Annotated in this window: 43 protein-coding genes and 1 pseudogene (1 of these 44 cut by a window edge); 25 read left to right on the forward strand and 19 right to left on the reverse strand. The window is 42.9% G+C overall.

Annotation, left to right across the window (positions count from 1 at the left end; genetic code table 11):
• The 11 genes and pseudogenes from GTQ38_RS16955 to GTQ38_RS17005 form a co-directional block, all read left to right on the forward strand.
• Positions 1–198 carry the end of an alpha/beta fold hydrolase gene (locus GTQ38_RS16955; RefSeq protein WP_161436741.1) on the forward strand. The gene continues 603 nt to the left of window position 1, outside the view, so 198 of the gene's 801 nt are visible here — the last part of the coding sequence; its start codon lies beyond the left edge, outside the window; it ends in the stop codon at positions 196–198.
• Between the two features lie 39 nt (positions 199–237).
• A complete protein-coding gene (locus GTQ38_RS16960; protein WP_161436742.1) occupies positions 238–696 on the forward strand; it encodes a hypothetical protein in 459 nt (152 codons plus the stop codon).
• An 11-nt stretch (positions 697–707) separates the two neighbouring features.
• Positions 708–1,001: a DUF3817 domain-containing protein gene (locus GTQ38_RS16965; RefSeq protein ID WP_238857988.1), complete on the forward strand. Its 294-nt coding sequence runs from the start codon at positions 708–710 to the stop codon at positions 999–1,001.
• Positions 1,002–1,243: 242 nt separating this feature from the next.
• On the forward strand, positions 1,244–1,597 hold the full coding sequence (locus GTQ38_RS16970; RefSeq protein ID WP_161436744.1) for a carboxymuconolactone decarboxylase family protein: 354 nt from the start codon (positions 1,244–1,246) through the stop codon (positions 1,595–1,597).
• 202 nt (positions 1,598–1,799) lie between these two features.
• Entirely contained in the window at positions 1,800–2,564 is a 765-nt protein-coding gene (locus tag GTQ38_RS16975; RefSeq protein ID WP_161436745.1) for an exodeoxyribonuclease III, read from the forward strand.
• A 108-nt stretch (positions 2,565–2,672) separates the two neighbouring features.
• The gene (locus GTQ38_RS16980; RefSeq protein ID WP_161436746.1) at positions 2,673–3,344 is read left to right on the forward strand and encodes a BON domain-containing protein; all 672 of its coding nucleotides are present in this window, start codon (positions 2,673–2,675) and stop codon (positions 3,342–3,344) included.
• A 9-nt stretch (positions 3,345–3,353) separates the two neighbouring features.
• Positions 3,354–4,250, forward strand: coding sequence for a non-homologous end-joining DNA ligase (gene ligD, locus GTQ38_RS16985; protein ID WP_238857989.1), 897 nt, complete (start codon positions 3,354–3,356; stop codon positions 4,248–4,250).
• A gap of 89 nt (positions 4,251–4,339) precedes the next feature.
• Positions 4,340–5,273: pseudogene (locus GTQ38_RS16990) on the forward strand (IS1595 family transposase).
• Between the two features lie 65 nt (positions 5,274–5,338).
• Positions 5,339–6,571, forward strand: a complete 1,233-nt coding sequence (locus GTQ38_RS16995) for an ImmA/IrrE family metallo-endopeptidase (RefSeq protein WP_161436747.1) — start codon at positions 5,339–5,341, stop codon at positions 6,569–6,571.
• Positions 6,555–7,109: a hypothetical protein gene (locus GTQ38_RS17000; RefSeq protein ID WP_161436748.1), complete on the forward strand. Its 555-nt coding sequence runs from the start codon at positions 6,555–6,557 to the stop codon at positions 7,107–7,109. Before GTQ38_RS16995 ends, GTQ38_RS17000 begins: the two co-directional genes overlap by 17 nt.
• Positions 7,110–7,112: 3 nt before the next feature.
• The gene (locus GTQ38_RS17005) at positions 7,113–7,394 is read left to right on the forward strand and encodes a hypothetical protein (RefSeq protein WP_161436749.1); all 282 of its coding nucleotides are present in this window, start codon (positions 7,113–7,115) and stop codon (positions 7,392–7,394) included.
• 139 nt (positions 7,395–7,533) lie between these two features.
• On the opposite strand, the gene GTQ38_RS17010 is transcribed toward GTQ38_RS17005, so the two are convergent.
• Both GTQ38_RS17010 and GTQ38_RS17015 read right to left on the reverse strand, forming a co-directional pair.
• Positions 7,534–8,019, reverse strand: a complete 486-nt coding sequence (locus GTQ38_RS17010) for a hypothetical protein (protein WP_161436750.1) — start codon at positions 8,017–8,019, stop codon at positions 7,534–7,536.
• A 435-nt stretch (positions 8,020–8,454) separates the two neighbouring features.
• Entirely contained in the window at positions 8,455–8,964 is a 510-nt protein-coding gene (locus GTQ38_RS17015) for a nicotinate-nucleotide adenylyltransferase (protein WP_161436751.1), read from the reverse strand.
• Between the two features lie 323 nt (positions 8,965–9,287).
• Here GTQ38_RS17015 and GTQ38_RS17020 point away from each other — a divergent pair, with 323 nt between their 5' ends.
• The 4 genes from GTQ38_RS17020 (at position 9,288) to GTQ38_RS17035 (ending at position 15,227) form a co-directional block, all read left to right on the forward strand.
• Positions 9,288–9,749, forward strand: coding sequence for a pyridoxamine 5'-phosphate oxidase family protein (locus GTQ38_RS17020; protein WP_161436752.1), 462 nt, complete (start codon positions 9,288–9,290; stop codon positions 9,747–9,749).
• 116 nt (positions 9,750–9,865) lie between these two features.
• Positions 9,866–12,274 carry a phosphoenolpyruvate synthase gene (ppsA, locus tag GTQ38_RS17025; protein WP_161436753.1) on the forward strand — a complete coding sequence of 803 codons (2,409 nt, stop codon included), beginning with the start codon at positions 9,866–9,868 and terminating at the stop codon, positions 12,272–12,274.
• A gap of 124 nt (positions 12,275–12,398) precedes the next feature.
• On the forward strand, positions 12,399–13,886 hold the full coding sequence (locus GTQ38_RS17030; RefSeq protein ID WP_161436754.1) for a phytoene desaturase family protein: 1,488 nt from the start codon (positions 12,399–12,401) through the stop codon (positions 13,884–13,886).
• Positions 13,887–14,162: 276 nt separating this feature from the next.
• Positions 14,163–15,227 carry a S1C family serine protease gene (locus GTQ38_RS17035; protein ID WP_161436755.1) on the forward strand — a complete coding sequence of 355 codons (1,065 nt, stop codon included), beginning with the start codon at positions 14,163–14,165 and terminating at the stop codon, positions 15,225–15,227.
• An 87-nt stretch (positions 15,228–15,314) separates the two neighbouring features.
• Here GTQ38_RS17035 and GTQ38_RS17040 read toward each other — a convergent pair whose 3' ends face one another.
• Positions 15,315–16,007, reverse strand: coding sequence for a hypothetical protein (locus GTQ38_RS17040; protein WP_161436756.1), 693 nt, complete (start codon positions 16,005–16,007; stop codon positions 15,315–15,317).
• A 319-nt stretch (positions 16,008–16,326) separates the two neighbouring features.
• Here GTQ38_RS17040 and GTQ38_RS17045 point away from each other — a divergent pair, with 319 nt between their 5' ends.
• From GTQ38_RS17045 to GTQ38_RS21035, 4 genes are all read left to right on the forward strand, one after another.
• On the forward strand, positions 16,327–19,131 hold the full coding sequence (locus GTQ38_RS17045; RefSeq protein ID WP_161436757.1) for a PAS domain-containing sensor histidine kinase: 2,805 nt from the start codon (positions 16,327–16,329) through the stop codon (positions 19,129–19,131).
• Positions 19,132–19,440: 309 nt separating this feature from the next.
• Positions 19,441–19,770, forward strand: coding sequence for a YtxH domain-containing protein (locus GTQ38_RS17050; RefSeq protein ID WP_161436758.1), 330 nt, complete (start codon positions 19,441–19,443; stop codon positions 19,768–19,770).
• Between the two features lie 6 nt (positions 19,771–19,776).
• Complete coding sequence (locus GTQ38_RS17055) at positions 19,777–20,121, forward strand: hypothetical protein (protein ID WP_161436759.1); 345 nt, start codon at positions 19,777–19,779, stop codon at positions 20,119–20,121.
• A 2-nt stretch (positions 20,122–20,123) separates the two neighbouring features.
• Positions 20,124–20,366: a DUF6327 family protein gene (locus GTQ38_RS21035; protein WP_238857991.1), complete on the forward strand. Its 243-nt coding sequence runs from the start codon at positions 20,124–20,126 to the stop codon at positions 20,364–20,366.
• A gap of 50 nt (positions 20,367–20,416) precedes the next feature.
• Here the strand turns inward: GTQ38_RS21035 and GTQ38_RS21225 are convergent, their stop codons facing one another.
• The 9 genes from GTQ38_RS21225 to GTQ38_RS17100 all read right to left on the reverse strand — a co-directional run bounded on the left by GTQ38_RS21225 (position 20,417) and on the right by GTQ38_RS17100 (position 27,623).
• Complete coding sequence (locus tag GTQ38_RS21225; protein ID WP_161436804.1) at positions 20,417–20,530, reverse strand: Fe-Mn family superoxide dismutase; 114 nt, start codon at positions 20,528–20,530, stop codon at positions 20,417–20,419.
• A gap of 64 nt (positions 20,531–20,594) precedes the next feature.
• A complete protein-coding gene (locus GTQ38_RS17065) occupies positions 20,595–21,542 on the reverse strand; it encodes a L,D-transpeptidase (RefSeq protein ID WP_161436760.1) in 948 nt (315 codons plus the stop codon).
• Between the two features lie 254 nt (positions 21,543–21,796).
• On the reverse strand, positions 21,797–22,861 hold the full coding sequence (locus GTQ38_RS17070) for an AI-2E family transporter (protein WP_262886143.1): 1,065 nt from the start codon (positions 22,859–22,861) through the stop codon (positions 21,797–21,799).
• Between the two features lie 141 nt (positions 22,862–23,002).
• The gene (locus GTQ38_RS17075; protein ID WP_161436762.1) at positions 23,003–23,392 is read right to left on the reverse strand and encodes a tellurite resistance TerB family protein; all 390 of its coding nucleotides are present in this window, start codon (positions 23,390–23,392) and stop codon (positions 23,003–23,005) included.
• Between the two features lie 179 nt (positions 23,393–23,571).
• Complete coding sequence (locus GTQ38_RS17080) at positions 23,572–24,609, reverse strand: zinc-dependent alcohol dehydrogenase family protein (protein ID WP_238857992.1); 1,038 nt, start codon at positions 24,607–24,609, stop codon at positions 23,572–23,574.
• A 368-nt stretch (positions 24,610–24,977) separates the two neighbouring features.
• Positions 24,978–26,012 (reverse strand): hypothetical protein, encoded by a 1,035-nt coding sequence (locus tag GTQ38_RS17085; RefSeq protein WP_161436764.1) that lies wholly within the window; start codon positions 26,010–26,012, stop codon positions 24,978–24,980.
• A complete protein-coding gene (locus GTQ38_RS17090) occupies positions 25,990–26,490 on the reverse strand; it encodes an AAA family ATPase (RefSeq protein WP_161436765.1) in 501 nt (166 codons plus the stop codon). The genes GTQ38_RS17085 and GTQ38_RS17090 overlap by 23 nt, the downstream gene beginning before the upstream one ends.
• A 2-nt stretch (positions 26,491–26,492) precedes the next feature.
• Positions 26,493–27,101: a CDP-alcohol phosphatidyltransferase family protein gene (locus GTQ38_RS17095; protein ID WP_161436766.1), complete on the reverse strand. Its 609-nt coding sequence runs from the start codon at positions 27,099–27,101 to the stop codon at positions 26,493–26,495.
• 6 nt (positions 27,102–27,107) lie between these two features.
• The gene (locus GTQ38_RS17100) at positions 27,108–27,623 is read right to left on the reverse strand and encodes a hypothetical protein (RefSeq protein WP_161436767.1); all 516 of its coding nucleotides are present in this window, start codon (positions 27,621–27,623) and stop codon (positions 27,108–27,110) included.
• Positions 27,624–28,157: 534 nt separating this feature from the next.
• Between GTQ38_RS17100 and GTQ38_RS17105 the strand changes: the two genes are divergently transcribed.
• The 5 genes from GTQ38_RS17105 (at position 28,158) to GTQ38_RS17125 (ending at position 33,469) form a co-directional block, all read left to right on the forward strand.
• The gene (locus tag GTQ38_RS17105) at positions 28,158–29,060 is read left to right on the forward strand and encodes a helix-turn-helix domain-containing protein (protein WP_161436768.1); all 903 of its coding nucleotides are present in this window, start codon (positions 28,158–28,160) and stop codon (positions 29,058–29,060) included.
• Between the two features lie 222 nt (positions 29,061–29,282).
• Entirely contained in the window at positions 29,283–30,332 is a 1,050-nt protein-coding gene (locus GTQ38_RS17110; protein WP_238857993.1) for an alpha/beta hydrolase, read from the forward strand.
• Between the two features lie 31 nt (positions 30,333–30,363).
• On the forward strand, positions 30,364–31,218 hold the full coding sequence (locus tag GTQ38_RS17115) for an oxidoreductase (RefSeq protein WP_161436769.1): 855 nt from the start codon (positions 30,364–30,366) through the stop codon (positions 31,216–31,218).
• Positions 31,215–31,919 (forward strand): SDR family oxidoreductase, encoded by a 705-nt coding sequence (locus GTQ38_RS17120; protein WP_238857994.1) that lies wholly within the window; start codon positions 31,215–31,217, stop codon positions 31,917–31,919. The genes GTQ38_RS17115 and GTQ38_RS17120 overlap by 4 nt, the downstream gene beginning before the upstream one ends.
• A 185-nt stretch (positions 31,920–32,104) precedes the next feature.
• A complete protein-coding gene (locus GTQ38_RS17125) occupies positions 32,105–33,469 on the forward strand; it encodes an apiosidase-like domain-containing protein (protein WP_161436770.1) in 1,365 nt (454 codons plus the stop codon).
• Positions 33,470–33,505: 36 nt separating this feature from the next.
• Here GTQ38_RS17125 and GTQ38_RS17130 read toward each other — a convergent pair whose 3' ends face one another.
• Entirely contained in the window at positions 33,506–35,872 is a 2,367-nt protein-coding gene (locus tag GTQ38_RS17130) for a TonB-dependent receptor (protein WP_161436771.1), read from the reverse strand.
• An 85-nt stretch (positions 35,873–35,957) separates the two neighbouring features.
• Between GTQ38_RS17130 and GTQ38_RS17135 the strand changes: the two genes are divergently transcribed.
• Entirely contained in the window at positions 35,958–36,572 is a 615-nt protein-coding gene (locus GTQ38_RS17135; protein WP_161436772.1) for a winged helix DNA-binding protein, read from the forward strand.
• 158 nt (positions 36,573–36,730) lie between these two features.
• Here the strand turns inward: GTQ38_RS17135 and GTQ38_RS17140 are convergent, their stop codons facing one another.
• From GTQ38_RS17140 to GTQ38_RS17165, 6 genes are all read right to left on the reverse strand, one after another.
• Positions 36,731–37,090: a hypothetical protein gene (locus GTQ38_RS17140; RefSeq protein ID WP_161436773.1), complete on the reverse strand. Its 360-nt coding sequence runs from the start codon at positions 37,088–37,090 to the stop codon at positions 36,731–36,733.
• Positions 37,091–37,105: 15 nt separating this feature from the next.
• The gene (locus tag GTQ38_RS17145) at positions 37,106–37,471 is read right to left on the reverse strand and encodes a hypothetical protein (RefSeq protein ID WP_161436774.1); all 366 of its coding nucleotides are present in this window, start codon (positions 37,469–37,471) and stop codon (positions 37,106–37,108) included.
• A gap of 233 nt (positions 37,472–37,704) precedes the next feature.
• Entirely contained in the window at positions 37,705–39,576 is a 1,872-nt protein-coding gene (locus tag GTQ38_RS17150) for a tetratricopeptide repeat protein (protein WP_161436775.1), read from the reverse strand.
• A gap of 205 nt (positions 39,577–39,781) precedes the next feature.
• A complete protein-coding gene (locus GTQ38_RS17155; RefSeq protein WP_161436776.1) occupies positions 39,782–41,617 on the reverse strand; it encodes a phytoene desaturase family protein in 1,836 nt (611 codons plus the stop codon).
• A gap of 382 nt (positions 41,618–41,999) precedes the next feature.
• Positions 42,000–42,824, reverse strand: a complete 825-nt coding sequence (locus GTQ38_RS17160; protein ID WP_161436777.1) for a dienelactone hydrolase family protein — start codon at positions 42,822–42,824, stop codon at positions 42,000–42,002.
• 209 nt (positions 42,825–43,033) lie between these two features.
• Positions 43,034–48,078 (reverse strand): BspA family leucine-rich repeat surface protein (locus GTQ38_RS17165; RefSeq protein ID WP_161436778.1); only part of this gene is annotated, 5,045 nt, incomplete at its 5' end.

Genomic DNA, 48,078 nt, shown 5'->3' on the forward strand with positions numbered 1-48,078 from the left:
GGACTTAATTTGAAGTTGCACCTAATCCATGTGGACTATATGCCCACAAGCGAGGAAAATCTAAGGAAATATCTCGCCGGCAACTATCAATTGCATAAAATAAGTGGAAGTTGCCATTATCCGATGCTTGAGAATCCGATCGAATTCAATGTGCTCCTGGAACAAATTCTATCAACCATCGAGGATAAGCAGCGGTAAAATTTGGGTGAATAATGAAATCCTATTAAGGCTAGTACAATGTATCAATCACTCATAATAATCCATTCTGTAACCCGCTGGCTTGTGCTGTTAAGTCTTGTTTACGCAATTTATAGAGCTTATAGAGGATACTTTAAAAATTTGACCTTCTCAAAAGTCGATAACTCCATTCGTCATTGGACGGCTACCTTTGCCCATATACAACTTATGATCGGAATTTTACTTTATACCCAAAGCCCTATAATAAAATACTTTTGGAATAATCTTGATGCTGCAATATCCAGTCTTGACACCACTTTTTTTGGTGTTATACACCTGATCCTCATGCTAACCGCAATTGTTGTATTGACTATCGGTTCTGCTAAGGCAAAAAGAAGATCTATCGACAAGGAAAAATTCAGAATCATGTTGGTATGGTTCTCAATTGCCCTGATCATCATTTTTGTTGCAATTCCCTGGCCATTTTCGCCCATGGCCAATAGACCTTACTTCAGATAATCATGTTAGATATGTTCAAGACAAATGTCGGAAGGCTTCGAATCCTGGGCTTTTTTGAAGGTATTTCTCTTATTATTCTAATATTCGTTGCCACTCCTATGAAATACTGTTTCGCAAATCCAGGTTGGACCAAATTAATTGGACCAGTGCATGGGGCGCTTTTCCTTCTTTATGCGATCAATGCACTTAGCGTTAGCGTTGAGCGTAATTGGAAATTCTGGACAACAACATGGAAAGTTATTATGGCTAGTTTTATCCCATTTGGAACGTTTTACATTGACAAAAAGATATTAAGCAAGCTTTAATTATCAAAAAGGTCCTGGAAGATCTGTTCATCTTATTTACTATACATCTGCATTTTTTTACTGTATTATTTTCTTTGATTTTAGAATCTTGATTACAAGCGCCGGGCCTGTGGACGACTTGATTGGAATGACCTACATCATAGGTTTGCCTTCAGACTTCCTATAGTTTTGAACAGTTTTACATGGTCAGTGAAACTATTTCACAAGAGCAAAAGCATTTTATTTCCTAAAACCCATATATCATGATTAAAGACTATTCAAAACACTATAACGACCTCGCTAAACTTATGGAGGATCTAGGGACCAAAGTCCCTACAACGATGAAGGGGTTTAATGACCTTCATAAATCAGCCATATCGGATGGAGTACTGACTTCCAAGACCAAAGAGCTCATCGCATTGGGTATAGCTATTACGGTACGCTGCGATGGTTGTATCGCCTTTCATGTGCATGACGCCCTGAAATCAGGTGCGAGTTCTGAAGAGATTTTAGAAACTATCGGTGTGGCTATACTCATGGGCGGAGGACCGGCCCTTGTGTACGGATGCGAAGCCCTGGAAGCTCTGAGACAGTTCATGGTTTTAGAGCAACACTAGCTCATAATTACAGGACCTTGTAATTGGAAAGTTCTAAAACATAAAATCGGAAGAGGTGAGAAAACCTACAAATTTCACCTCTGTTGTTTATAGCGTTAAGAACGAGGCTGAAATGGTGTATTAATTGATATTTCATCCAGTGTTATAATGGCCTTAATTCAGTATTTTTGAATTAAGGCTAAATTCATTGACACAGAAAAACATGAAAATCATTTCATGGAACGTAAACGGTATACGGGCCATCGTTAAAAAGGATTTTTACAGATCCATCGAAAAGATAGCTCCTGATATTCTTTGTTTGCAGGAGACCAAGGCTCAGGATGAGGAGGTTATCACGGCATTGTCTCCCCTTAATGGCTATCATAATAATTACAACGCTGCTGATAGAAAGGGGTATTCCGGCACTGCCCTGCTAAGCAAAGAATTACCAGTAAAGGTAACACAAGATATGGGTGTTGCTGAACACGATACCGAAGGCAGGATACAATGTGCTGAATACGAAAGTTTTTATCTGGTTAACGTATATGTGCCCAATTCGGGCCAACAGCTGCTTCGCCTGGACTACCGCAAAACATGGGATGCAGATTTTTTAATGTACCTAAAAGACCTGGAAAAAACGAAGCCCGTAATTGTTTGTGGGGATTTTAATGTGGCGCACAGAGCCATTGACCTAAAGAACGATAAGGCCAACTACAACAAAACAGCCGGATACACCCAAATTGAGATTGATGGTATGGATAATTTTCTATCAGCAGGATTTGTGGATTCATTCCGACATTTTCATCCGGAAAAAGTCGCCTACACCTATTGGAGTTACCGATTTAAAGCACGTGAACGAAATACCGGATGGCGCATCGATTATTTTTTGGTCAGCAATTCTTTGGTTGACAGAATTAGCTCTGTAGAGATATTATCGGAGTATTACGGATCTGACCATTGCCCGATCAGCTTGAACATTGAGCCATAATTGGTTACCCTTAAATTCAAAGTGCCCTGATGCAGATCATTACTGGGCTTCTTCCGTCGTAGTATTTTTGTGTATAACTGGTAAGTACTAAACAAAAAATTAGTTATCATGAAATCAGATGCACAGATCAAACAGGATATTTTGGACGAACTGGTATTTCTACCCGATATCGACGAGACTCAAATCGGTGTTATCGTTGAAGATGGTATAGTAACCCTTACAGGTTTTGTAGATGCCTACCCCAAAAAATTAGCCGCGGAAAAAGCCGTCAAGAGTGTTTCGGGGGTAAAAGCCGTGGCTGAGGACATTGAAGTTAAATATGGCGACGACTATAAGAAAACAGACAAGGAAATTGCAAAGGCCGCGGTAAGCGCCCTGGAATGGAACGCCACGGTACCCAAGGAAAAGATAATGGTAAAGGTAGACAACGGCCATATTTATCTCACCGGAAGCCTCCCCTGGGCCTATCAAAGAAATGCGGCGAAACGGACGGTAGAAAACCTTTTGGGAGTAAAAGGGGTTATCAACAACATTGAGCTTGCCCCAACTATTTTACCCGGTGACATTTCTGAAGATATCAAAAATGCTCTTGAACGATCCGCAGAGCTTGAGGCGAAGGGCATACGCGTACAGGTAGACGGCAGCACGGTACAGTTAAAAGGCAGGGTACATTCGCACCACGAAAAGAAATTGGCCGAAAGAGCTGCATACAAGGCCCCAGGGGTAACCCAGGTACAAAACGATATTGTAGTACAGCTCTACCCTGAGTTTGTCGATTAAGCCCACGGTTTGATATCCTGGGAGAAAATACCGCATAGCGATAAGATACTATTTCCTGAATCTGGAATTACTAAAGGTGAGCTTGCAACCTATTACGACGCTGTGGCAAACAATATGTTGCCCTATCTCAGTGACCGTCCGCTTACATTACACCGATTTCCCAATGGTATCAGCAGGGAAGGATTCTTTCAAAAAAACGCTTCAAAATATTTTCCTGATTGGATAAAGACGGCCAAAATAAGAAAGAAAAATGGTTGGGTGAATCATGTCATTTGCGACCGTAAAGAGACTTTGTTGTATCTGGTGAGCCAAGGCACCATTACCTTCCATATCGCGCTTAGTACGCTTGATAAACTGGACTATCCGGATAAAATGATATTCGACCTTGATCCACCCGAAACTAATTTTGATATGGTCGTGGAAGGGGCCAAAATTGTCCGGAGTTTTCTGGAAAACAAATTGGGCCTAAAAACTTTTGTTATGACCACTGGATCCAGAGGCTTGCATGTTGTCGTGCCCCTGGACAGAACCGAAAATTTTAATGTGATCCATGATCTTGCCAAAGGAATTGCCAAACATCTTGCCAGTGAAAATCCCGAAAAATTGACAACCGCGATTCGAAAAGATCAGCGAAAGGGAAGACTCTTTTTGGACTATCTTAGGAATTCCTACGCCCAGACCAGTGTTTGTCCATTTTCTGTACGGGCAGTGGAAAATGCTCCGGTGGCTACTACCCTACGGTGGGGCGAACTGGAAGATAAGGGCCTAAATGCCCAAACCTATAATATTAGCAATATTTTCGGAAGATTAAGAGAAATGGGGAACCCTTGGGAAGATTTTGAAAAATTTACCGGTTGCATTACCGAACCCCAAAGGATTTTATGGGATCTAGGTCAAAACATATAACGGCAACAGTGCCTTGGAGAAATAAATAAGGTAACTATATACTTGTATAACCCAATTTGATTATATCTGAACTATAAATCATTTTAAAAATGGATAAATCTCAGCAAATAAAGGGTTTCAAAGGCATTTTAGAGTTAATCAAATATTTTGACACAGAAGAAAAGTGCGCGGAATATTTAGCTTTCCAACGATGGGGTGATAACCCAATCTGCCCACATTGCAATCATGACAAAATCTATGAACTTAAAGGTAAGAACAAAAGATTTAAGTGTGCTTCGTGTAGGAAGCAATTGAGCGTTCGAGTAGGAACGATTTTCGAAGACAGTAAAATTAAACTGCAAAAATGGTTTACTGCAATATGGCTAGTCACTTCTCATAAAAGGGCATATCCTCGCTTCAATTGCACAGGGATTTGAATGTAACACAAAAAACCGCGTGGTTTATGCTGCAACGGATCAGATATGCGCTTTCATACGATTTTACAGATTCCTTGGATGGTGAAGTTGAAGTTGACGAAACTTATGTGGGTGGAAAGAATAAGAATCGACACGGCAATAAGAAAATGCCAAACTCGCAAGGACGTAGTGCAATTGACAAAACCCCTGTAGTAGGTATGGTTCAACGTTCCGGCCTTCTAACTGCATCAACCGTGAAGGACGTTAAGGCAGAAACCTTGATCCAAGAGATTATTAAAAAAGTCCGTGAATCCGCCAAAATATATACCGATGAATGGTTGGGCTATAATGGACCGAAAAGAATATATGACCATTCAATTGTCAAACACAATAAAGGGGAGTATGTGAATGGTCGTATTCACACAAATACCATCGAGGGATTTTGGTCATTACTAAAAAGAGGCATATTTGGCATTTATCATTTTGCTTCTAAAAAACACCTGCAAAATATGTTGATGAGTTTGTTTTTAGGTATAACACTAGAGGCATCTCAGAATCATTTAGGTTTGAATTCTACTTGTCTAATTGCGAGAGGAAACTGGATTACAAAACCCTTATTGGAAGGTAAATTTGCCCCAAAGTTGGCATAAAAGCATTTTTTGCTTAATTTTGTAGGGTAAATTTACCCTAAAATTGGAAAAATTAGATATAACCCGCCTTTTAGACAAGTCATTTTCTGAAGATTATGAACCCGTTGATCTTCTTAAACTCTTTGAGAAAAAATCAAAGGAATATGGATTTAGCACAACTCACGCAAGGGAGCTTTTAGGAATAGAGCGTAAATCATTAATGCCTATACTTGAAGGAACCGCTAAACAGCCAAATCTCATAAATGTCCTTAAGATAGCGGATTACCTTGAGATTGACTTCAATGTTATGCTGGCCAGTTTGGTAGCAAAGCAAAGTCCAGAGAATGTGCAAAAGCTTACAGAGGCTCGAAAAGCATCTTTTGTAGCGAAAAACTTTGATGTTGACAGGCTGTATTCAGAGGGATTCTTGACGACAAAAACCGATACTAATACAATCATTGATAGAATATTGACCTTTTTTGGTTTTGAGACATTAGCGGATTATGAAAATTTGATCGACAGAGTTTCTTTGGCCGTTTTTAGCAAGTCAAAAAGGAGTTTTGTTGACAAGATGCGTCACTTTTCAGTCAATGCCGCCTTTCATATCTTCGAAACCATAGACAATCCCAATGAATATCATAGAGAAGCTTTGCTGGATCTGATGCCGAAGATAAAACCTTATTGCCAGGATGTTGAAAATGGTCTTTTTATTGTTTGTAAAGCATTGTATAATCATGGGGTTACAGTAATATTTCAAAATCATTTAACCACCTCACAGCTAAGGGGTGCAACTTTTTTTGTTAAGGACAAACCGTGCATCGTGCTTACAGACCTCTTTAAGAGATATCCAACAATTTGGTGGGCGTTGTTGCACGAGCTTTACCATGTACTTTTTGATGAAGAGGATGTTAAGAAAAGTGGCTATCACCTATCAGGAGAGGATCAGATAACCTTAATAGATGAAGAGGCTCCAAATGAATTTGCAAGCGATTATTTTGTTGACAAGGCAGAACTAAATTTTATACGGCCCAGAATTTTTGAAGAGTATTTGGTAAGAAATTTTGCTAAAAAAATCAAAGTACATCCGTCATTTATCTATGCAAAGTTTCAGCATCACATGAAAGAAGTCGAAGGAAAAGATTTCTATGGCGCATTCAGGACTGAATTTCCTGATTATAAGAAGGCTGTGGCGAGATTGAATCCCATATCTTGGAAGGAGGATTATTCGATTCCCGCTATAGCCAAAAGATTAAAAGAGATTTTTGATTTAAAAGAAGAATATGGAAAAAAAGAATAAAACCAGAAAGGAAATTGACGAAAAGAAGCATCTGGAAAAGCTCAAAATTCTACAAGATGCGAAGGCTTCTAAAGAAAAGCAACTTACCATTGATCTGGGTACTCATTCAATTGAGGAAATTGACAGACTAAAAGAAATTCTTAATAAGCATTTTGACGACCCCGAAGAAAAGTATCAGTTGTATTATAAAGGTATTAGAAAAGTTTTAATGCAATTTCTGCCAAAGGGAAAGTCGTTTGCTGAAGAACGTCAAATAATCTATGATGAGAAGAACATTTTTCTAAATAGAGGGAAGGCGAAAAGCAAAGACGGTGTAAGAGGAAGCGATGGAAGAATGACTTTTAATGACGACATGAATGTTATGGCCGATTTAGTCTCAGATTGGGTAATGACCTCCCAAGACCCCGTAGATTTATACCAGAGGTTATTTGACCTTAATGAAAAGTATGGTTATCCGCATCAGGAATATGATGATAGTAGCGCTTCATTTCACACGGCAATGAAGAAGATAGCGAAAGTTCCAAAGCCAAAAGACTAGGTTATGGAATTAGATTTTTGCTCACCACAGGCATGGCTGATATTGATCTTTGCATTAATACCTATAATTGGCCTGATTTTAGGTTTTAGGAATAGAACACGTTATAACCCACCTAAAGGTCTTGGCAAACGATTTATACAGTTGATGTCGGTTGTACTTGTTTTGCCCATAATAGCTATCCTTTCCATTCTTGGGATTATTGAAGCTCAACTCTTAGGTGGATTGCTGGGCGCAATAATCGGATACACCCTTTCAGATTTAGCGAAAGACGAAAAAGACGAATGATATTTTTTTGACCTTATGGGTTATTATTGTATATAGTTACCATAAATAATTAGGTTAGTACACCAAAATAGATGACCCATCGTAAGCCGGTACCCAAAAGCCTGTCGCTGAGCTTTATGCCATTACAGACCTGGCTATGCTATTCATTGATAATATCTTCAAGAATATTCGACTCATAGAGGTTGCCCCTGACAATAAGCAGATAACTGCCCTCAGCCAATGCCTTAATAATCCGGTTGGTCTGATATAAGGAAATTCCCAAACCTCTAAAAATATCGTACGGACCAATTGAAATTGCACCAAGTGATTTTCCCTCTACTTCATGAAGAAAGGTCGGGACCAGGAAGCCGATAATAAATATGTTGCCGATTTCAGGATTGTAAAGAAAGTCTATGTCCGGGCGGGCACCTGTTAAATCTATCCAAAGGTTTTCCATGTAGGGGATTTTGTGACCTTTTTCCGTCTCCAGGGCGAACCGCTTGTCCAGTATTCCAAGAATGGAGATTTCTAAATTCTGAAAGTTATTGCACCTTAGGGTTTTTAAAGTCTTATCTATATCTTTTATTTGGGAGTACACTTTAAAAGTCACTCTCTTTTGTTCCGTTTTTGGGACGTTTATCATCATAAATGCATTTTAAGGAAATCTTAGTTTGTAAGTCAGTGAGTTCCCAAAACCATAAGATCTCGGGGCTGATCCCTGGAAAGGTACTATAGGGTTGCTACAACAGCACTGACCTGGGTCATTGAGATTAAAATCCGCGTTCGGCAGTTTAAGTTTAGTGGAGCTGGAAGTAATGTGATAGGAACAAACTTAGATGAAATAAATTTTGGGGATGGGATCTTACATACGGAGACGGCCCCATACGACAAAATTTGGATAGCATTGGCTCTACTAACCTAATTCAGTGATTTGCTGTTATTCACTGCTGTTGGAGAGGACAATATTTCGCGGTCCCCCAAAGGATTATACCTTCAAGTAGGCAGGTATAAGAAAGCATGCCACTTAGGGAATTTCTGGACGCATGGTAGAGGCCGTGGAAACAAATCGTTATATCACCTATTACAGGAAATTTCCGTTTTCATCCACCTTTACCCTTAGGACCTTTTCCTCGTTCTCCAATTTAATCTTGTATATTTTGGTTACTCCCTTGTCTTCATGGTACCTCACCAAATAAATATCTTTGGTGATCTTCCAGTTGGGAAACCTTTCCTGTATCGCTTTCCTTACCGATTTTGTAAGTGATACATCCCTGAAACGCTCAGCGGTTAGTATAATTTTGCCATCCTTATCATAGGCAGCCAGGATCCTACCCTCTGGAATATAAAAGTTGATGTGGTACAGGCCGTAATCGTCCTGATAGTATTCGGAACCCTTGACGTCAAAAGCGGCTACCTTACGTTCCAACATCTCCACAGGCACAGGGCCTGGTTCTTCCGAGGCCAGACTATGCAAGTACTTATAATTGGTTGCATAGACTACTACTTCCGAAAGCTCTTCCGTTTTTATGTCCTGACCAAAGGTTTGGACAGTGAGTCCAATGGCAATTAAACCTAATATAATTTTCTTCATGACAATGATATTTATGTTATCGAATAATCTTGTTATAGTCCCTTTTTTGGAATTACAAGGTCAAAAATATTGTGCTTTAAAGACAGTTCAAATGACCTGGCTCATTACAGCTCGTTTAGGCCGCCCCATCCTCTTTAAATTCTTCTTATGGCCTGGTTCACAAGTAATCGTTTTCTTGCGATCGGGCATAAAATGAAGCAACGCCTGGTCCCAATACAGAAAGTGCAATAATCCAGGGTTATGGACTGACTATCGTCATGAAACAGCTTTACAGTGCGGTTTATCTTTATAGAAAACATTGGCGAGATACATAATATATCATTATGATAAAGGATCTGGATCAAACCAAATGCATGGAACTACTGCGCAACAACTATATTGGGCGCCTTGCATTCGTTCAGGGCAAAAGCCCATATATAATCCCCATTACCTATTATTATCATGATCGGGATGCCAGGAGTATCATTAGTTATTCCGCAGAGGGACATAAAATCCGGGCTATGCGAAAAAATACCTCGGTTTCCCTGGAGGTCGATGAAATTGAATCCGTCAGCAAATGGAAGTCTGTACTGGTGCACGGGCAGTTTGAGGAACTTGAGGGAATTGATGCCAAGAGTCAGTTGCACGAATTCGTGAAAGGCGTAAAGAGCATTATCAACAAAAAGGAAGAAAAGCAGCTGCAGTTTATCCATGAGTTTTCCAGCAAACTGATTTCCATAGGGCCCCCGCCGGTGGTTTATCGCATAAAGATCGTTGAGATAACCGGGAAGGTTCGGGAAGAATGACACCAGGCCATCACTTTCATAGATCAACACCCTGATCTCTCATTCCGCACTCTCACTGATCCTGATCATTGGTTGCCTACGCGGATCACAGGAATTTTGAATTTCAAGACAACGTCATGAAAAATTACCTCTTACGCTTTGACCAAATAGACATAAACGATGTGCACCTCGTTGGTGGCAAGAACGCCTCTTTGGGCGAAATGTTCCAAAAACTAGTTCCGAAGGGCGTTCAAGTGCCCGATGGATTTGCGACTACCTCGGATGCCTATTGGCTCTTTTTGGAGGAAGCCGGAATAAAAGATGAAATAGCCCTGCACATCAAAAGGCTGGATAAAAAGGAGTTTTCTAATCTAAGGGAGGTCGGAAAGTCCATTCGGGATACCATTGCCAAAGCGGATTTTCCACAGACAATCAAAGATGCCGTAAAAGTAGGTTATGACGGTCTGGTGAGAAAGTATGGGAAGGAAATTTCCCTGGCCGTTCGCAGTAGTGCAACCGCGGAAGATCTGCCAACAGCCAGTTTCGCAGGACAGCTGGAGACCTTCCTCAACGTAAAAGGCTATGGGGAGCTGATCGCTGCTTGCCACAAATGTTATGCCTCCCTATTTACAGATCGTGCCATAAAATACCGTGAGGACCTTGGTTTTGACCAGACGAAAGTCGCACTTTCCATAGGGGTGCAACTGATGGTTCGCGCAGATCTGGCATGTTCAGGGGTAAACTTTACCCTGGACCCGGAAACCGGTTTTAAAGATGTGGTTTTGATCTCCGGTGTTTGGGGCCTTGGGGAGAACATCGTACAGGGCAATGTCAATCCCGATGATTTTTATGTATTCAAGCCTAGTTTGAAGAAAGGCATGCCACAGCCCATTGTTTCCCGAAGAATGGGAAGCAAGAAAAAGACCATGGTCTATGATGCTTCCGGAAGTGGTACCGTAAATCTTGATACGCCTCCTGAAAAACAGGAAAAATATGTGCTGACCGATAAAGAGGTGCTGAAATTGGCGGAATGGTCTATGACCATTGAAGACCACTATCAAAGACCGATGGATATAGAATGGGCGAAAGACGGTAAAACTAACGAACTGTTTATCGTTCAAGCAAGGCCCGAAACGGTACAGAGTGCCATAAAGGATAAATTCAAAATAACCACCTATACCTTGCTGGAGAAGAGCAAGGCGATCACCAAGGGCATGGGCCTTGGCAATAAAATTGCCGCGGGCACAGCAAGAGTACTGCATTCCCCCGAAGAATCCGACAGATTAAGGAAAGGGCAGATTCTGATAACAGAAAAGACCGACCCGGATTGGGACCCAATCCTTAAAAAAGCTGCCGGGATCGTTACCGACCGTGGTGGGCGAACAAGCCATGCAGCCATCGTTGCTCGGGAGCTGGGCGCTGCGGCCATTGTCGGCACCAAGGATGCTACAAGGACCATCAAGGATGAACAGGAGATAACCATTTCCTGCGCCGAGGGCGACACGGGTATCGTTTATGAAGGCCGGTTGAAATGGGAAGAAAAAGAAGTGGATACCTCATTACTTAAAAAACCCAGGACACGACCCCTGCTCATTCTCGCAGACCCGGACCAGGCCTTTAAACTGTCATTCTATCCTGCACAGGGCATCGGTTTGATGCGGTTGGAGTTTGTCATCACCAACTCCATACAGATACATCCCATGGCATTGAAGCATTTTGATAAGCTAGCCAAGGTTTCGGTCAGACAAAAAATTGAAGAACTGACCCATCACTATCCCAATAAGGAGAACTATTTCGTCCACAAACTGGCGGAGGGCGTGGGTACCATCGCGGCTGCGTTCTATCCCAGGGAAGTGATCGTGAGAATGAGCGATTTCAAGTCCAATGAATATGCCAATTTGATCGGAGGTAATGAATTTGAGCCCTTGGAAAGTAATCCTATGATCGGCTTCAGGGGCGCTTCGCGTTATTACGACCCAAAATATGAAGATGGTTTTGCCATGGAATGCAAGGCATTAAAAATGGTCCGGGAAGATATGGGCTTAACAAATGTGAAGGTCATGATCCCTTTCTGTCGCACCTTGAAAGAAGCGCAAAAGGTAATCGATGTGATGAAGGACAATGGCATAAGAAGAGGTGACAATGGACTTGAGCTCTACATGATGACCGAGATCCCCAATAACGTAATTCTGGCCGAGGAGTTCGCGAAATACTTTGATGGTTTCTCCATTGGTTCAAACGACCTTACCCAATTGACCTTGGGAGTAGACCGCGATTCCGAACTATTGAGCGACATTTTCGATGTCAACGACCCTGGGGTCAAAAAAATGATCTCAATGGTCATTGCCTCGGCAAAGAGCAGCCAAACCAAAATCGGGCTTTGCGGACAGGCTCCGAGTGATGATCCTGAGTTCGCAAAATTTCTTGTCAAACAAGGGATCGATTCTATTTCCTTCAATGCTGATGCCTTGCTACAAGGCATCGAGAACATCAATGATGCGGAGCTGGCCTTGGTGAGTTTCGGAATGGAAACGAGTGATAATTGATACAAAGGTGGATAATAAGCAAATAATCAGCGTTTGGCACTACAGGCGCAAGCTTTAGGACTGAAGCATAGGTTTATAAATCAGCCGACTGAAATACCTCAGGCTAGAGCACAATTGGCAGACTATGGAAACTAAAAAAATCCTCATTATAGGTAGTGGTATTGCAGGCCTTTCAGCAGGCATTTATGCACAAAAAAATGGTTTTGACACCACCATTGTGGAAATGCATGAAAGAGCTGGCGGACAATTAACCGCATGGGATAGAGGCAATTACCGATTTGATTATTGTTTGCATTGGTTAATCGGCACGGATCACGGAGTTTATAATGATATGTGGTGGGAAACCGGTGCAATCAATGAAGACGTGGAAATAATTAACCACAAGGCCTTTGTCCATATGGAAGATGAGGAACATGGCGAATTCTATATCTATAATGATTTGGAGGAATGGAAATCCTATTTGATCAAAATGGCACCTGAAGATGAGAAAGGCATTACCAAAATGATAGGAATGATGCGAAAAGGAGATCGTGTTGATCAATTTGAAGATCCGCCCGGTATGCGTACATTTTCTGATTATCTAAAATCTCTTTGGCAAATGGGAAGCTTTTTCACTACAATGCTTAAATACAAAAACGAAAGTAGTAAAGAGCTTTTGGACAGTTTGAGAATTTCCAATCCCCATTTAAGGTTTTTCTTAGAAAACCTTTATAGCACACCAGATTTTTCAGCTCTGGGGTTTATCCTCATGTTCGGGTGGTTCAATGCTAAAAATGCGGGTTACCTGAAAGGTGGTTCTTTGGAGATGAGCAAACGAATGGCTAAGAAGTTTCAATCTGAAGGAGGCAAATTCCTTTTCAATTCAAGGGTCAAAGAAATTATTGTGAAAGATGATGAGGCAGAGGGCATTATCCTCGAAAATGGCAACAAAATATTTGCTGACCATATTATTTCGGCTTGCGATGGACGAACGGTCTTATTTAATATGCTCAAAGGGAAATATTTGAATGAACAATTAAAATACGCTTATGAAAACTGGCCATTACTAACGCCTATGGTACTGGTCAGCTTTGGAGTGAACAAGGTCATCCAACCAAAATGCCATACTACCAATTACTTTGTCAAAGAACCTATATCCGTGGGTAAGACCAAAATAACTCGTTACCAGATTATGCATCGAACCTCCTACGACCCTACTTTTGCCCCTGATCATAAGAGTACCATACAATTGTATTTTGATTCCCCCTGGGAGATATGGAAAGATCTAAAGGCAGATGCTTACCTGGACGAAAAAGAAGCAGTCCGGAAAAAGGCAATTGAATTGATTGAAAAACACTACCCAGGTGTTGGTGAAAAAATTGAGGAAATTGACATTGCCACTCCTAAAACCACTGTGCGCTATACGGGAGTTTGGAATGGGGCATATGAAGGATTTACCCCCAGAGGAAACATCATGGAAGCACTACCCATGAAATTAGATGGGTTAGATAGATTCACCATGGTCGGCCAGTGGCTTTTTCCTGGTGGTGGGCTGCCGCCCTCTGCTCTAAGCGGAAAATGGGCAATTCAAATGATCTGTAAGGATGAAAAACGGAAATTCGAAATAACTTAACACAAAGCCTAATGAGAAGCAACCGAGGTATTAGACCTAATTTTGGCCTTTGCAGCATTAGGAATCATTTTTGCTGGACCTTCTATGATCATTGACCCTCAGGGGTTAGAGCATTGAACTTATGGAACTCCGAACTAACTAAGTTTACCATTAGCACGACCAATATTGGGGAAGCGAAAACCCACTTCTTGTTTCGGCCTCCGCACATGCAACGTGATTTCAATCATTTCGCACCTTTGAGGCAATGACTTCCTTTGTAGTTGAGCGTTCCTAATAATGAAGCTGAAAACAAAATATAAATTACTCGCGATCTACCTGGCGTTTGTCTGGTTCCCATACAGCTCTGCCCAAAGCATAAGCGAGCTTTATGAGAGGGCCAATACTTCTGTTGTTCTGATAAAAACATTGCAACCTGAGATTTTGGGCAAAGGTCGTATGAAGACCACAGTAATGGTGGAAGGTCTCGGTTCAGGCTTTGTGGTTTCCGAAAAAGGCACGGTTATGACGGCTTCCCATATCGTGCAAACAGCGTCATTGATCAGCGTGGTATTTTCGGATGGAGAGGAACTACCAGCTAAAGTGATAGGTTCTTACCCTATGGCCGATGTGGCATTGCTGCAGCTTACTAAGTTAAAAAGCACTCCGCTCACCGCGGTGACCATGGCCGACTCTGACATGGTAAAAATTGGGGACAGGATTTTTCTGATCGGTGCTCCATTTGGCTTGGGACATTCCCTTTCCGTTGGATATGTGAGTGGTAAGTATTCCAGAAAAAGCGTGTCAAGCGGGTTTTTAACAACGGAATTCATCCAAACAGATGCTGCCGTGAACGAAGGTAGTTCCGGTGCCCCCTTGTTCAATATGAACGGTGAGGTTATTGGGATTGCAAGCTTCATCCTAAGTCATTCCGATGGATTTCAGGGGATATCCTTTGCAGCTACTTCCAATATTGCACAAAAATTATTGGGCGAAGGGCAGGTCATTTGGACAGGGATCGATGCATATTTCGTTTCCGGACCGTTGGCAGAGATACTCAACCTTCCGCAATCGGCCGGTATCCTGGTAAAAAAGGTGGCCCCATATTCCCTGGGTGATGCACTTGGCCTATGTGGCGGTAACTACAGGATCTCGTTGGATGGCGAAACCTTGATGGTCGGGGGGGATGTTATACTGGCAGTGGAAAACATCAACTTGACAAATGAGTCAAAAATTCTCAATGCCTGGTCTTACCTACAAGAACTAAAACAGGGGCAAAAAGTCAAAGTTACCATCTTAAGAAAAGGTGAGGTTATGGAGCTGTCCGCCCATGTCCCTGAGCTCCCTGAGAAACCTATGAAATAGCATCTAACTCGTATTTGCTGTATTTATAAGCCCATAAGTAGTAATGATCATTTATTCCAATCAAATTGCTAAATAGTCCACCTCTCATTATAAAAGCCTGAATCTTTCACCAACTTTGAAAACAATTCTTTTGACTATTTCTTCCGGTACCTCCAAAATCCAGGATATTTCAGAAGTGTTCTGTTGCCCGAATACGATTAACTCGACTATCAATTTACTTCTTTTGGGTATAGTATTGTACAGCAACCCCAATAACTTCCTTTTTTCATCCGATAGTAAGGAAGCTTCATCAAGTTCAAAATTTTGTACCAGTTGCTTTTCCAAAGAATCGTTCAAAACAATTTCCGGGGACCAGCCCTGTTTTTGAATGTAAGAGATATCGTCCAATTCATCCATAAGGATCCGGTCACCCTCCGCATCGGTGGTGAATTCCTCGCTCAAAGTCTTCAATTCCCCTTTCAAAAGGGCATGGGTGTTGACCTCATCAGGCACTTCCTCTTCTTGTTTCGCCGCTATCCTTTGAAGCGCTTTTTTGAAGAGTCCTCTTCGCAACTCGTTTTCGTTCATTTGCCCTGAAAACTCCCTAAAAGTTTCCAGATAAACCTCGTCAAGGATCTCGTCCGGATCATAAAACCGCTTATCCAGTAAGGCTTGGTCCTCAGCGGTTTGTAGGCTGCCCGCCACAAATTTTTTCAACCCGGGAACAAGCTCTTCAAGTTTCTTATAAAACTGTGTGAAATCATCTTCCTTCTTATGCTTTTGTAGTGCCTTGGTCGTCATGTGAATTTGAATTAAACGTTAATCAAAACCTTCGCCTTAGTGATCCCAAAATCGGCTGTAGTAAATCTATGATCTTATCTTCCTGATACCAATGATTCATATCAGCTTCTATTACCGGAAAATCGGCCAATAGACCGACAAAGAAATTTCTGTTAAAGTACCTATGAAAGTCCTTACTTTTTTATAAATTTAAGAGACTCCCATCGTCTAGATTACAAAGTAAGTTGATTCAACTAATCAATTTAGGATCAATCTTTTATACTGCTTTCTGATCGTATAGCGAAGAATACGCGTAATACTGAAACTAATTTTGTTGTTCATGGAACAACCAACAACCAATAATCCAACCTCCACCAGGCCCTTTTCCTTAGCACTCAAAATAGCGGTAATCGACAAAAATGGAAAAGTTCTTACCACTAATCGGGCTTGGGCACAATTGGTAAAAAAACGTGGTAACCCCAATCTTTGTGCAGTCGATATAGGCGACAATTACCTCTCGGTATGTAGAAAAATGGCAAGTTCGGGGAATGGACATGCACAACGGATAATCGGGGGAATGGAATCCGTAATCTCGCGCAAACAGGACGAGTTCTATCTGGAGTACCCCTGTATCATTGGAAATGAAGAGCATTGGTTTGCCATGACCATAAAACCCCTTGGCTATTCAAAGTCGCAGACCACGATCATTCAGGAAGATATCACCGAAAAGAAGCGATTCCAGTATTATCTTAACTCCATCAAGGTACATCAGGACCGACGGGATGTTGCCAGTGAGAGGCTAGGCAGCTTTGAATTGAATTTAGTGGACAATACCACTCAATGGTCTGATGAGCATTATAGAATATTTGGTCTGGAACCCCAATCGGAGAAAATGACCTATGAGAGGTTCATGGAATTGGTCCATCCAGCCTATTTGGGAAAGGTTAACCATTCCATGGAACAATTGATCAGGCACAGGAAGGAAGTAGAACTGTACTTTGGAATAAAACTCAGTGATGGGGCATTAAAATATGTTTATGGAAAAGCATGGCCAAGTAAGGAATCCGAAGGGAATGTCACCAGGATCTCAGGAACCGTACAGGAGCTTACCGAAGACTTTGGTAAAGAAATAAGTATCAAGGACGAAACCCTTCACCATTCACATACTGCAATCGCGATGAGCGATCTTAGGGGAATTATCACCTATGCCAACCCGGCCTTTGTTAGACTTTGGGGGTTTGCCAGCGAAAGTGAGATACTAGGCTTATCCAACGGTGAACTAGGAGGATCGCGGGAGAAAATCACCGAAATCATGGATGCCGTCCGAAAATCCGGGAGCTGGTATGGGAAGGACAGGGCTAAGAAGAAGGACGGAACCCTGTTCGACATATATCTGACTGCGAACCTTGTCAAGGATTCCAGGGGTCGCCCTCTATGCGTAACTGCCTCCTTTATCGATATCACGGAACAAGAGAAGGCTAAGAAAGAGCTACTCGATACCGGTGCGAAGGCTGAAATACTTTTCGATTATTCACCCATAATTATCTGGGAAGAAGACTTCTCCGAGGTCAAGGATTTTGTCGACCAATTAAGGGAAAAGGGAGTGAACGATTTCAGGCGGTATTTTGAAGCAGCCCCGTGCGAAGTCAAAAGACTCGCTTCTTTGGTTCGGGTAACCCAGGCAAACCAGATGAGCCTTGATTTCTACGGAGCAAGTTCGCTGGAGGAACTGAGGACCAATTTGCCGAATAGATTCCTGGACGATTCCTGGGATGTGTTCAAGGAAGAACTTATTGCTTTGGCGGAAGGGCAATGGCAGTTCGATTCTGAAATACGGGTGAAGACAGCACATGGCGACATAAAGCATTTGTCGATGTGCCTGGCCGTTCCCCCACAGTTTATAGATAGCTTGAAAACGGTCCTGGTATCATTTGTTGATATTACAAAAATCAAGGAGAATGAGAGGGTTCTAAAGGAAAAGGAACGCCAAATCAAGGAATACGCCAGCCAATTGGAAGAAAAAGTGGCCCAACGTACCAAAGAACTCAGGTTCAGCGAGGCCAAGCTAATCGAGGCGAACAAACTGGCCAAGATCGGGCATTGGAGCCTTGATGATTCTCAGGAAGGGGTAAAGTGGTCCGAAGGGCTATACGAAATCTATGGTCTGGAAAAGAACACCCCAATATCAAAGGAAGTATTCTTTGAAAAAATTCGTTTTGAAGATCCCGAAGATATTTCCAGGAGAATTGAGGCCATCAACCGTGGTGAATCCATGGGCGACATCGAATACGGCATCATTGACGCCAAAGGGAACGAAAAATATATCAGGTCCATCCATAGGCCACCAATTGATAACGGCAATGGGAAAGGAAAAACTCAATTTGGAGTGATTCAGGATATTACCCGACAAAAATCTGTTGAAAACCAATTGGTCAATGCGCTCAAGAAGGAACAGGAACTTAACGAGCTAAAATCTCATTTTGTTTCCATGGCGTCCCATGAGTTCAGAACCCCCTTAGCCGCAATCCTCTCTTCCCTCAATTTAATTGGGAAGTATAAGGACATCGGGGCTCTTGATAAACAGGAGAAGCATATCCAACGTATCAAAAAATCCGTCAGTAATATGGCAACCCTTCTCGATGATTTTCTTTCACTTGAGAAAATGGAGTCCGGTAAGACCAGAACGAATCCCATGGAACTTAATCTTACGGAATACATTGAGGATATACTGTTGGAGGTCCAACCATGGCAAAAGGAAGGACAGCGGGTAGTTCATATGCATACCGGGCACACGGGTGTAAATATCGACCCACATTTGACCAAAAATGTATTACTCAATCTTTTGTCCAATGCACTAAAGTATTCCCCACAGGAATCCACGGTATACTTGTCTACACAAAACCATGGAGAAAAATTGACCATTCAGGTCAAAGATGAGGGTATGGGGATTCCTGAGAAAGAGCAAAAGAACCTTTTCTCCCGCTTTTTTCGTGCAAGCAATGCACATCAAATAGGCGGAACAGGACTCGGACTTACCATCGTTAAACTTTACCTCGAACTTATGGGTGGTGAGATTGACTTTGCAAGCGAGGAAGGGAAAGGAACAACTTTCAAGGTTATGATCCCGGTAATAGCAAACATTTAGGACAATACTCTAAGATTGGATGTTCCCGATCCTGATGAGGCTTCTCCAATAAATACAAGGATCTGTATGAGATCCGGATAACAGCCTTCGGAATTGTTGGTGAATTTGAACTTCACGATATTAAGGGCTCAAGGGAAGGGTCAGAGATCCAATTATTGTGGCCCCTGGGAAACAAAGCAAAAAACTATAATCTATATTCATGCAGGTCACCCAAAAAAGTGGCGCAACTGACAAAAGTCATTTGCGGAAATAGGCCTTCCAAGTACCTTGGACAATAAATAATTATTCGCTTAAATAAAACCAAGTATCATGACAGACAATAGTGGAAATATTTTGTTAGCACTCTTAACCGGAGCAGCCATAGGAGCAGGAATAGGTATCTTGTACGCGCCGGACGAAGGCAAAGAAACCCGAAGGAAGATCAAACGAAAAGTCGAGGACACCAGCCATGACATCGCAGAACGTATTTCGCACGCCAAAGAAGAGTTGACCAAGTCAGCCAGTGAAAAAAAGGACAAATTCAATAGAAAATTGGATGAAGCAATCTCGACCATGAGCTATAAAGCAGACGAGATTATTGAGAACTTGGAGCGTAAACTGGAAGAACTGAAAAAGAAAAACGCCCAATTACAAAAATAAATCTCTATGGTCCTTGACGAATTAAAAAAAGACCTCACGGCAGCCGATGCCGATTTGAGGTCTTATTTCGAAAATAGCGAGGAATACCTAAAGCTAAGAGTATTTAAGGTGCTCATGCGCGCGATAACCTCTGGCGCCAAGGTATTGCTGGTGGGCTCCGTTGCGCTTTTAACATTGTTTCTTTTATCCCTTGCAACATCCTTTGGCATCGGGCAATTGTTAAACAATACATTCTATGGATTTTTGATCACAGGTGGGTTCTTTATTTTGGTAACAGCAGTTTGCTATTACTTCAGGAACAGAGTGAATGGCCCTCTGCTACGCCGCTTTTCATCTTATTACTTTGATTAACTATGGCGCCGATTACGTACAATAATTTTGAGGAGATAGACCAACGTCTAGAAATTTTGAGACTTCAAAGAGAAATCAGCAAAGAAAATCTCAAGTACAACCTGCACCATGCCAAGTCGAATTTCTATCCAACACAACTCGTAGGTGGGTTGAGTGGAGCAGTTCAAAAAATGGCATTGGTCTATGCTATCAGATTCCTATCGCGGATTTTTCGAAAACGAGATAAGGTCAAAGTTTTAGACTGATTCCTTTATGGTTATTCAGCCTCCACAGGAACTATGGCATACAAAAATCCTTAAATCAGCCTACCTTCTACCTTTTCCCAATTGATAATTTTCAATATATTTTGAAGGTACTCTCCCCTTCTATTCTGATATTTAAGATAATAGATACAGTCTGCTCCGAGAATTTACGTTTCTTCATGATCAAACTGCTTAGCTAATCGTTTAAGATTGAATGTTCCTTAAGCTCGTCTAGTTCTTAGGTCCATAGTTGTAGATATCTTGTAATACTTGTTCACGGCCTAAAGAATCTTTGATATTTAAGTCATACCGAATGTTTATCTCAGTTCCTATAGGAGCGTGATAATAAATAACCCAGGCATCGGCCTCCCTGGTACCAATGCAACCGTTGGAAGAGGCTTTTCCCAGCGACTTGGGGTTAGTTGTGGGGTGAATCAATTGTCCGTTTCGAACTCCGTTGATCTCCGTTTCAATCCAGGGGATTTGTGGCATCAGGGTGGTCTTTTCGTCATCACGTTTTGTGAGATAAAATTGTTTCCCGTCCACGGGGTTGTAAAAAACCGGATAGCGTCTGTAATCCACTATTTCCCCTTTTCCAGGTTTCGTGCGTAAATCAGTAATACGGCCTCCCATTTTCAGGTAGCGTTTTCGATTTTGTCCCACTCTGATCGGAAATGTGTACAACAACACCGAGTCCTCATAGATGCGGAGTTTAAACTCGGGTATGTTCAAATCGATAATGGTTCTCTTTATCCTATTCAATAGTTGAACCGCAGCCAGCGAATCCGGAATTAAGATAGAATCAGTGGGCCTAAATACGATAAGCTGTTTTTGGTCATATACAAATGAATCGCGCGACTTCATCCGGTAATAGTCAGTATTTGCCAGAGTATCAATAATCCATGGGTTAGCACGGACCAAGAGATGTTCCGATAGCGGATAGGTGGTAATCGAATCATAGGAAACCACCAATGAATCAATGTAATTGAAATAGTCGCGCACAAGAACCGTATCCATAGGCATAGTCCATGCCTTTGAATGTTTTAGTTTAAAATGGCCTCGACCCTTTTCACTGGTGGTAGTACCAATTTTGATATCACCGTGCACATGATTCCCCTTCAGCAAAGAGGCCAGCAATACAACTATAAAAAATAGGGTGATTTTCAGGAAGGTCTTCATCTGTTACGGGGCTATTTTAATCTCGAAGTATCATCAACGATGCATATCGCTTTGATTACTCTTTTACCAGCTCAATTTATTTCGCCAGGGACATTTGCGCGATCGTCGAATTTCGGAACCTCGAATTTGCCATAGACACCTAAATTATCCTGATGAACGTTTTTAACCAATGATTTGGGTCATTCTCGTAACTGCAAATAGATTGGTTATAGCCAAAGCCCTTAGTCCTTTGAAGTATTATGTGATGATAGCACTTACTTTTTACGCTCCTCAAAAAATAAATTAAAAAGACGATACTTGTCTTCGTCGAATTGGCTAAGAAAAACGCCCTTTTTCCGGGAGAGTCCATCCTCTAACAAATAGCTCAACGGTTCTGTAAGTTTAAAACTTCTGAAAATTTCCTTTGAAATAGCTAATATTGGCAATGCCAAAATCATCCCCGCAATACCCCATATGATTCCCCCAACGAAAAGACCCAGAATAATAAAAAAGGGATTGATCTTGATGCTTGGCCCCATGACATTGGGTGAAATGATGTTTCCCTCGATTTGCTGTACGGCAATATAGAGCACTACTACCCCTACGGGTTGCCATAGATTATCGGATACCATCAACATATAGAAAAAAGGTAAAATACCACCTATTGAGGTACCGACATAGGGAATAATCTCTAAAAAACCAGCCAGAAAACCCCAAAAGTATGGGTACGGAACCCCAATCAGCCACAAGCCCGTGCCAATTAACAGACCTAAAATTAGAATGACAAGGCCCTGACCGATCAAATAGCGTTTGGCCAGCATTTGAATTTCTTCCAAGACCTGTATAACCCTTCTCCGATTCTTCGGTTTAATTTGAGCCAGAAAAAAATTCTTGAAAGCAGTACGATACAACAACATAAAATAGGTGATTACGACAACCAGCCCTATATTGGCCAAAATATAACCTGTGGATTGTACACTTTCCTGAATCAATTTGATCGGAACATCCGAAGCCGCAATAATATTATCAGATATCCATTGAGATGTTGATTCGGCATCAAGATTAAACTTCTGACCTGCCCAATCGAATAAGGAGGCCGAAATTTCGTTCAACCTCCCTCGAACTGAAGGGAGATCATTGAAAAGAATTCGTGATTGATTGAAAAAGAAAAAAAGAACTCCGCACAATGGAATCACCGCCACCAGGTACGCAATAAAGATGGAAAGAATACGACTAGGTACCTTTCGTTCAAAAAAAGCAACTATGGGTTTTAGCATTAAGGCAAAAAAAAAGCGAACAGCAATGGAGCGATGATGACCTGACCGACAATAAGTATCCAAATTATCGCGGTAACTATGAATATCAGATAAAAAACATTCGCCAGATTGAGGGTATATCTTTGCATACTTTAAATTCCTGGTAGCCCGTAATGATGGTCTTACTTTAGGTCACTTTAGTTTTTATCGGCAATTACTATTGATCTAGGCAGGCTTCTTGAATTGTTCGACACATTTTTCAAGCTCTTCCTTTGCTCTGGTACTGGTAAAACCAAGGCCTAAGGCATATTTATATATTAACTTTCGTTCTTCAATATCGATTTCATAATCGGCATAAATAATGGCGCAAAGATCATGGAGCCTTTCTATACGTTCTTCCAAACTATAAGGTGGGATCAACGGATATTTTTCAGGATGTTTCAGTATGTCCTTGGTCTCATCTTTAGAAACATCAAGCTTAAAGGCTAACCGCTTTAAAACAGCCTTTTCTTCCTTATTTATTGAGCCGTCTGCGTTCGCCAACTTTACTATGGCCGCAAAATGGGCGATGTTGCTCTGGTGTTCTCCCGAACTATATATATCTGATATCGACATAGTATTTTATTTTAGTCTCAAATCCAATTTTAATCTGAGAATTACGATTCTCAAATAATAGATTACTCAAGTTTTTACCTTTTAAATTCCTAATAAAACTCTTCAACATGTTCCTTGAGTCGTTATTCATAATAGTAACGAAATCTATGCTATCCAGGGATTATTTGAAATGATCAAAATCAGTCTGTACAGCTGGTTTTATAAACCTGCAGAACCTTTGCCCCCCGAACATGCTTTTCTTTTAGTTCCAACAAGGCCTTGTTCGCTTCTTTAAGCGGAAATAGTTGAAATTGGGGTTTTATTTTGGCCTGAGCTGCTAACTGCAGAAAATCCGCCACATCAATCGAAGTTACATTGGCCACGGTCTTGATTTCTTTCTCCAGCCACAGATGGTCCTGGTAACGAAGTTTTGCCAGATAATCCTTATCGCCCTCTTCCTTGCGGATGGCATTAATGACCAGTCTGCCGCCTTTTTCAAGATGGGCAAGGGCTTCCACCATGGGCTTCCACGCAGGAGTGGTGTCTATAATGGCCTGTAATTTTTCAGGGGGAACGTCTGTTGTATCTCCGGCCCAGACTGCTCCCAGTTCTTCGGCAAACCGCCTTTCCTCCTCCTTTCTGGCAAAAACATAGATCTTCGTGTTAGGATAGCGGAATTTCACCATTTTTAGCACCAGATGGGCAGAGGCACCAAAGCCGGTGAGCCCTAAAGTATCACCACCCTTTATTTGGGTAAGCTGAACGGAGCGGTACCCAATAGCTCCGGCGCACAATAAAGGAGCGGCCTCGGCATCACTAAAGAATTCGGGAATGGCATGGGCATATTTTTCCGGAACGGTCATATATTCGGCATAACCTCCATTAACATCTTTTCCGGTGGCCAGGAAGTCGTCGCAAAGATTTTCATTACCTTCTTTGCAAAATCGGCAAGTGCCACAGGCAGAGAATATCCAGGCCACCCCTACTCTATCACCCATCGTAAATTTGGAAGTGACGTTTCCCAATTTTTCCACCGTCCCCACAACCTGATGTCCCAATACCACCGGCAGCTTTGGAGGCGGAAGCCTACCCTCGATCTCATCAAGCTCGGTATGGCAGACGCCACAGACAGAGACCTTAATAAGAACTTCGCCCGCCTGGGGCTCCGGAACGGGGATTTCGACCCATTCCAAAGGATGCTTGTTTTCCTCAAGGGACGCTATTTTATGGAGCATCATCGCTTTCATCTTAGTATTGTTTCATACCAGATCTAACCGTTTTCTTGTTTTAGGACTCCTTGCAATCACAATCCCGAAATTAACCTGGTGCAGATCCAACTGTATTGTTATACCCCAGATTTCTATGGTATTTTATTTCGAGTGGAGTTGGGCGTGGGTCAAGGCCTTCGCTCGCAGTTGCTGATAAAGTCAATGTTAGGTTTGTAATAGTGGTTTAAAAGTAGGGTCCAAAAACAACCTTAACAATGAGCTGAATCATAATGGAGTAGCATTAATGAACAAATACCGAAATTGGTGACAGCAACGTCACGAAAATAGCGGAAGAAACCTTATCTTTCAGAATTGGCAACTAAATATTGATAGCAGAATCAAATATTCAAGCTATTCATGTAACTATTCATCAATTTCAGATATTTTTCAACTTCCTGTAATGCCTTCGTTTTAATCGTATCACTCTTGGCGCTGATCGCTCTCAGACTATTGACCTTGGCCCTGACATTAGCCCGATAGCCTTTGTAAAAAATAAACAGTTGGTATTCTTCAGCGGTGCGCATGGTAGAAAAATTAATGTTGTAGAACCTGATACACAGATCTGAAAGTTCTTTTTTACCGAAAGCATCGAGATCCATACAGAGAAAGGCCACCTCGTTCAATACATCGATTTGGCGATAGTCATCATTGAACTCCAGGCAATCGAAAGGTTGGGGTTCTGGCAATAAAAAGATATTCCGGGAATGAAGGTCACCATGGCAATCTCTAAAAAAACCTAAGCGCAACCTGTCTTTCATCAACTTTTTATGTTTTTCAAAAAAAATATCGGAGACCATTAACGCATTATCGATCATCTTGGCACTTTCAGAACCTAATTCTTCTGAGATAAACCGCTTTTCTGCCTCGAGATCATTGAATTTTTCCTTTAAATCCAGTACGTCCTTTCCGTAGATTACCGCGGCTTTTTTGTGGAAGTCAGCTATCCATTTGGAAAGGTATTTTATGTCTTGAGGGCCTACCTTATTCTGCTTCAATAGTATGTCCATACGCCTTTTGGAATTCAGCTTGCGCATCTTTAGGGCATACTCGATGGCCATCCCCGAGTTACCCCCAATCTTAAAGCGACCGTTTACCAAATGGATCGGCAGTACCTCGAGGTAGATGTCTTTGGCAAATCTTTGGTTCAGTTGCAATTCCTTTTCACAAAAGTATTTTCGCCGCTCGACAGTAGAAAAATCCAAAAAGGAATATTTGATCGGCTTTTTGATCTTATAGACGAACCCGCCTGTAGGGAGGGCAGGATCATCACACAGAATAACCCATGAGATGTGGGTCTCTATCAATTCCCGATGTCCGGTAGCTTCTGGAAACTCTCCTCCGGAAATCAATTTATCTATTTGCTCTCGGGTCATCTTTTAGGTATTCCATTGCCTTTTGCAGCATTTCATCAATATTACTATTGGTAGATTGTAGGGTCAAATGGGGCTTCGTAAGTGGTTCCCATTGTTTTCTAATTATTTCGTACACCCCAAAATCGGCCTCGCTGTATGGCCTGTTTTGTTTTAATCGTTCTTTGGTAATTTCCTCATCGGCCCATACCTCAATGAAAAAAACACTCCCCTTTGTCTTTTGCAAAAACCAATTCCTTATTTCTTTTTTATGGAAAGTAGCATCCAATACAACACTCATTCCCCGGTTCATGGCTCCTTGCATACTTTGTAACATCGCATCATAGACCCTGGCTTTTTCCCCTTTGGAATATGTGCGTTTGGAAAATAGTTTTTTCCGCAACTCATCACTGTTGATGTATTCAGCATCAATGATCCTGGCAAGCCTTATGGCAAAATAGCTTTTTCCCGATCCGGGCAGACCTGAGACAAATACAATCATAATCAATTGCTGTTTTGGTTATCCGGACGCGTTCTTTTTCTTCTACTATCTTTCAGCGCCCAGTAGATACCTTTTACATCCTCTACCCAAACATCATACATAAAGATCAGGGTGATTTCTTCCAAGGTTTCCAATATTCCAATGATAATCATGAGATAGAAAAGCCAATATAGAGGTTCAAAAAAGAGAGTCCCCAGAATGAATACACCCTGTATTACGGCAGAGGTTTTAGCCAGATAAGTATGAAAGGCCGTGGCCTTGCCGTATTTGGAAAAAGCAATGATGAATTGTACGATATAAGGTGCAAATGCAATTGCAATGAGCAGCAGGTTTTCTAAGATAAAATCGTTTTCAAAGACCCAAAGCCCGATAAGGCCCATTGTAAAGGTCAGCTGGTCGCCTATTGAATCCAATTGGGATCCCTTCGCACTGCTTATTTTCAGTTTTCTGGCCAAAAAGCCATCGATGAGATCCGTAGCATAGCTGATGAGCAAAAACCAAGAGAAGAGCTGTCGCTCATCCAACCAAATCAAAACGAGTAACCATGGTACAGCTGCGATTCGATAAAACGAAAACCAATCGGCAATATTGAAATTTTTGAAAGTTAGCATTTGTTTTCACCGGTCAAGCAGGCTTTCCAATTTCTTTATGATCTGGCCTGAGTGGACGGAAACATCGGCCAACACGGATTCCCCTGCCAGGCCATCCACCCCCTGGATCCTTTTATCCCCCTCACCAGAGGTCGAAAATACAACGAACTTGTCCATATCCTTTTCGTTTTCAGTTATGAACCTGGCCACCACTTCCGGAGGTTTGTCATATTCCCAGGTGTGCAGGATCAAAATTGCACTATAATGTGAAGTGTTTATTTGTGGTAAACCTGAAACATCGATGACTCTGATGAACACCGAATCGTTCTTGTAATGGTCAATAATTCTATTTACCAGAGCATTTTTAAACTCACTACCCTGTGTAGCGATGATCAATTTTTCTTCAAGGGTCTCAGTATATACTGTGTAAGGTTCTACTGCTTCCATTGAATATTCGTATTTGTACCAAATAGCGAAAAGGAAGAATAGAGCCAGTATACCAATCAATGTCCAAATGATCTTTTTATACCATTTTCCTTTCATGGTGGTTTTTTTATAAAATCAAACTTTACCTTCTTTGAATGTTTGTGAACTTTAGCCAAAAGAATGTCACTTCCTATACTTAGGCTGACAAGATTTCATTCAACCCTCTTACCCAATCAGTATTTTCCAGTTTTTCACCAAATAGAATACTTGTCTATAAGATGGCGCATAAACTTCGTATGATCCCTATTTTAATGCTCTGTGAGCAAATTAAAATCGTCCTAATGGCCGAAATCCTATAATTCAGGTTCACGATTTTTATTTCCTTTTATCACTACTATTTACTTACTAACTTCAACACATAAAATTAGCGGTGGGAGCCACTATTGAAAATGACAAAGGTCATGCTGGTAATAGCCTTGAATGATCGTGGTTATTTTCACGCCAGGTCCGCTCTGTAACTTACAAGCAAGCCAATGCTTCCCCAATGCCGGTAAACCAGGTCAATTCATGATATGTCTCTATGCTTACATATGGCTCTTCTCGTATTAAGTTTTATTTTAGTGATCAGCGATCCTGGCAAAGTAGATAAGGTTGGAATATATAGATACCATTTCTGATTATTGCAGGCATATCAATGTGCCGCTTCCCAAACACGAGGAGTTTCTCTGCCGGACCTTCGATGAAAATATGGCCACGGTTAAACGCAAAGTAGCGCCATTTAAGCATGAGTTTTATGCTATCGGCCTTTTGTTCCAGGGAACCGCCCACAACTGGCATGGGATTGAAGCCATGGATGCCAATATTATCTTCAATTCTCCCTATCAATTGATATCATGGGACATTGAAAATGATTGGAGCGGCTACTATCTGATGTTTTCCCAGGACTATCTTATGCAGTGCCATTTTGCCGAAACATTTCTGTTAGACTTTCCTTTTTTAAAACTGGATGAAGTCAGGCCTATTACCGTACCCAAAGACAAGGTTGAATTCCTTCATCGAAAATTCAAACAGATCTACGAGGAATACGATAGTGACAATCCGGATAAATTCAATTTCATAGAAAGCTATGTGAATCTATTGTTATTGAGTATCAAGCGATTCTCGGCAAATTCTCAGAAAGATCTTGGCGCTTCGGAGAACAACAGGACGGCAGACCTTACCCTGGTCTCCCGCTATCAGTCCTTGATAGATACAAGCTTAAACAACGAAAGAATTAACGCTAAAGGTTTTACTACTTCGTACTACGCCGAACAACTGGCCATTCATCCGAATCACTTGAACGCCGTGGTTAAGAGAATAACCGGTTCCACGGCCAAACAACTGATCCAGGAAAAGATTATCCTCACGGCTAAATCCTTGCTTGGCAGAACAGATCTTAGCATTAAGGAAATTGCATATCGCTTAGGTTATGAGGAAGCCACCCACTTCAGTAGTTTCTTTAAACGGTACACCAATTTCACCCCTGGTCAGTATAAAACGCTCAATAGCCCATAATCCTGATTACGCTGCCTTATTCAATGTATTTGCAGCGGGTAAATCCTCCATAAAGGTCTGTACTTTTCTTTAGCAAAATTCATTGGAAAACCTCAGTTTGCTTAAAATTTCTGCCTATTCTTTGATTTTTGTCATCATCACTTTGAAAGCTGTTATCCATAGGCCTGTACTTTACAGGATCTTTGTGTTGACAAAAAAATAGAACTACTAAATCATATCAGCATGAAAAAGACAATTATCATTACAGCAATCCTCCTTTCCGGATTGACCACATCAGCAACAGAAATTTACAAATCACAAAATTTAAATGACATGGAAGCAAAACATACTCTCCAAAAGAATACAGAATCAACAATTGACCATAGCCTGAAAAACACTGACACCAATGTACAAAAGGTACATTTTCAAAGTGATGGACTCACCCTGGTAGGACATCTATACACACCGGATAATTTTGACCAATCCAAAAAATATCCGGCTGTAATCACTGGTGGCTCGCTTACATCGGTTAAAGAACAAATGGCCGGGACTTATGCCCGGAAATTGGCAGAACAAGGTTTTGTTGCTCTGGCCTTTGACTACAGAAATTATGGTGAAAGTGAGGGACAGCCCAGGCAATATGAAGATCCTCAGCTTAAGTTAAAGGATTTACAGGCAGCTACTACTTACTTGTTAGCACTTCCCTTTGTGGACCATGTCGGGGCCCTGGGAGTTTGTACCTCCGGAGGCAATGTGGCTTATTTGGCGGCCGAAGATGATAGAATAAAAGCCGTAGCCACCGTAGCGGCCTGGTTACCCGATGAAAATACGCTTCCCCTACTCTATGGAAGTCAGGAGAATCTGGATGAACTAAGAAGAAAAGGCCAGGAGGCGAAAAAGAAATTCGCAAGTACCGGTGAAACGGATATAATTCTCGCCTACCACAATGAAGACCAGTCAGCATCGCACGTTGGGCCTATGGAATATTACATGGACAATAACCGTGGCGGAGGTGTTGCCGAATGGAAAAATGAGCTTGCAGTAATGAGTTGGGAAGCCTGGTTGGATTTCGATCCGATGAGCAAGGCAAAAAACATAACAATTCCTTTTATGATGGTACATTCAGATGGATCTGCTTTGCCTGACAATGCCAAAAGCTTCTATAATGATCTACAAGGTGAAAAGGAGTTGGTTTGGAGCGATGGATACCATTTTGACTACTATGACCAACCAGCACAAGTAAATGCGGCAGTAGAAAAAGTAAGTACCTTTTTTGCAGACAAACTAAAATAATAGATATCGTTAATCAATAAAAAATAAGAAAATGGAAAATTCAAAAAATAACAAAGTATGGTTTATCACCGGAGCTTCTTCTGGCTTTGGAAGAGCAATGGCGGAATACGCAACTTCACAAGGATACAAGGTAGTGGCTACAGCGCGCAGAAAAGAAAAGTTGGATGAATTGGCCCAAACCTCCCCGGAACAGATCAAAGCAATTTCAATGGATGTTACCAATCGTGATCAGGTTAAAAAAGGTGTGCAGGAAGCATTAGATGCTTTTGGGCAAGTAGATGTGCTCATTAACAATGCGGGATACGGCATTGTAGGAGCTCTGGAAGAGACCCCGGAGGAAGAATTCCGCAAGCAAATGGAGACCAATTTTTTCGGTGCGGTCTCAGTAACTCAGGAACTTTTACCGCAGCTTAGGAAACAAGGCTCTGGCGCTATCGTAAACATGAGTAGTATGGGAGGTAATATGAGCTTTGGAGGTTTTAGCGCTTACTCCGCTTCTAAGTTTGCTTTAGAGGGCGCTTCGGAAGCCCTGGCACAGGAAGTGGCACCATTCGGAATTAAAACAATGATCGTGGAACCCGGGGCTTTCCGTACAGAATTTGCCGGAAGCGCGCTAAAGCATATGCCTAAAATTGAAGCTTATGACGATATTGTTGGAGGTACAAGGGATTTTGCCAAAGGTATGGACAGAACACAAGAGGGTGATCCGGTAAAGGCGGCTCAGGCAATTGACAAAGCACTTCAGGCAGAAGACACACCATTGCGTTTACAGTTAGGAGCAGATTCCGTAGAGGCCATAAAAACTCATGCAGAACAACTCTTATCAGATCTGGAGCATTGGAAAGAAATCGCTGAGAATACTACCTTTGATTCCAGCAACTCATGAAAATACAAACAAGAATAGCCCTGGTGACCGGTGCCAATAGAGGCATCGGTCACGCGGTGGCAAAAGGCCTGCTTCAAAAAGGAATAAAGGTTATTGCCACGAGTAGAAAAGAAAGTGACGGTCAGGGGACCGTTGAAAGGCTATCCGCTTTTGGCGATGTAATTTATCAGCAACTGGATGTAACCGACATCTCAAGTGTTGAAAACGCTTTTGATTTCGTAAGAACTGAATTCGGCAAGCTCGATATTCTGGTCAATAACGCCGGTATTAATTATGACAGTTGGCACAATGTCCAAAATGCCGATTTGGACGAAGTACGTGTAACCCTTGAGACAAATACCCTTGGACCCTGGCAAACCATACAAACATTTTTACCACTGTTGAGAAAAAGCGAATCAGCACGGATTGTGAATGTTAGCAGTGGCGCAGGCAGTTTGTCAAGCCAGACCGGTGGCACTCCAGCTTATAGTTTGTCTAAATTGGCTTTAAACGGACTCACCTTACAGTTTGCAGGGGCCCTAAAAAAAGACCGTATTTTGGTAAACGCGGTTTGCCCGGGCTGGGTGCGTACGGATATGGGCGGTAGTGGTGCCACCAGAAGCGTAGAAGAAGGTGCAGATACGATTATTTGGGCAGCTCTTTTGGAAAACGAGAATTTGACAGGCAAGTTTTTTAGGGACAGAAGAGAAATTGCGTGGTGAACAAATAAACAGAACCTTTAAACAGCAAGTATGTTGTATTGCTCCTAATTACCGTTCCGGAAGTCTGTAATACGATTCGAAAAAATCGATATCTTTAAAACTTCCCGATATACCTGACTCAACCAGAACCCCGAATAATAGAAAGGTACATTCAATCAAAAATTTGGTTCATAAATACAAGAAAGATGTATTCTTATCTCCTTAAAGTCCTTGTATGCCTTTGTTTGCTCACGGTATCGGTTGAACTCAGGTCACAAATGCAAAAACTGAAGATCTCGGATAACAACAGATTCCTGGTCAGGGAAGATGGTGAACCCTTCGTTTGGATGGGGGATACCAACTGGTTCTTTGCAAAACTTTCTCCTTCCATTATTGACAGCATTCTGAAGAAACGAAGCGAACAAGGTTTTACGATAATGTTCGTAAGCTGCAGGGAAAAACTGTATAATGGTGATGGACCAGGAACGCCTGATAATCCCAATGAACAGTGGTGGAAATATCTTGATGAGTACGTGGATAAATCTGAGAAGAGCAATCTTTATGTAGGAATAACTCTGGGATGGTGGGGTCTGATGAAGAAGTATTCTGCAGCAGATCTTTTTGAATATGGGAAATGGGTAGGAAACCGCTATAAAGATCGTAACAATATTGTCTGGCTCACCATGGGAGAAACAGGAAGCCACAATCGGGATAATGCAATCCCTGATGATAAACTCATTGCCCTGGTTAATGGCATTCGAGAAGGAGATACCGGGGATAAATTGCTTACCGTCCATGCGGATTATCAACGCGGAACCAGCCTAAGTAACGACGGGGACATTTGTGACTTCAATAATTGGCAAACCAGTCAATGGTGCTGCCCGGAGCAACTACCAAGAAATGATGAGCGTTCCTGGACAGTTTGGGAAGCTATTGAATTTGACTATAACAAGCGATATGAAGGCCTTCCTAAACCCACCCTGGATTCTGAGGCCTGGTATGAAAACAATAAGGATTTCTGTGAAGGTGGGTCTTTTAACATACGAAGAAGGGCCTATTTTACAATTCTGGCAGGTGGCTTTGGCCACACCTATGGGGCGGGTGGAATCTGGGATGGTTTGAGTGTTAGTGAGGAGTGTAGTGAAACTGCCCTGAATGCACTCGATTACGAGGGGGCTGTACATATGGGGTATCTAAGTAGTTTCCTTCATGGATTAGGAAGAGATTTGCTTAAGCTTTATCCCAATCAGGGGATGATAGTCTCCGGGAATTCCGATTCCTATGACAGCCACATCCAGGCAAGCGCAACGGTAGACCAATCCTTCGCACTGATTTACTCCGCCAGTGATTCACCCTATGAACTGGACGTCGCCAACCTTAAGGGAAGCCAGCTTTCGGGTATTTGGTACAATCCTCGTACCAGCAGTTATCAACATGATAGCGGTCTTGTGATTACGGACAAATCTAACCCCTATGCCATCGATCCGCCCGGCAATTCAGGTGCTGGAAATGACTGGTTGCTGATCCTTGGCGATACTGAAGTCGTCAAAAAGTATGCTGCCAAAAATTAAAGTTACTAGCCGCATTTGGCTGCTGGAGATTTCAACTTAAAAATCCACAACAATACCTATACTGGGTAGCACCTGTCCTGTATCGCTTTCAATGGCTACCAGGCTCCTGGGTTCCACAATATCCCCATTGGCATTTCGGTCCAGCCCGTATTCTGTGGGCTGGGGATTGTCTTGCCCTAAAACGTTCTGGGCTTCTATAAAAACATTGAGAGACAGGTTTTTAAAATTCCATTTTTTGTCTATCCGAACATCTAATTGGCTGAAAATATCAAGATTTTCCTCACCAAGTCTATCGTAATCCAGAATCACTTCGGGATAATTGGCCAGGGTCGCATCCAGATCCGTAGGCACAAAGGGTGTTTCCCCTGCAAAACGATAACGCGCGCTAAGTTCCCAATTACGCTTAAGCTTGTAACCCCCCGTAAAGGATATCAAATGACGGCTGTCCCATACCGAGGGAAGGTAACTATCTCTATCAAATCCCGTAAATTCACTATAGAACCAGGTGTAAGCAAAAATTCCGTAGAAATTATTGGAGAGTTTTTGTTGGAACTGCAATTCTGCACCGTAACTCCTACCCCTTCCTACCGTTTCTATATCTTCACTACCCAGCACCTCAAAATCAGCCCCTTTGTTGGCCAGAGAAACTCCATCCAGAACAGAAACAGGATAGTCATCATAACGCTTGTAGAAACCCTCCAGGGAAATACTGGACGACGGACCGAAATAGTGCTGTAGACCTACTACCACATGATCGCTCAGGGTGTATTCCGCATTTTGGTTGACCAAAATTCCATTGTTGTCCCTAAACCCTAAAATCGTATATGGGGGCAGTTTGTAATAGCGCCCTACCGATCCATTTAACCTCCAATTCTCCGAGAATTCATAAGAAAGGGACAACCTTGGCGAGAATGTAGACAAGAGGTTGTCCTCTTCCGTGAAAGTATCGTCGTCCAATCGAAACCCGAAGGAAAAATCTAATTTGTCGTTAAAAAAAGACTTGGTCAGGTTGGTAAAGAAACCATACTTGAAAAAATCTATGGCGGAATTGAAAGTGATATTATCTGTGACGTTCACGGTTTCGTTTTCGTAGTCTGAATATTGCACATTAAAGCCTGAGGTTAATTTCCAGTCTCCCAAAAACCTGGTCAGGGCGTAACGCAATTTAGTCTCGGATTCTGTCGCATCGTTGCTAAAGATTACTCCAGTCTCATTTTCCGGGTCTTCATAACGTGTGAAATCGTTTACCAGGGTATTATTGCTCAAGGTGGTTTCCATAAATCCGCCACCATCTCTAAATCGCCTTTTCCAGGTAAGGCCTATGGCATTGGTCCGTTGCTCAATAAATGGTGTTTGATCTAGTTGCGCCTGTTGCTCCGGATCAAATTCTTCCAGAGGTTCAACAGAAAAATCGTCAATGGATCCCAGCCCGATTAAGCTGATGTCGTTATAGGAATCAATCTTATGGTTGATTTTGTACTGATAATCCCAATAGTTGGGTCTTAAGGGCAAACCGACGAGTTCAAACAGAAATTGAAGATAACTTCGTCTCACCGAAGCCAGGAAGGTGGTCCTGGATTCATCATCAGCCTTTTTAAAAAGAGGGCCTTCCAGGGTCAAAGCAGCTTCTGTGGCGCTTACCCGAAAATTGCCATTGAAATTCCGGCTATTTCCGTCCCGTTGACTGAACTGGAGTACCCCGGACAACGGATTGTCATATCGAGCGCCAAAGGCAGAGGTAGACAAGGTAACATTGTCAATAAAGGAAACATTGATCAATCCCACCGGGCCTCCGGCGCTTCCCTGTGTGGAAAAGTGGTTGATATTGGGGATTTCCATACCATCCAAATAATAGACCGTTTCGTTCGGTGCCCCACCCCGGATAATAAGGTCGTTTCGGAATCCACCTATGGAAGGAGAGACTCCCGGTAGCGTCTGGGCTACTTGCACCACATCATTGTTACTTCCGGGATAGGTAGCAATTTCTACCGCGGACAGGGATTGGGTGGATAAGGGCGTTTCCCGCGGCCGACTTATCTTATTGGCGTTAGAAAGCACTACTTCATCCAACTGTTCTGATGCTTCTTTGAGTACGAAATTGTATTTGGGCGTCCCTTTGGAACGTACAATGACATTGTATTGGGTTTGGGTTTCGTATCCAATATAACTAACCACCAAATTGTAGGTTCCTGGTGTGATTCCTTTTATGGTATAGTTTCCGTCAAAATCCGTCTGTGCTCCCTTCGCTGTACCTTCCAGATATACCGATGCGCCTGCTACGGGTGCACCAACTTCATCAGTAACCGTACCAAATAAATCTGTTGTAACTTGTGCATAGCTACTGTTAATCAGGAATACTGAGAGGAACAGGAAAGTAATCAAGCTTGGGGTTATCTTTTTCATTTTGTTTATTTTTAAGGTGCAAATATTAAACAAAAAGATATTAAAACATAGTATTTTTAATTAATTTAGTGTTAAATAGTTGTTTATGGATGTTTACGGTTTAACCAAAGAGCTGGTCCTACTGGTGGGAGAATTTAAAAAGGAGCAGCAGGAAGGGAAAAATGACTTAAATACCTTTTTGGACTGGCTGGATTCCAGAAGAAATCAAAATTCGGAAACACAAACCTATTCCATCACCGGACATAGTATTGAAGCTGAGTTGGCGGCCTATATAGGTCGATTAAGCCGGTACTCCAATTCATACATTAAAATGACCTTGGAAGGATTGCCCTTTTCCACAGATATGGATTTTAAATTTACTGTAATCCTCGATGGAGCGCGGCAGGTTGGCAAGACCGATCTGATCCGGATGTTGGCCTACGACAAATCTACAGGAATGGGTGTCATCCGCCGACTTTTGGAAAAGGGGATTATCGAGGAATTTCCTAATCCGGACGACAAAAGAGGAAAACTTTTGCGGTTGACGGATGATGGGAAAAATGCCATTCAATTGGGATATCAAAAGGTAGGCCGGGCAGCGAATTTGGTAGCCCGGAATTTGAATCAGAAGGAGAAACAAAAACTATTGTATTTACTTAAAAAACTGGATGATTTCCATTATCCTATTTATCTAAATGAGACTCAGGATCAGTATCTGTAATAAGGTGTTTGATACAAATTTGGGAGTGGATTTACCTCAATGCTTTTTTAAAGGAGTGCCAACCTTCTGAAAAGAAGAAGTACATTTTATTCAATAATACCAAAAGCCAAAACTTTCATTCTGGCTTTTTGGTGTGCTTGATGTTAGATACTGCATACCTATTTAAAGGATACACAGGCGTTACCCTGGAACCTCCAGTTCACAACTAAATCATTTTGGTCTGCCGTAAATGTGGTCTTGCAATAATAACTTTCCTTGCGCTGCTCAATCTGGTCCAGCCATTCATTGTATCGGGTGGTTACATAACCATCACTGGTGTAGAGCCAGGTGTACATGATATTCCCATTGGGCATGGTATATACATCTATCGGCGGCCCCCAGGAACTGATCAGGTTATTTACATTGGATCCCTGCCAGGACTTTACGCGATTGGCGTAGTTCTTTTTAGATATACATGAGCTTGTAAACAGGGCAACAAACAGCACTAAAACGGTTTTGGTGATCTTCGTTTTCATCATACTAGGTTTTAGTGATTAATAGGCCAGGTTTACTACTTCACAGCTGGAGACATCCAGAGATTTTTCATCCAGTTGGGTAGACCGAACCATACATCGCTCTCCTGAACAACTGGTTACTATCAGTCTTACTACAATATTGGGTGATCCGGCCGGAATATCTATGCTGGCCTTTTCACCCGGTGGTACCGAAATATCTCCCGGAGTATTAGATCCTATACGGACGGGGTTAATGTAAAGATGTAAATTGCCTTCAGTTCTTTTGTTCTCAAGGGCAATAGTACCTATGTTGTCTTCTTCACAGGCTTCGGTGCTTTCGCAGGACGCGGAAAGGGTTAAAATGAATAAAACGAATAACGGAAATCGTATTTTAAGCGTTTTCATAATACAGGTTTTGCGGATGAAACTTAGTTTTCTGGAGTTGCTTGCAACCGGTTTTGTCTGCAGCCAGAACCAGTGCAAGGCTCCACAAAACATGTGCGTCAAACTAATGACGAGACAAACCTAGATGATGAAAATCGGGTATAAAAAAAACGAGGGGTGACAAAGGGGTGACAAGCTGAGAAGGCCTTTTTTTATGGACGTTTCAAAGCTTCTCCAGATCTGAAACGATAGGCCTAAATCGAAATAATCAGGGCTTCCAGGGATTCTTCAGGGGTAATATCCAGTTTCTTTCTCAGGCGATTTCGGGCCTTTTTTACGCCTGCAAGCGAGATGTTGAGAATATTGGCTATCTCCTTGGAAGACATGTTCATCTTGATCAATGCCATAAAGCGGAGCTCATTCTTGGTGACTTCAGGATACCGGGTTTTAACGTTGCCCGCAAAGTCTTTATGGACCTGTTCAAAATAGCGGGTAAAACTTTCCCAGTTCTTGTCGTCATGCTGATCGAAGTTTATGGTCTGGATCAATTGCTGGTATCCCTGGCCACTACCTTCCGAGGCCTTTAATGCTTTGGCCTTTTGTTTTAAGCCCTCCAGCACCTCATTCTTTTTGGCCAGATGTAGGGCGTGTGTGGTCAATTCTTTTTTCTTGAATGCCAATTCGGCATCCAGCTTTTCTCTTTCTAATTGGCTTCGCTTAATTTTTTGCCGGTATCCGTAAAAGCCAAACCCTATCACCAGCAGTGATAATCCTAAGCCTCCTCCCAGTAGTAGTTTCTGTAGCTTGCTAATTTCCGCCTGCTGTCCTAAGAGCTCAATTTCGTTTTCCTGCAGTACGATCTGTTGCTCCTTTCTTTCGGTATCATAAATGGTACGCAATTCCTCTATTTGTTTAGATTTTTCAAGATTCAGAATAGAGTCGTGAATTTTAGTATAGGCTTTATAATTGTCTAATTCAAGCACGGGTTGGTTTAATTTAGCAAAGGCTAGTGACTTTTGATAGTAGCTGATCTCCAAGTTTCGGGGAGATTGGATTTCATTGGCAATCGCTATGGCTTTATCAAACAGCGGAATGGCATTGTCAGGTTGATTATCCTTACTGTAAGCGATTCCCATGTCGTTGAGGATCTCACATTCCTTAAAACGATATTCAAGCTGCTGTACAATTTTAAGTCCCTTTGTAAAGCAGGTCAGGGCTTTGTCTGTCTGGTTATTTTCGGAATATACTTTTCCCATATTCCCAAGTGTGGTAGCCTGTAGTGCTTTGGCATTTATTTCCTCAGAATGTTCTAAGCTCCGTTCAAAGTGTTCCAGAGCTTCCCGGTACTCCTTTAAATAATAATGAACATTACCAATATCGTTCAGGGCCTGGGCAGAATAATACAGATCGTTGTTGGCCTCATAGATCTCCAGTGCCTCTTTGTTGTACTTTATACTATTTTCAAAATTATTGAGTGAAGATTCTATACTGGCCAATACCCCCAAAGCATCTGCCTTCCTGATCTCATCATCAAATTTGTTATATATATCCAGGGCGGCCATACATTCCTTAAGCGCGATATTAAACTTTCCCTGATTGATATAAATAGAAGCGCGGAATGAATGAGTAGAAGCCAGACTGGAAGAATCAACGGGAGTGGTTTTGAAAAAAGCCAGAGTCTCGTCCAGCAACTCCAGTGCCTCATCATAATTACCCTGGTCATATGCTAAAATTGCCAGCCCGTCAAGCGCATTCGCCCTTGTTTTTTCGTCCTTTACCTTCTCCTGTAATTTTAGCGACTGCCGATAATAGGTTCTGGCCGAATCTACATTATTCGAATTCGTAAAACACACCCCTATATGATAAAGGCCTAGCGCTTCTCCCCTATCATAGTTGATCTTTCTGGAAAGCGATAGCATTTCTTCCGCGTATTTCTTCGCCAGGTCCGGATCCTGATACAAAAAGGTGGTGAATAATGTACTTAAAGTTTTTACTTTTTCAATACCCTCTGGTTGATTGGCATAAACCTCTAACAGACTATCGATCTTCTGGTTCTTTTGGGCCGTCATTGGGATGGTTACCACTAATAAAGTAGCACAGCAAAATAAAGCGGTCAAGGCTTTCATACCTGGTTGGTTTGTCCTTTAAAAATAGGCAATTAAACCAAGATTTATAGAAGGAAAAACCTTGCAGCATTATGGCCATGTTCAAATACAACTTACCTAAGAAGATACTACTAAACAGAAGCGCTATTTTATAAGGTATGGCCTTCTCTTCTAATCCCTTCCGCTTTCCTATGCCAATTTTAGTGGTTGTAAAAGGCAAATCTCCCTAGCTGATTGGTCCTAATATCAATGCCTCCTCCCCTTTTTGTAAAAGCTCACAACTTTTAGAAAAACTGTTCTCTTCCAGGCTAATTTTAAACTTCAAATCAGATTCGTCCGCAGTGGAATCTAAGGGTAACCATCTATAGGGCAAATCCAATTCCATTTCCTTGGGGTCAAGCAGTCGCATAATGGCATACTGTCCTTTTTGATGTTCAAAGCCCTCGGGCTTTTCAAAGCTCAACTCTAAATTTTTATCATCCAGTTTTTTCGATGCCATGAGCTTCACCACTCGTTCGTCCTTGTATTTTTCCCTATCACATTGAGACCAGATCTTGTCTTTATTCATTTGCAATGCTGCCAAAAATCCCGCCATTATGCTGCCCTCAAATCCGCCTCCGGGGAAGGCCCAGGCCGAAGCAAAATACAAGTTGGGTATCAGAAAGTTGTTTCTAAATCGCCTGGAAGCGGTTAATTCTAAAGTTTGGGCAAAACCATAAACCGACCCGCTGGGGTTAGAGGTATATCGCTTGATGGTCTTTGGCGTGGAGACCTCATAATATTCTATGCTTTCCCCTATTCCCGGGAACTTCTCTTCCAAACGACGCAATAGGATCTGAGCCACTTTTTCCTTTTTAGACTTGTACTCTTCATCGCTCAGACCTTCCCAATTCTTTAGATAAGCTACACAGCAGATAACACCTTCAGATTTCTCTGATGGTGCAAGCCCGGAGTCGACTTTGTCATAATCGACAAAGATGAAGCTGCGTTTATTCCAGTCGCCTAGCTGGTTGGGATGCACATCCTTTAGGCTTTTTACATCTTCACCCTGGACAAAATTTGAATAGTATTTTACACCAAATTGAGCTACTTTTTGCTTAAAGCCCAAATACATGCATAATAGCGAAGTAGAATTGGGGTGTGGATCTATCTTTCCCCTGAGTGTGCTGGCGTAGGGCTCATCCAACAAGGCTGGTACTGTGGGTATGGCACAATTGGCCACTACATTATCGCTCTTAATGGTAATGGACTGCCCATTTGTGCTGAGACTATCGCGAAATGTGACTCCTGTGACCTTACCATTTTCGGTATTGATTTTCTCCACCTTTTTGCCCAATAGTACGGTACCTCCGTGTTCTTCAATATATTCTGCCAGATGATCCGAAAGCTTTTGTGAACCTCCCTTTATAAAGTATCCTCCGCTCTCGATAAAGCCGGCAAAGGGTAAACCAAAATAAAACATGGACAAGGTATTAGGGTCATCTCCCCAGTAAGCAATATGTGCTACGAGGTCCAGTTTGGTGTTTTCATTTTTGATGTACTTGTTTAGCCATGAGGCAACCGTATGTTTAGTTGCCGTTACCAGGTTTGGATAAAGCAAGGGCATTAGCGGATAGATCAATTTCCTAACAAAAGGATTGCCAGGCAAGCTGTGTGCTTCCTTTCTAATACCCGCAATCAATTTCATGAATTTCTTAATGCCCTTTTCCTCTTCAGGATATTTGTCGATAAGCGCCTTGGTCGCCGCTTCGAAACCGTGCGGAAAAACAAAGTCTTCTTTATCCGATAACACCCCGTAAAACTCCGGCACTTGCTCAAAATGAACGTTTTTGTCTACCTCCAGCATTTTAAAGACTCTCCTTAAGTTGCCGCCCTCAACCATGCCGCTCATTTCATGTAGTCCGACTTCAATGATGAAATCTCCACGCTTAAACGTAGTTGCACAACCGCCTGGCTTATGGTGTTGTTCTAACAACAGTACTTTCTTTCCAAATTTTGAGAGGGTGGCCCCTGCGGTAAGCCCGGCTAAGCCACCTCCGATGATAATAGTATTGTATTTCATGATAAGGTAGTTTAATCGTAAATTCTAAGGACAGGTATTTTCGGTTTGAATCCGGGGGTTGTCCGGAAGGAGAATTCAAAGAAGTGGTGCGAACTTTCCTGTGATATGCTAATGATAGGACGAAAGTACTACCGAACGATATATTTTAACATGATGAAAATCATATTGTTACCATTTTATCGAAAGCTGTTTGGCGATAGTCTGAATGCCTATATTTCGTGAAGTTGTTTAGGAAGATAAGTTGTATCCATAAAAGGGTTCGGGTTTCATGATTTCTTTACCTGGAAATAAAACCAGCCCACCCGAACGTTGGCCTTGCCAATTGGCAACAGCCGTTCGGTATGGGTGGAAAGAATAGTATGTTTAAATCCCTAAGTATTGATTAAAAAACCTCAGAAAGCAATTGCTGCAGGCTTGCCCAGGATTTTTGGTCGGCTTCCTCATCATAAGCCAGAGGCAGCTCAAACTTTGCAGCGTTGGCATCCGCGGCCTTAGAAGTAAAGCTGTGCTTAACACCAGGGTAAGAGATATATTCATAGGAAGCTCCGATAGAATCCATGGCCGACTTAAATGCCTCAACAGACTCAGCACTTACAAAAGGATCGTCAGCACCGTTGCATACCAGCACACGGGCCTTTAGATCTTTAGTGGGCATAACCGGCAGAGCAACACCACTGTGGAAAGCGGCGACCGCGTCCAGATCAGAACCGCTATTGGCCATGGTCAAAGCCACGCTTCCGCCAAAACAGTATCCGATGGCTGCTATTTTATCGCCATCAACAGATTCGTGCTGCTTTAGCAACTCCATTGCGGCATTGAAACGCGCCGTAGCCTCTGGCAAATTGGAGAATACACTCATTGCAAATTTTCCCGCATCATCCGGATGGTCTGCTTGCTTGCCATCACCGTACATATCCACGGCTAACGCAGTATAGCCAAGATCCGCTAACATATCTGCACGCTCCCTCACATAATCATTATGTCCCCACCATTCATGAACAATTAATATTCCAGGACGTTTTTCCGTGTTATTCTCATCATAGGCTATATAACCTTTGAGGTTCGTAGAATCTGTGGCATAGGAAACTTCCGAACCTGTAACTTTTACAGCTAAGGGTTCCGGCTTTGCTTCAGCGGGCTTTTTTTCTTTGCAGGAAAAGCCAATTATAAGGGCCAAAATTAGGATGGATGTAGAGAGTCGTTTCATTTTAATAGGATTTTGATCCTATAAATTTAGTAATTGCCTGCTTAAGGTTACATGTTGAACAACTTAAATTGGAATACAAAGAAAATTATCTTAAGGTATTCCTGAAAAAGAAAGCGACATCCAATGCAGAATCAAAGCCTTATTTAAATTATTGCTAAAATCGTAGACCTCTTCTAATACTTCGTCCAACTAAACTGAATAGACCTCATTTATCGGTTCAAATAAACGATTCCCTGAACCGCTGGTCTGCTGCGGTCCCCGAAGTCTATCATATAGTAGTACACTCCGTAGGGTAGTTTGGCGTCTCCCATGGTAATGCTTTGGCCGGCAGCGCTGCCATCCCAGTCCGGTGTCCCCGCGTCTCCCTGGTATACCAGGGTGCCATTTTGGTCATAGATCGCCATGGTATAATTGGGATAATCACGCCTCAGCCAGCTAATGGAAAAAGTATCGTTGACCCCATCGCCGTTTGGTGAGAATCCCCTGTTGCCTACCTCCGGCAATCCTGCAAAGTCCTTACTGTCTATTTTATCGCTGTTCGTTACGGATCCTGATCCGCCCAGATCCGGTGGCCCATTAAGATCATTGCTGTTGGTACCATCGCCATTCGGATTCTGTACAAACAAACGTTCCGGGGGCCCGATTCCACTACAGTCCTTACTGTCTCCAACAATATTGAAGCTCAGCGTGGCACGTTCGGTTTCGGCGTTGCAGTAGGACAGTCCGGAGGCACCAATGGTGGGGGTGTTGGTAAAGCCCTGGTTGTACCAACCGATGAGCGTTTTGTCCCAGTTGGCAACCGAGAGCCCACTGTCATTGAGCATTTGAATGCCGTCTGTCAACTGCCCCAAATCCCACGCCCCAAGTTCTTGATTAAAGGCACTTGCGTTATTAAACATCCAGCTCATATCGGTCACCTTGCTGGTGTTCCAGGAACCAATGTTCTGGTTAAAAGCGCTTGCGCCATAAAACATCCAGCTCATATCGGTCACCTTGCTGGTGTTCCAGGAACCAATGTTCTGGTTAAAAGCGCTTGCTCCATAGAACATGTAGCTCAAATCATTCACACTACTGGTGTTCCAGGAACCTATGTCGTGGTTAAAAGCGGTTGCACTATTGAACGTGCCACTCATATCGGTCACACTACTGGTGTTCCAGGAACCTATGTCCTGGTTAAAGGCACTCGCACCACTGAACATATTTCTCATATTGGTCACACTGCTGGTGTTCCAGGAACTAATGTCCTGGTTAAAAGCGGTTGCACCATTGAACGTGCCACCCATATTGGTCACACTACTGGTGTTCCAGGAACTAATGTCCTGGTTAAAAGCCTTGGCACCATTGAACATGCTACCCATATCGGTCACGCTACTGGTGTCCCAGGAACTGATGTCCTGGTCAAAGCTTCTGGCGACACCAAACATATGACTCATAATGGTCACGCTACTGGTGTCCCAGGAACCGATGTCCTGGTCAAAGGCAGTAGCACTCCAAAACATGCTGGTCATATCAGCAACCTTGCTTACGTTCCAGAAACCGATATCCTGGTTAAAGGCGGTTGCACTTTTGAACATGCTACCCATATCGGTAACCCTACTTGTGTCCCACGAACCAATGTCTTGGTCAAAGGTATGGGCGCTAAAAAACATGCTTCCCATGTTGGTAACCATGCTTGTATTCCAGGCACTTATGTCTTGGTCAAAAGAGTTTGCATAAGCAAACATCCCCTCCATATTGGTAACCATGCTTGTATTCCATGCACTGATGTCCTGGTTAAAGGAGGTTGCAATAAAGAACATGGAGCTCATATCGGTCACACTGGCCGTATTCCAACTGGAGAAGCCTGACATCCCCGTAAGGGAGGTACAATTTCTAAACATCTGGTTCATACTGGTCACGCCGCTCAAGTCGGGGGCGTCGCTCGCCTTAACGTCCAGATTGATACAGCCACTGAATGCACTCACCATGGTGTTCCAGGATATAGACTTACCCCATTGGTCTACCGAGAGGATCTTGGCCTTATCGTTGTCATTGTAGAATTGAAACTGTATTTGGCTTAAGGTTCCAGTACCGGAAACGGCATTGCGAAGGGCCACTTGTATTTCCCCGGCCGTATGGCCGTATGTGGTCACATCTATGGTAGTGGTTCCCGTCTGGTCCAATAGGTCATAGGTGCCATCATTGCCCAGATCCACATCGTAGGTCCCTGTGGCGGGGATGGTAATGGAGTTGCTGTTGGAGGTGCCGGATTTGGTCGTATCCCAGGTGGTGACAAAAGTTGCGGCGTCTAACACGGTCACCGTGGAGGTGCAGCTGTTTGTATTGCCGTTGGGATCGGTCACTGTAAGGGTTACGGTGTTCGCACCCAGGTCGGAGGTTGAAAAACTACTGTTGGACAGACTTAGTGTGACGTCCCCGCAGGCATCGCTGGAATTGTTATCCACAAGATCAGTGGTCAGGGTGGCCGTACCGCCCGTACCCAGTGGGAGTGTCACCGCTGCCTTACATTGTGCCGTTGGCGTGGTGGTCTCTGCACTGTCTCCAGTGATGTTGAGGGTCAGTGCAGCACGCTCGGTACCAGCCGTACAGTAAACCAGCCCGGAGGCACCGATGGTGGTAGTGTTGGTAAAGCCCTGGTTGTACCAACCGATCAGCGTGGCATCCCAGTTGGCAACAGAGAGCCCACTTCTGTTGAGCATGAAGCTGCCTTCAGTCACCAGCCCAAGGTCCCAATCCCCCAGGTTCTGATCAAACGCCGTTGCATCCTGGAACATATAGCTCATATCGGTTACGCTGCTTGTGTTCCAGGAACCGATATCCTGATCAAACGCCGTTGCATCCTGGAACATATGGCTCATATCGGTTACGCTGCTTGTGTTCCAGGAACCGATATCCTGATCAAAGGCACTTGCGCCAGAAAACATCCAGTCCATATCAGTCACGCTGCTGGTGTTCCACAAATTGATGTCCTGGTTAAAGGAGCTTGCACCAATGAACATCCTACCCATATCGGTCACGCTGCTGGTATTCCATAAACTGATGTCCTGGTCAAAGTTGCTCGCACCGCCAAACATGTAGCTCATATCGGTCACGCTGATCGTGTTCCAGGAACCAATGTCTTGGTTAAAAGCAGTTGTGTTAGAAAACATTTGGCTCATATCTGTCACTTTGGCTGTGTTCCAGGAATCGATATTCTGGTTAAAGACCCATGCGGCGGTAAACATAGCGTCCATTTTGGCCACATTACCGGTGTCCCAGGAATTAATGCTCTGATTGAAAGTCTTTGCAGAATGAAACATGCCGCTCATATCTGTCACTTTGGCCGTGTTCCAGGAACCGATGTCCTGGTTAAAGACCCATGCGTTATAAAACATAGCATTCATAGTGGTAACGTTCTTGGTATTCCAGGCACCAATATCCCCGTTAAAGGCGTTCGCTCCATAGAAGAGGTAGCTCATATTGGTCACGCCGCTTGTATTCCAGTTAGAGAAACCCGTCAATCCCGTAAGTGAGGTACAGTTTGCAAACATCGTATGCATACTGGTTAAACCGCTTAGGTCTGGGGCGTCGGTGGCCTTGACGTCTAAATTCGCACAGTCGTAGAATGCATACTCCATACCGCTCCAGGAGATACTGCTACCCCATTGGTCTACGGAAAGCAACTTATCATTATCGCCAGAATTGAGAAAATATATCCTGCTCAGGGTCCCGTTCCCTGAGGCGGCATTGCGAATGGCCACTTGTATCTCCCCGGCCGTAAGACTATACGTGGTGACATCTATGGTAGTGGTTCCGGTCTGGTCCAATAAATCATAGGTTCCATCATTGCCCAGGTCCACATCATAAGTCCCTGTCAAAGGTAGGGTAATGGAGTTCGAATCGGATGTACCTGATTTGGTCGTGTCCCAGGTGGTGACAAAATTCGTGGGATCCTCCACAGTCACCGTGGTCGTACAGGTTTTTGTGGTGGTGCCGTCGGTAACCGTTAGGGTCACTGAGTTTGCACCAAGATCCGTGGTCATAAAACTGCTCTTCGACAGGCTTAGGGAGACGCTTCCGCAGTTATCGTTGGAACCATTGTCCACAAGGGAGGTATCCAGGGTAGCCGTACCGTTGGGGCTCAATTGGAGCGATACTGCCGTCTTGCAAATGGCTGTAGGAGCGGTGGTATCGTTAACCGTTATGGTCTGGGTAACATCCGTACTGTTCCCTGCCTCATCGGTAACCCTGTAGGTCCGGGTTAAGGTTTCAGGGTTGCTCTTGCCATCACTTACATCACTTACAAAGGTGACTGTCGGGCTTGCGGTACAGTTGTCGGCCTCATCGGTTACTACCGTAATGTCCGTAGCTGGGACACATTGTACACTTACCGCTGCCGGATTGCTGGCGGTAGGGGCGGTGGTATCCTCTACGGTGATCGTTTGGGTGACATCCGTACTGTTCCCCGCCTCATCAGTCACCCTATAGGTCCGGGTGATGGTTTCAGGGTTGCTGTTACCATCACTTACATCACTTACAAAGGTGACTGTCGGGCTGGCGGTACAGTTATCCGCTTCATCGGTTACTACTGCAATATCCGAAGTAGGGACATTGGAGGAGCACTGTACGCTTACCGCTGCCGGGTTGCTGGCTGTAGGGGCGGTGGTATCGTTTACGGTGATGGTCTGGGTGACATCCGTACTGTTCCCCGCCTCATCAGTCACCCTATAGGTGCGGGTGATCACCTCAGGGTTGCTCTTGCCATCACTTACATCACTTACAAAGGTGACCGTTGGGCTGGCGGTACAGTTGTCGGCCTCATCGGTCACCACCGCAATGTCCGTGGCAGGGACATTGGAGGTGCATTGTACACTTACCGCTGCCGGATTGCTGGCCGTAGGAGCGGTCGTATCCTCTACGGTTATGGTCTGGGTGACATCCGTACTGTTCCCCGCCCCATCCTTCACCCTATAGGTGCGGGTAATCGTTTCAGGATTGCTTTTCCCATCACTGACATCACTTACAAAAGTTACTGTTGGTGTGCCGCAATTATCGGCCTCATCGGTCACTACCGCAATGTTGGATGCAGGAGCACTACACTGGGCACTGATCGCTGCCGGATTGCTGGCTGTAGGAGCGGTGGTATCGTTTATGGTAATGGTCTGGGTGACATCCGTACTGTTGCCCGCGGCATCCGTCACTCTATAGGTGCGGGTGATCACTTCTGGGTTGCTTTTCCCATCGCTTACATCACTTATAAATGTAACTGTTGGTG

It is taken from the genome of Poritiphilus flavus (genome assembly GCF_009901585.1).
GTDB lineage: Bacteria > Bacteroidota > Bacteroidia > Flavobacteriales > Flavobacteriaceae > Poritiphilus > Poritiphilus flavus.

Excerpts from the sequence above, each read along its gene's own strand:
- GTQ38_RS16960 (WP_161436742.1), top strand. The coding sequence starts at position 238 with ATGTATCAATCACTCATAATAATCCATTCTGTAACCCGCTGGCTTGTG.
- GTQ38_RS16965 (WP_238857988.1), top strand. The coding sequence starts at position 708 with ATGTTCAAGACAAATGTCGGAAGGCTTCGAATCCTGGGCTTTTTTGAA.
- GTQ38_RS16970 (WP_161436744.1), top strand. The coding sequence starts at position 1,244 with ATGATTAAAGACTATTCAAAACACTATAACGACCTCGCTAAACTTATG.
- GTQ38_RS16975 (WP_161436745.1), top strand. The coding sequence starts at position 1,800 with ATGAAAATCATTTCATGGAACGTAAACGGTATACGGGCCATCGTTAAA.
- GTQ38_RS16980 (WP_161436746.1), top strand. The coding sequence starts at position 2,673 with ATGAAATCAGATGCACAGATCAAACAGGATATTTTGGACGAACTGGTA.
- GTQ38_RS17000 (WP_161436748.1), top strand. The coding sequence starts at position 6,555 with ATGGAAAAAAAGAATAAAACCAGAAAGGAAATTGACGAAAAGAAGCAT.
- GTQ38_RS17005 (WP_161436749.1), top strand. The coding sequence starts at position 7,113 with ATGGAATTAGATTTTTGCTCACCACAGGCATGGCTGATATTGATCTTT.
- GTQ38_RS17010 (WP_161436750.1), bottom strand. The coding sequence starts at position 8,019 with ATGATGATAAACGTCCCAAAAACGGAACAAAAGAGAGTGACTTTTAAA.
- GTQ38_RS17015 (WP_161436751.1), bottom strand. The coding sequence starts at position 8,964 with ATGAAGAAAATTATATTAGGTTTAATTGCCATTGGACTCACTGTCCAA.
- GTQ38_RS17020 (WP_161436752.1), top strand. The coding sequence starts at position 9,288 with ATGATAAAGGATCTGGATCAAACCAAATGCATGGAACTACTGCGCAAC.
- ppsA (WP_161436753.1), top strand. The coding sequence starts at position 9,866 with ATGAAAAATTACCTCTTACGCTTTGACCAAATAGACATAAACGATGTG.
- GTQ38_RS17030 (WP_161436754.1), top strand. The coding sequence starts at position 12,399 with ATGGAAACTAAAAAAATCCTCATTATAGGTAGTGGTATTGCAGGCCTT.
- GTQ38_RS17035 (WP_161436755.1), top strand. The coding sequence starts at position 14,163 with ATGAAGCTGAAAACAAAATATAAATTACTCGCGATCTACCTGGCGTTT.
- GTQ38_RS17040 (WP_161436756.1), bottom strand. The coding sequence starts at position 16,007 with ATGACGACCAAGGCACTACAAAAGCATAAGAAGGAAGATGATTTCACA.
- GTQ38_RS17045 (WP_161436757.1), top strand. The coding sequence starts at position 16,327 with ATGGAACAACCAACAACCAATAATCCAACCTCCACCAGGCCCTTTTCC.
- GTQ38_RS17050 (WP_161436758.1), top strand. The coding sequence starts at position 19,441 with ATGACAGACAATAGTGGAAATATTTTGTTAGCACTCTTAACCGGAGCA.
- GTQ38_RS17055 (WP_161436759.1), top strand. The coding sequence starts at position 19,777 with ATGGTCCTTGACGAATTAAAAAAAGACCTCACGGCAGCCGATGCCGAT.
- GTQ38_RS21035 (WP_238857991.1), top strand. The coding sequence starts at position 20,124 with ATGGCGCCGATTACGTACAATAATTTTGAGGAGATAGACCAACGTCTA.
- GTQ38_RS17065 (WP_161436760.1), bottom strand. The coding sequence starts at position 21,542 with ATGAAGACCTTCCTGAAAATCACCCTATTTTTTATAGTTGTATTGCTG.
- GTQ38_RS17075 (WP_161436762.1), bottom strand. The coding sequence starts at position 23,392 with ATGTCGATATCAGATATATATAGTTCGGGAGAACACCAGAGCAACATC.
- GTQ38_RS17080 (WP_238857992.1), bottom strand. The coding sequence starts at position 24,609 with ATGATGCTCCATAAAATAGCGTCCCTTGAGGAAAACAAGCATCCTTTG.
- GTQ38_RS17085 (WP_161436764.1), bottom strand. The coding sequence starts at position 26,012 with ATGACCCGAGAGCAAATAGATAAATTGATTTCCGGAGGAGAGTTTCCA.
- GTQ38_RS17090 (WP_161436765.1), bottom strand. The coding sequence starts at position 26,490 with ATGATTGTATTTGTCTCAGGTCTGCCCGGATCGGGAAAAAGCTATTTT.
- GTQ38_RS17095 (WP_161436766.1), bottom strand. The coding sequence starts at position 27,101 with ATGCTAACTTTCAAAAATTTCAATATTGCCGATTGGTTTTCGTTTTAT.
- GTQ38_RS17100 (WP_161436767.1), bottom strand. The coding sequence starts at position 27,623 with ATGAAAGGAAAATGGTATAAAAAGATCATTTGGACATTGATTGGTATA.
- GTQ38_RS17110 (WP_238857993.1), top strand. The coding sequence starts at position 29,283 with ATGAAAAAGACAATTATCATTACAGCAATCCTCCTTTCCGGATTGACC.
- GTQ38_RS17115 (WP_161436769.1), top strand. The coding sequence starts at position 30,364 with ATGGAAAATTCAAAAAATAACAAAGTATGGTTTATCACCGGAGCTTCT.
- GTQ38_RS17120 (WP_238857994.1), top strand. The coding sequence starts at position 31,215 with ATGAAAATACAAACAAGAATAGCCCTGGTGACCGGTGCCAATAGAGGC.
- GTQ38_RS17125 (WP_161436770.1), top strand. The coding sequence starts at position 32,105 with ATGTATTCTTATCTCCTTAAAGTCCTTGTATGCCTTTGTTTGCTCACG.
- GTQ38_RS17130 (WP_161436771.1), bottom strand. The coding sequence starts at position 35,872 with ATGAAAAAGATAACCCCAAGCTTGATTACTTTCCTGTTCCTCTCAGTA.
- GTQ38_RS17135 (WP_161436772.1), top strand. The coding sequence starts at position 35,958 with ATGGATGTTTACGGTTTAACCAAAGAGCTGGTCCTACTGGTGGGAGAA.
- GTQ38_RS17140 (WP_161436773.1), bottom strand. The coding sequence starts at position 37,090 with ATGATGAAAACGAAGATCACCAAAACCGTTTTAGTGCTGTTTGTTGCC.
- GTQ38_RS17145 (WP_161436774.1), bottom strand. The coding sequence starts at position 37,471 with ATGAAAACGCTTAAAATACGATTTCCGTTATTCGTTTTATTCATTTTA.
- GTQ38_RS17150 (WP_161436775.1), bottom strand. The coding sequence starts at position 39,576 with ATGAAAGCCTTGACCGCTTTATTTTGCTGTGCTACTTTATTAGTGGTA.
- GTQ38_RS17155 (WP_161436776.1), bottom strand. The coding sequence starts at position 41,617 with ATGAAATACAATACTATTATCATCGGAGGTGGCTTAGCCGGGCTTACC.
- GTQ38_RS17160 (WP_161436777.1), bottom strand. The coding sequence starts at position 42,824 with ATGAAACGACTCTCTACATCCATCCTAATTTTGGCCCTTATAATTGGC.